General features: G+C 46.7%; 57 protein-coding genes and 1 pseudogene (2 of these 58 running past the window's edge). 21 read left to right on the plus strand and 37 right to left on the minus strand.

Annotated features, from left to right (window positions below):
- Positions 1-267: the final stretch of an EAL domain-containing protein gene (locus FXV75_RS00760; RefSeq protein WP_148830722.1), read on the plus strand. The gene continues 1,797 nt to the left of window position 1, outside the view; the window shows 267 of its 2,064 coding nt (coding positions 1,798-2,064); the start codon falls outside the window, past its left edge; its stop codon occupies positions 265-267.
- A gap of 78 nt (positions 268-345) precedes the next feature.
- Complete coding sequence (locus FXV75_RS00765; RefSeq protein ID WP_148830723.1) at positions 346-687, plus strand: zinc ribbon domain-containing protein YjdM; 342 nt, start codon at positions 346-348, stop codon at positions 685-687.
- 77 nt (positions 688-764) lie between these two features.
- Here FXV75_RS00765 and FXV75_RS00770 read toward each other — a convergent pair whose 3' ends face one another.
- Positions 765-1,685 (minus strand): DMT family transporter, encoded by a 921-nt coding sequence (locus FXV75_RS00770; RefSeq protein WP_148830725.1) that lies wholly within the window; start codon positions 1,683-1,685, stop codon positions 765-767.
- 116 nt (positions 1,686-1,801) lie between these two features.
- Between FXV75_RS00770 and FXV75_RS00775 the strand changes: the two genes are divergently transcribed.
- Positions 1,802-2,662, plus strand: coding sequence for a LysR substrate-binding domain-containing protein (locus tag FXV75_RS00775; RefSeq protein ID WP_148830727.1), 861 nt, complete (start codon positions 1,802-1,804; stop codon positions 2,660-2,662).
- A 70-nt stretch (positions 2,663-2,732) separates the two neighbouring features.
- Here the strand turns inward: FXV75_RS00775 and FXV75_RS00780 are convergent, their stop codons facing one another.
- Together FXV75_RS00780 and FXV75_RS00785 are read right to left on the minus strand one after the other, a co-directional pair.
- Positions 2,733-2,996 (minus strand): EAL domain-containing protein, encoded by a 264-nt coding sequence (locus tag FXV75_RS00780; protein WP_148830729.1) that lies wholly within the window; start codon positions 2,994-2,996, stop codon positions 2,733-2,735.
- A 76-nt stretch (positions 2,997-3,072) separates the two neighbouring features.
- Positions 3,073-3,567, minus strand: coding sequence for a fasciclin domain-containing protein (locus FXV75_RS00785; protein ID WP_148830731.1), 495 nt, complete (start codon positions 3,565-3,567; stop codon positions 3,073-3,075).
- Positions 3,568-3,887: 320 nt separating this feature from the next.
- On the opposite strand from FXV75_RS00785, the gene FXV75_RS00790 reads away from it, so the two are divergent.
- From FXV75_RS00790 to FXV75_RS00825, 8 genes are all read left to right on the plus strand, one after another.
- Positions 3,888-5,435: a type I restriction-modification system subunit M gene (locus tag FXV75_RS00790; protein WP_148830733.1), complete on the plus strand. Its 1,548-nt coding sequence runs from the start codon at positions 3,888-3,890 to the stop codon at positions 5,433-5,435.
- A gap of 1 nt (position 5,436) precedes the next feature.
- On the plus strand, positions 5,437-6,477 hold the full coding sequence (locus FXV75_RS00795; protein WP_148830735.1) for a YhcG family protein: 1,041 nt from the start codon (positions 5,437-5,439) through the stop codon (positions 6,475-6,477).
- Entirely contained in the window at positions 6,474-7,652 is a 1,179-nt protein-coding gene (locus FXV75_RS00800) for a restriction endonuclease subunit S (RefSeq protein ID WP_148830738.1), read from the plus strand. The genes FXV75_RS00795 and FXV75_RS00800 overlap by 4 nt, the downstream gene beginning before the upstream one ends.
- Position 7,653: 1 nt before the next feature.
- A complete protein-coding gene (locus tag FXV75_RS00805; RefSeq protein ID WP_148830740.1) occupies positions 7,654-8,703 on the plus strand; it encodes a virulence RhuM family protein in 1,050 nt (349 codons plus the stop codon).
- Positions 8,703-9,704 carry a Fic family protein gene (locus tag FXV75_RS00810; RefSeq protein ID WP_148830742.1) on the plus strand — a complete coding sequence of 334 codons (1,002 nt, stop codon included), beginning with the start codon at positions 8,703-8,705 and terminating at the stop codon, positions 9,702-9,704. The genes FXV75_RS00805 and FXV75_RS00810 overlap by 1 nt, the downstream gene beginning before the upstream one ends.
- A gap of 63 nt (positions 9,705-9,767) precedes the next feature.
- Positions 9,768-12,896: an HsdR family type I site-specific deoxyribonuclease gene (locus tag FXV75_RS00815; RefSeq protein ID WP_148830744.1), complete on the plus strand. Its 3,129-nt coding sequence runs from the start codon at positions 9,768-9,770 to the stop codon at positions 12,894-12,896.
- Between the two features lie 349 nt (positions 12,897-13,245).
- Positions 13,246-13,785, plus strand: coding sequence for a type IV toxin-antitoxin system AbiEi family antitoxin (gene abiEi, locus FXV75_RS00820; protein ID WP_410428240.1), 540 nt, complete (start codon positions 13,246-13,248; stop codon positions 13,783-13,785).
- The gene (locus FXV75_RS00825) at positions 13,775-14,695 is read left to right on the plus strand and encodes a nucleotidyl transferase AbiEii/AbiGii toxin family protein (RefSeq protein ID WP_148830746.1); all 921 of its coding nucleotides are present in this window, start codon (positions 13,775-13,777) and stop codon (positions 14,693-14,695) included. The genes abiEi and FXV75_RS00825 overlap by 11 nt, the downstream gene beginning before the upstream one ends.
- Before the next feature lie 311 nt (positions 14,696-15,006).
- Here the strand turns inward: FXV75_RS00825 and ahpF are convergent, their stop codons facing one another.
- The 9 genes from ahpF to FXV75_RS00875 all read right to left on the minus strand — a co-directional run bounded on the left by ahpF (position 15,007) and on the right by FXV75_RS00875 (position 23,714).
- On the minus strand, positions 15,007-16,554 hold the full coding sequence (gene ahpF / locus FXV75_RS00835) for an alkyl hydroperoxide reductase subunit F (protein ID WP_148830748.1): 1,548 nt from the start codon (positions 16,552-16,554) through the stop codon (positions 15,007-15,009).
- A gap of 124 nt (positions 16,555-16,678) precedes the next feature.
- On the minus strand, positions 16,679-17,236 hold the full coding sequence (ahpC, locus tag FXV75_RS00840; RefSeq protein ID WP_148830750.1) for an alkyl hydroperoxide reductase subunit C: 558 nt from the start codon (positions 17,234-17,236) through the stop codon (positions 16,679-16,681).
- A 176-nt stretch (positions 17,237-17,412) separates the two neighbouring features.
- Entirely contained in the window at positions 17,413-18,336 is a 924-nt protein-coding gene (locus FXV75_RS00845) for a biotin-dependent carboxyltransferase family protein (protein WP_148830751.1), read from the minus strand.
- Positions 18,326-19,075 carry a 5-oxoprolinase subunit PxpB gene (gene pxpB, locus FXV75_RS00850; protein ID WP_262368426.1) on the minus strand — a complete coding sequence of 250 codons (750 nt, stop codon included), beginning with the start codon at positions 19,073-19,075 and terminating at the stop codon, positions 18,326-18,328. The genes FXV75_RS00845 and pxpB overlap by 11 nt, the downstream gene beginning before the upstream one ends.
- Positions 19,076-19,078: 3 nt before the next feature.
- Entirely contained in the window at positions 19,079-19,843 is a 765-nt protein-coding gene (locus FXV75_RS00855) for a 5-oxoprolinase subunit PxpA (protein ID WP_148830752.1), read from the minus strand.
- 20 nt (positions 19,844-19,863) lie between these two features.
- A complete protein-coding gene (locus FXV75_RS00860; protein WP_148830753.1) occupies positions 19,864-21,171 on the minus strand; it encodes a TRAP transporter large permease in 1,308 nt (435 codons plus the stop codon).
- On the minus strand, positions 21,171-21,689 hold the full coding sequence (locus FXV75_RS00865; protein ID WP_148830754.1) for a TRAP transporter small permease: 519 nt from the start codon (positions 21,687-21,689) through the stop codon (positions 21,171-21,173). The genes FXV75_RS00860 and FXV75_RS00865 overlap by 1 nt, the downstream gene beginning before the upstream one ends.
- A gap of 138 nt (positions 21,690-21,827) precedes the next feature.
- Entirely contained in the window at positions 21,828-22,790 is a 963-nt protein-coding gene (locus tag FXV75_RS00870; protein ID WP_148830755.1) for a TRAP transporter substrate-binding protein, read from the minus strand.
- Between the two features lie 123 nt (positions 22,791-22,913).
- Complete coding sequence (locus tag FXV75_RS00875) at positions 22,914-23,714, minus strand: putative hydro-lyase (RefSeq protein WP_148830756.1); 801 nt, start codon at positions 23,712-23,714, stop codon at positions 22,914-22,916.
- Between the two features lie 209 nt (positions 23,715-23,923).
- Here FXV75_RS00875 and FXV75_RS00880 point away from each other — a divergent pair, with 209 nt between their 5' ends.
- Complete coding sequence (locus tag FXV75_RS00880) at positions 23,924-25,258, plus strand: amidase family protein (protein WP_222863067.1); 1,335 nt, start codon at positions 23,924-23,926, stop codon at positions 25,256-25,258.
- Here the strand turns inward: FXV75_RS00880 and FXV75_RS00885 are convergent.
- From FXV75_RS00885 to FXV75_RS00900, 4 genes are read right to left on the minus strand one after another with little or no spacing between them, the layout of a single operon-like run.
- A complete protein-coding gene (locus FXV75_RS00885; protein ID WP_148830758.1) occupies positions 25,255-26,163 on the minus strand; it encodes a LysR family transcriptional regulator in 909 nt (302 codons plus the stop codon). The two genes, FXV75_RS00880 and FXV75_RS00885, sit on opposite strands and share 4 nt — an antisense overlap.
- A gap of 31 nt (positions 26,164-26,194) precedes the next feature.
- Positions 26,195-27,346, minus strand: a complete 1,152-nt coding sequence (locus FXV75_RS00890; RefSeq protein WP_148830759.1) for an ABC transporter permease — start codon at positions 27,344-27,346, stop codon at positions 26,195-26,197.
- Positions 27,347-27,356: 10 nt separating this feature from the next.
- Positions 27,357-28,310: an ATP-binding cassette domain-containing protein gene (locus tag FXV75_RS00895; RefSeq protein WP_148830760.1), complete on the minus strand. Its 954-nt coding sequence runs from the start codon at positions 28,308-28,310 to the stop codon at positions 27,357-27,359.
- Positions 28,307-29,266, minus strand: coding sequence for an HlyD family secretion protein (locus FXV75_RS00900; protein WP_148830761.1), 960 nt, complete (start codon positions 29,264-29,266; stop codon positions 28,307-28,309). The genes FXV75_RS00895 and FXV75_RS00900 overlap by 4 nt, the downstream gene beginning before the upstream one ends.
- A gap of 201 nt (positions 29,267-29,467) precedes the next feature.
- Between FXV75_RS00900 and FXV75_RS00905 the strand changes: the two genes are divergently transcribed.
- Positions 29,468-30,049 carry a DUF502 domain-containing protein gene (locus FXV75_RS00905; RefSeq protein ID WP_148830762.1) on the plus strand — a complete coding sequence of 194 codons (582 nt, stop codon included), beginning with the start codon at positions 29,468-29,470 and terminating at the stop codon, positions 30,047-30,049.
- A 53-nt stretch (positions 30,050-30,102) separates the two neighbouring features.
- Here FXV75_RS00905 and FXV75_RS00910 read toward each other — a convergent pair whose 3' ends face one another.
- On the minus strand, positions 30,103-31,137 hold the full coding sequence (locus tag FXV75_RS00910; RefSeq protein ID WP_222863068.1) for a glycosyltransferase family 9 protein: 1,035 nt from the start codon (positions 31,135-31,137) through the stop codon (positions 30,103-30,105).
- 166 nt (positions 31,138-31,303) lie between these two features.
- Between FXV75_RS00910 and FXV75_RS00915 the strand changes: the two genes are divergently transcribed.
- On the plus strand, positions 31,304-31,867 hold the full coding sequence (locus FXV75_RS00915) for an acyltransferase (RefSeq protein ID WP_148830763.1): 564 nt from the start codon (positions 31,304-31,306) through the stop codon (positions 31,865-31,867).
- A 52-nt stretch (positions 31,868-31,919) separates the two neighbouring features.
- Positions 31,920-33,173 carry a TIGR03862 family flavoprotein gene (locus FXV75_RS00920; protein ID WP_148830764.1) on the plus strand — a complete coding sequence of 418 codons (1,254 nt, stop codon included), beginning with the start codon at positions 31,920-31,922 and terminating at the stop codon, positions 33,171-33,173.
- A gap of 50 nt (positions 33,174-33,223) precedes the next feature.
- Here FXV75_RS00920 and FXV75_RS00925 read toward each other — a convergent pair whose 3' ends face one another.
- Positions 33,224-34,444: an OmpA family protein gene (locus FXV75_RS00925; protein ID WP_148830765.1), complete on the minus strand. Its 1,221-nt coding sequence runs from the start codon at positions 34,442-34,444 to the stop codon at positions 33,224-33,226.
- Positions 34,445-34,815: 371 nt separating this feature from the next.
- On the opposite strand from FXV75_RS00925, the gene FXV75_RS00930 reads away from it, so the two are divergent.
- The gene (locus FXV75_RS00930; RefSeq protein WP_148830766.1) at positions 34,816-35,607 is read left to right on the plus strand and encodes a DODA-type extradiol aromatic ring-opening family dioxygenase; all 792 of its coding nucleotides are present in this window, start codon (positions 34,816-34,818) and stop codon (positions 35,605-35,607) included.
- On the opposite strand, the gene FXV75_RS00935 is transcribed toward FXV75_RS00930, so the two are convergent.
- Together FXV75_RS00935 and FXV75_RS00940 are read right to left on the minus strand one after the other, a co-directional pair.
- The gene (locus FXV75_RS00935) at positions 35,604-35,942 is read right to left on the minus strand and encodes a hypothetical protein (protein ID WP_148830767.1); all 339 of its coding nucleotides are present in this window, start codon (positions 35,940-35,942) and stop codon (positions 35,604-35,606) included. The genes FXV75_RS00930 and FXV75_RS00935 overlap by 4 nt on opposite strands.
- Before the next feature lie 112 nt (positions 35,943-36,054).
- Positions 36,055-36,336: a hypothetical protein gene (locus FXV75_RS00940; RefSeq protein ID WP_148830768.1), complete on the minus strand. Its 282-nt coding sequence runs from the start codon at positions 36,334-36,336 to the stop codon at positions 36,055-36,057.
- Positions 36,337-36,522: 186 nt separating this feature from the next.
- On the opposite strand from FXV75_RS00940, the gene FXV75_RS00945 reads away from it, so the two are divergent.
- Positions 36,523-37,905, plus strand: coding sequence for a Fic family protein (locus FXV75_RS00945; RefSeq protein ID WP_148830769.1), 1,383 nt, complete (start codon positions 36,523-36,525; stop codon positions 37,903-37,905).
- Positions 37,906-38,011: 106 nt separating this feature from the next.
- Here FXV75_RS00945 and FXV75_RS00950 read toward each other — a convergent pair whose 3' ends face one another.
- From FXV75_RS00950 to FXV75_RS00985, 8 genes and pseudogenes are all read right to left on the minus strand, one after another.
- The gene (locus FXV75_RS00950; protein ID WP_148830770.1) at positions 38,012-38,665 is read right to left on the minus strand and encodes a glutathione S-transferase family protein; all 654 of its coding nucleotides are present in this window, start codon (positions 38,663-38,665) and stop codon (positions 38,012-38,014) included.
- A 498-nt stretch (positions 38,666-39,163) separates the two neighbouring features.
- Positions 39,164-39,691 (minus strand): transposase, encoded by a 528-nt coding sequence (locus FXV75_RS00955; protein WP_148830771.1) that lies wholly within the window; start codon positions 39,689-39,691, stop codon positions 39,164-39,166.
- A gap of 25 nt (positions 39,692-39,716) precedes the next feature.
- Complete coding sequence (locus FXV75_RS00960) at positions 39,717-39,962, minus strand: transposase (protein ID WP_148830772.1); 246 nt, start codon at positions 39,960-39,962, stop codon at positions 39,717-39,719.
- Positions 39,963-40,011: 49 nt separating this feature from the next.
- Positions 40,012-40,134: pseudogene (locus FXV75_RS00965) on the minus strand (transposase); the annotation flags it as partial.
- A 42-nt stretch (positions 40,135-40,176) separates the two neighbouring features.
- Positions 40,177-41,157, minus strand: coding sequence for an FAD:protein FMN transferase (locus tag FXV75_RS00970; RefSeq protein WP_148830773.1), 981 nt, complete (start codon positions 41,155-41,157; stop codon positions 40,177-40,179).
- Between the two features lie 53 nt (positions 41,158-41,210).
- Entirely contained in the window at positions 41,211-42,623 is a 1,413-nt protein-coding gene (locus FXV75_RS00975) for a DUF3570 domain-containing protein (RefSeq protein WP_262368429.1), read from the minus strand.
- A complete protein-coding gene (locus tag FXV75_RS00980) occupies positions 42,580-42,804 on the minus strand; it encodes a DUF4266 domain-containing protein (protein ID WP_148830774.1) in 225 nt (74 codons plus the stop codon). The genes FXV75_RS00975 and FXV75_RS00980 overlap by 44 nt, the downstream gene beginning before the upstream one ends.
- A 3-nt stretch (positions 42,805-42,807) precedes the next feature.
- A complete protein-coding gene (locus FXV75_RS00985) occupies positions 42,808-43,344 on the minus strand; it encodes a TlpA disulfide reductase family protein (protein WP_148830775.1) in 537 nt (178 codons plus the stop codon).
- 147 nt (positions 43,345-43,491) lie between these two features.
- Between FXV75_RS00985 and dsbD the strand changes: the two genes are divergently transcribed.
- The 3 genes from dsbD (at position 43,492) to FXV75_RS01000 (ending at position 47,379) form a co-directional block, all read left to right on the plus strand.
- Complete coding sequence (gene dsbD, locus FXV75_RS00990; RefSeq protein ID WP_148830776.1) at positions 43,492-45,321, plus strand: protein-disulfide reductase DsbD; 1,830 nt, start codon at positions 43,492-43,494, stop codon at positions 45,319-45,321.
- 14 nt (positions 45,322-45,335) lie between these two features.
- Positions 45,336-46,001, plus strand: coding sequence for a response regulator transcription factor (locus tag FXV75_RS00995; protein WP_148835126.1), 666 nt, complete (start codon positions 45,336-45,338; stop codon positions 45,999-46,001).
- Between the two features lie 61 nt (positions 46,002-46,062).
- Complete coding sequence (locus FXV75_RS01000; RefSeq protein WP_187424825.1) at positions 46,063-47,379, plus strand: ATP-binding protein; 1,317 nt, start codon at positions 46,063-46,065, stop codon at positions 47,377-47,379.
- 264 nt (positions 47,380-47,643) lie between these two features.
- Here the strand turns inward: FXV75_RS01000 and FXV75_RS01005 are convergent, their stop codons facing one another.
- From FXV75_RS01005 to FXV75_RS01040, 8 genes are all read right to left on the minus strand, one after another.
- Positions 47,644-49,092, minus strand: coding sequence for an aldehyde dehydrogenase (locus FXV75_RS01005; protein ID WP_222863069.1), 1,449 nt, complete (start codon positions 49,090-49,092; stop codon positions 47,644-47,646).
- Between the two features lie 13 nt (positions 49,093-49,105).
- Positions 49,106-49,891, minus strand: coding sequence for a coniferyl-alcohol dehydrogenase (locus FXV75_RS01010; RefSeq protein WP_148830778.1), 786 nt, complete (start codon positions 49,889-49,891; stop codon positions 49,106-49,108).
- A gap of 10 nt (positions 49,892-49,901) precedes the next feature.
- Positions 49,902-50,906: a branched-chain amino acid ABC transporter permease gene (locus FXV75_RS01015; RefSeq protein WP_148830779.1), complete on the minus strand. Its 1,005-nt coding sequence runs from the start codon at positions 50,904-50,906 to the stop codon at positions 49,902-49,904.
- Positions 50,903-51,808: a branched-chain amino acid ABC transporter permease gene (locus tag FXV75_RS01020; RefSeq protein ID WP_148830780.1), complete on the minus strand. Its 906-nt coding sequence runs from the start codon at positions 51,806-51,808 to the stop codon at positions 50,903-50,905. The genes FXV75_RS01015 and FXV75_RS01020 overlap by 4 nt, the downstream gene beginning before the upstream one ends.
- Complete coding sequence (locus FXV75_RS01025; protein WP_148830781.1) at positions 51,805-52,524, minus strand: ABC transporter ATP-binding protein; 720 nt, start codon at positions 52,522-52,524, stop codon at positions 51,805-51,807. The genes FXV75_RS01020 and FXV75_RS01025 overlap by 4 nt, the downstream gene beginning before the upstream one ends.
- Entirely contained in the window at positions 52,508-53,257 is a 750-nt protein-coding gene (locus FXV75_RS01030) for an ABC transporter ATP-binding protein (RefSeq protein WP_148830782.1), read from the minus strand. Before FXV75_RS01030 ends, FXV75_RS01025 begins: the two co-directional genes overlap by 17 nt.
- A 13-nt stretch (positions 53,258-53,270) precedes the next feature.
- Complete coding sequence (locus FXV75_RS01035) at positions 53,271-54,566, minus strand: ABC transporter substrate-binding protein (protein ID WP_148830783.1); 1,296 nt, start codon at positions 54,564-54,566, stop codon at positions 53,271-53,273.
- An 82-nt stretch (positions 54,567-54,648) separates the two neighbouring features.
- On the minus strand, positions 54,649-56,106 hold the full coding sequence (locus FXV75_RS01040) for an aldehyde dehydrogenase family protein (RefSeq protein ID WP_222863070.1): 1,458 nt from the start codon (positions 56,104-56,106) through the stop codon (positions 54,649-54,651).
- A 148-nt stretch (positions 56,107-56,254) separates the two neighbouring features.
- Here FXV75_RS01040 and FXV75_RS01045 point away from each other — a divergent pair, with 148 nt between their 5' ends.
- Positions 56,255-57,142 (plus strand): AraC family transcriptional regulator, encoded by an 888-nt coding sequence (locus FXV75_RS01045; protein ID WP_148830784.1) that lies wholly within the window; start codon positions 56,255-56,257, stop codon positions 57,140-57,142.
- Between the two features lie 170 nt (positions 57,143-57,312).
- Here the strand turns inward: FXV75_RS01045 and FXV75_RS01050 are convergent, their stop codons facing one another.
- Positions 57,313-57,671, minus strand: the 3' portion of a protein-coding gene (locus FXV75_RS01050) for an IS30 family transposase (protein WP_187424826.1). 322 nt of this gene lie beyond the right edge of the window; 359 of the gene's 681 nt are visible here — the last part of the coding sequence; the start codon falls outside the window, past its right edge; the stop codon is at positions 57,313-57,315.

The raw sequence follows: 57,671 nt of genomic DNA on the forward strand, positions 1-57,671 counted from the left end.
TCGCTTGATAACCTGAAAATTGATCGTAGTTTTGTTAACGAATTTACCCATAAAAGCGGGCGTTTGATGCTCGAAGCGATTGTTTCCATCGCGAAATCGTTCCATCTTACTGTCACCGCAGAAGGCATTGAAACCCCCGCACAGCAAGATTTCTTGGCTTCAATTGGCTGCGATTATGGCCAAGGCTTTTACTACTCCAAAGCCATACCGGCACAAAATCTATCCCAGTGGATCGAAACCTACCATCAAGATATCGGTTATTCGTGATGAGCAATGTAAACACGCATGAAAAATAAGGGTATAATGCGCCACATTTTTTGTTTACGTTAAAAGGTTGTCATCACTATGAGTCTCCCTAATTGCCCAAAATGCGATTCCGCATATGTCTATGAAGACCAAGCCATGCTTATGTGTCCAGAATGCGCCCATGAATGGAACCCAAACGAGGTGGTTGTGGACGCGGACGCGCTCATTATCAAAGACATGGGCGGGAATCTATTGCAAGAAGGCGATAAAGTGACCTTGGCGAAAGACCTAAAGGTAAAAGGCTCGTCTCAGGTGCTGAAAATAGGTACCAAAGCCACGATCAAACGCCTTATTGATGGCGATCACGACATCGATTGTAAGCTGGATGGCGGTGGTGAAATGATGTTGAAATCCCAGTTTGTGAAAAAATCATCCGTTTAGTGTTTGAGCTTTTCAGTCGCGCCCATCATGGACGGGCGCGACCTTGCTAACGGTGTGACTGAAACGATCGACTGGTATTAAGAGCGGTTGGGTTTGGTACGGTAAGCGCGTAATGCCGAGACGGACACATTGCCGACAATGGTTCCTGTAAGAATCAACACCAGTGCAACCATTAACCCTATTGTCCATTGCTCGCCAAACAGTGGTACCGCGATCACACTGGCAAACACCGGCACCAAGGCCATTAAAGCGCCCATTTTCGTCGCCCCTAGCAAGTGTACCGCGCGGCCATAAAACACCATTTGTACCGTGGTCGCCATTACCCCTTGATAAAACGCTTGCAGACCGATCATTTCCCAAGAGGCTTCGCCCAATTGGTGAGGCAAAAACAACGCATACACAGGGGCAAATGCAACCGTGGTCACCGTAATAATGCCCAAAGTCGCGTGCCAAGGTGCAAACTTCCAGCGACGCAACAACACGGTAAAAATCCCCCAAAACACACAGGCCAACACAAAGCTTGCATCGCCCAACCAATAAGACACATCCGCAAGCAAGGTTTCCGCGAGTAAGGCAAGAATACCAAGGCTACTGATAAAAATGCCGAGCCAAGACGTGAATGAATGGCGCTCATTGGCCAAAAAATACGCAAAAATCGCAATCATAATGGGCATTAAACCGGGTAACAACAGGGCGGCATGAGTGGCCGGCGCGTGCTGAAAACCATTAAACACCGACAGCGCATACGCCAAACCACCAATAACGCCCAACGCACACATCCGCCATTGCACAATGGTTTTTCGGTGTTGCCAAATAAAAGGGGAGAACAATACAAAAGCGGTCCCGAAGCGCACCATCATCATGTCTGGCAATGCCAAAGCCGCAAGCGCGCCCGCTTTTGAGACCAAAATAAACCCCGTCCAAATGGCGACAGCCGCCAACGCATAAGCAAACCCTGATAGGGGCAGTGAGGGAGAAGGGGTCGTGGAGTGAGGCATAATTATGATTCTCTGTGGTTGTCTTTTTGACAGTATAGCCCTGTCTATTATTCATTAATAATGAATAATAGAGAACAACACGTTCATAATTAATGAAAATATACGGAGGCGAGCCAGTGGAAATTTCAGACCTAATTGTTTTTAAAGCCGTGGTTGAGCACAAGGGGGTAACCCGCGCCGCCGTCGCTCTAAATCGAGTGCCATCGAACGTAACGGCCCGGCTCAAAAAACTAGAAAACGAATTGAAAATCGATCTTTTTTTAAGAGAAAACAACCGTTTATCCGTGACATCGGCGGGGTTAAGGCTGATGGACTACACCGACAAAATTCTTCAATTGCAAAAAAGTGCCATTGCCGAGCTGACCCATGCCGAGCCGGCAGGATTATTGCGTTTAGGGTCCATGGAAAGCTGCGCCGCTTCCCGGCTGCCGGGCATTCTTGCGCATTATCATAAAACCTACCCGTCGGTACAAATCGAGCTGATGACCGCCGCGTCTATGCCACTCATTAACAAGGTAATGGATGGTGAACTGGATGTGGTGATGGCGTCGGACCCACCGGATGACCCGCGCATTATCGTGACGCCCTGCTTTGATGAAGAGCTGGTACTTATTTTACCTTCGGCTTGGCAAGACATGGCGACATTACCAAAATCGCTTACCATGGTCGGTTACAGTAAAGGCTGCTCCTATCGACACCGGCTAGAAACTTGGCTGAAGCGCCAAGGCCGAGTGTGCGAAAAAGTGATCGAAATCCCCAGTCACTACACCATGATAGGGTGTGTGATCGCAGGGATGGGCATGGGGATGGTGCCGCGTTCTTTGTTGTCATTACACAAAACACAAGGGCTAGTATATCGTACGGTAGAAGAAGATATTGCCCACGCGCCAACGTACTTGATCTCCCGTAAAGACAACCCCTCCAGCGCGATCAGCGCGTTTGTGGAAAGTGCATTAAGACCTTACACTTTGGACTAAGGCCAACGGATGCGTAATGGATATATTGATAACGGCATCTAATGTGTTTTCGAAAAGGGAAGCCCCCGTATCAATGTGTAACTTGTTGCCCGCTTTGTATAAACTCGAGCGCTTTTGCTGCTGTCATTGGCTTACCATAAAAGTACCCTTGAGCTTGTGTAAAACCAATGTTTAACAGTGCTTCTTCCATCTCTTTCGTCTCAACGCCTTCAGCGATTGTCTCAAGATCCAACGCTTGGGCTAAATCCAAGAAGGCCCGTAAAATGGAGATTGACGCATGAGATGGCGTGTTGTAAAAAAAACCGCCCTCTGGGTAAGCCAGAGGGCGGTTGATGTGATGCTTGTATAGATGGGGTTTAACGGAAGATCAGCCGATAAAAAATGCCAGTAATAAACCGTTGTAGTGTATTTTATTGCGGCAACAATACCGTATCAATCACATGAATCACGCCATTGCTCGCTTTCACGTTGGGCAAAACAACATTGGCATTATTGATCATCACATTGCCGCCATCGACGTTAATCGCCACTGACTGACCTTGCACCGTTGGCGCGCTGTCCATAGTCACAACATCCGCCGCCATGACCGCGCCAGAGACAACATGGTACGTTAATACCGCGACTAATTTGTCTTTGTTTTCAGGCTTCAACAGCATGGCTACGGTGCCTTCTGGTAACTTTGCAAACGCCGCATCCGTTGGCGCGAATACAGTAAACGGCCCTTTGCTTTTTAGTGTGTCAACGAGCCCTGCGGCTTGTACCGCCGCGACTAACGTATTGAAAGAGCCATTCTCAACCGCAACATCAACAATATCTTTTTTCATTCCATGATGATCAGCATGAGCAACAGACATGAACATAAAGCTAGCAACGATAAGTGGTAACGCAACAAGTTTTTTTAACATGATGTTTTCCTTTATAGTGAATGCAATTTAGATAACCAACATAGTTACGAGGGCGGATTCGCGTTTGGATTAGGTTAAATCGCTTGATTTGTGCAAGAAATGGTCATCGTTTCTTAGGGGGAATACTGAGGCAAACGTGGTGAGTTTTTCCACCGCAAGGCGCAACCGTCACTCAACCACCCACAGTGAAAACCATCGCCCAACAACGCAAGAATAAGCAACGGTCACCGCAGAAATTTGCTATCGTTGCGTGATCAAAACAATGTAACCTGACCTGCTGTTTATGGGTTAAAAAAGCGTATTTTATTAGGAAGTAATCTATGACAAGTTTACAACAACGTGCCGACCTTCAACGCCAAATATGGGCCATTGCCAACGACGTTCGAGGCTCCGTAGATGGCTGGGATTTTAAGCAATATGTACTGGGTACGCTGTTCTACCGTTTTATCAGCGAAAACTTTGAGGCGTACATCACTGGCGGCGATGACAGCGTTGATTATGCGGCCATGTCTGACACGGATGAAAACATCCAGTTTGCTAAAGACGATGCCATTAAAACCAAGGGCTACTTTTTGTTTCCGAGCCAGCTGTTTAGCAATGTGGCGACCAATGCGCACAAGAACGAAAATGTAAATACCGACTTAGCCGCTATTTTTGCGGCGATTGAAAATTCCGCCAATGGCTACGATTCAGAAAAAGACATCAAAGGCTTGTTTGCGGACTTTGATACCACCAGTAATCGACTGGGCAACACGGTAGAGGCCAAAAACAAACGCCTTGCCGCCGTGTTAAAAGGCGTTGCAGGGCTGAGCATTACTCAATTTGAAGAGAACGAAAATGATTTGTTTGGCGATGCCTACGAATTTCTTATTTCCAATTACGCCGCCAACGCAGGCAAATCCGGCGGCGAATTTTTCACGCCTCAGCACGTGTCTAAGCTGATTGCGCAGCTCGCCATGCACGGCCAAACCAGCGTGAATAAAATCTATGACCCTGCGGCGGGGTCGGGTTCCTTGCTGTTACAAGCCAAAAAGCACTTTGATGCGCACATCATAGAAGAGGGCTTTTTTGGCCAAGAGCTCAACCACACCACCTACAACTTGGCGCGGATGAACATGTTTTTGCACAACATCAACTACGACAAGTTTAATATGCAATTGGGCGACACCCTCATTGAGCCACACTTTTTGGACGACAAACCGTTTGATGCCATTGTCTCAAATCCGCCTTATTCGGTGAAATGGATTGGCAGCGACGACCCAACCCTAATCAACGATGATCGCTTTGCCCCCGCTGGTGTGCTGGCGCCCAAATCAAAAGCCGACTTTGCCTTTGTGCTCCATGCATTGAATTACTTATCCAGCAAGGGCCGAGCGGCCATTGTGTGCTTTCCCGGTATTTTCTACCGTGGCGGCGCTGAGCAAAAAATCCGCCAATATCTGATTGATAACAACTACGTCGAAACCGTGATTTCACTGGCACCTAACCTGTTCTTCGGCACCACCATCGCCGTCACTATTTTGGTGTTGTCGAAACACAAACCGGACACCACCACCCAGTTCATCGACGCCAGCGGCCTGTTTAAAAAAGAAACCAACAACAACACCCTGACTAACGAACACATTGAGCAAATCATTCAGATCTTTGCCAGCAAAGACAACGTGGAATACCTTGCCAAATCCGTTGACTTGGATGCCATCGCCGCTAACGATTACAACCTATCCGTCAGCAGCTATGTGGAAGCGAAAGACACCCGTGAAGTCACAAACATTACTGAACTCAATCGAGATCTAAAAACCACCGTCGGCAAAATCGATCAGCTTCGTACTGATATTGACCGCATAGTCAATGAAATAGAAGGCGTTTAGCATGGCAGATAAACCCGTTTCTTTAAGCCAAGCCCCCGCAGGCTACAGCGAGTGGTTAAGCGATCTAAAAACAAAAATCCACAGTGCGCAACAACGCGCCACACTGGCGGTAAACCAAGAGTTAGTCTTGCTGTATTGGCAAATTGGCCAAGACATTTTAACCCGCCAAGCTGAGCTTGGCTGGGGTGCCAAAGTGATTGAACGGCTGGCACATGACTTGCGCACGGCATTCCCCGATATGAAAGGCTTTTCACCGCGCAACCTAAAGTATATGCGCGCGTTTGCCGAAGCGTGGCCACAGGTCGAATTTGTGCAAGCGCTGCTTGCACAATTGCCTTGGTATCACCAGTTGGCGCTCTTAGATAAGCTCGATAATACCGATTCACGCACCTGGTACGCGCAAAAAGCTATAGAAAACAACTGGTCGCGCAATGTGTTAGTCATGCAAATAGAATCGAACTTAATCCAGCGCCAAGGGGCAGCCGTCACTAACTTTGCGGCAACCTTACCCAAGCCACAATCCGACCTTGCCCGAGAATCGATTAAAGACCCCTACCGCTTTGACTTTTTAGGGTTAAGCGAAGCCGCCCAAGAGCGTGAAATTGAAAACGCCTTGGTGCAACACGTTACTCAGTTTTTGTTAGAGCTAGGCGCAGGCTTTGCGTTTGTGGGTCGCCAAGTACCGTTGCAAGTAGGCGAAGAAGAGTTTTTTATTGACCTGTTGTTTTATCACCTCAAATTACGTTGTTATGTGGTGATAGAGCTTAAAACCGGAAAATTTAAACCCGAGCATTTAGGGCAATTGAGCTTTTACATGACCGCCATTGATAAGCAAATTAAAACCGACCCAGACAACGCCACCATCGGCTTGCTGCTGTGCAAAAGCAAAGACAAAGTGGTGGCCGAATACGCCCTAGGCGACAAAAGTCAAGCCATGGGCATTGCCGAATACAAATTACAGCAAGCCCTGCCCGACGTGCTGGAGAGCAAATTGCCCAGTATTGAACAGCTAGAGCGCGAATTGCAGGGAGAAGCACAATGAGCCATTTAAGCTACATGGAAAAGCTGTTGGATGGGGTAAGGGTTGAGTGGCTGCCATTGAAAGACGTTCTGGTACGTACTAAAGGAACAAAAATAACAGCCGGGCAGATGAAAATCCTTCACAAGGATGGAGCACCGTTGAAAATCTTTGCTGGAGGTAAAACTGTTGCCTTCGTGGATTTTAAAGACATACCTGAAAAGAATGTAAATCGAGAGCCCTCGATTATTGTAAAGTCCCGTGGAGTGATTGAGTTCGAATATTACGAAAAGCCGTTCTCACATAAAAATGAGATGTGGTCGTATTACTCGGACAGTAATTCGATCCACATAAAATTCATATACCATTTTTTGAAATTGCATGAACGGTACTTTCAAGGCATCGGTAGCCGAATGCAAATGCCTCAAATTGCAACGCCAGATACGGATAAATTTCTCGTCCCCATTCCATGCCCAGATAACCCAGAAAAATCGCTGGCAATACAAGCTGAAATCGTCCGCATTCTGGACGCATTTACCAAAATGACCGCCGAGCTGACCGCCGAGCTGACCGCCGAGCTTAACCTACGCAAAAAACAATACCACTACTACCGCGACCAGTTGTTGAGTTTTGAAGATGGCGAAGTTGAGTGGAAGACGCTGGGTGACCTTGCAGAAAATCTGGACTCAAAGCGTAAGCCTATAACCAGTGGTCTGAGAGAATCTGGCGAAATTCCATACTACGGTGCATCTGGTATCGTCGATTATGTCAAGGATTACATATTTGACGGTGATTACTTATTAGTCTCTGAGGATGGCGCAAATCTATTAGCCCGTAATACGCCTATAGCATTTAGTATTAGTGGTAAAACATGGGTAAACAATCATGCTCACGTGCTTAAATTTGAAACTTACGCGGAGAGAAAGTACGTTGAATACTATCTGAATAGTATCGACCTAACTCCTTACATTTCTGGAGCAGCCCAACCAAAGTTGAATAAGAAGAACTTGGAAAGTATAAATATTCCAAATCCAGCCCCAAAAGAAAAAGAACGCATTGTGGCTATATTGGATAAGTTTGATGCTTTGACCTGTTCTATTAAAGAAGGTCTCCCCCGCGAAATCCAGTTACGCCAAAAGCAATACGAGTATTACCGTGATCTGTTATTGAGCTTCCCTAAGCCTGAAGAGGCGGCCTGATATGAGCAAGGATAAAACGGATTTACCCGCACTGCGCTCCTCGGCTGCCGAGTACCTTACCTTTATTGCGGCTACGGGTGAAGGTGGCGTTGAAGCGATTTATGCCGATGAGGATATTTGGTTAAGCCAGAAAATGATGGCGGCTTTGTACGATGTGAATGTGCGTACCGTGAGCGAGCACTTAAAAACCCTGTTTGCCGATAACGAATTGGTCGCTGACGCAGTTATCCGGAAATTCCGGATAACTGCCAATGACGGGAAAAACTACCAAACACAGCACTATCGCTTAAGCGCTATTATTGCGGTGGGATATAAGGTGGGTTCCGAGCGTGCGGTGCAATTTCGTAAATGGGCGACTGAGGTGCTTAACGAGTACACCATCAAAGGCTTTGCCATGGACGATGAACGTCTAAAAAATGATGGGTCGATATTGGGCAAAAAGTATTTCGAAGAGCAGCTAGAACGCATTCGTGAAATACGCCTAAGTGAGCGCAAGTTTTACCAAAAAATGACTGATATTTACGCTACCGCAATCGACTATGATGTGACAGGGCAAGTCACCAAGCGCTTTTTCGCCACGGTGCAAAATAAATTGCATTGGGCGATTCATGGTCAAACCGCCGCTGAAGTTGTTTATCATCGTGCAGATGCGGGAAAAGAGAATATGGGGCTAACTTCGTGGAAAGCCGCCCCTCAAGGTAAAATTCAGACATTTGATGTCAGTATTGCTAAGAATTACCTGACTGATAATGAAATTGCACAACTACAACGGTTGGTCAGTGCCTATCTTGATTTGGCAGAAGATATGGCATTAAGGCAAATCCCAATGACGATGGCCGATTGGGAGCTAAGGCTTAATCGTTTTATCGAAGCCACTGACCGCGAAGTGCTGCAAGATGCAGGCAAAGTCACGGCCGTTATTGCAAAAGCCCACGCTGAAAGCGAGTTTGAAAAATACCGCATTATACAAGACAAGTTGTACGAGTCTGACTTTGATCGCGAAGTTAAAAAGTTACTTGGGCATGGAAGTAACAAAAAGGATATAGATTAATGGCTTATCAACCGCCGTTTATCATCACCACAGATATTTTAAATCTGGTGGCACAAATCAGCCAGCAGGTCGGTGAATTAAGCGCCAGCCAGCTCAATGCTTCACCGCAACTGCGCAAACAAAACCGCATTAAAACCATTACCGGCACGCTTGCCATTGAAGGCAATACCTTAACCGAAGAGCAAGTCACTGCCATTGTTGAGGGTCAGCCTGTGCTGGGCAGCGTGCGCGAGCTCGCCGAGGTAAAAGGCGCGATTGCCGCTTACGATGCACTGCCTACTTTCACTCCTAGCGCCATTGACGATTTACTCACGGCTCACGGTTTCATGCTGTCAGATATTCTCGTGAATGCGGGTGAATGTCGCAGTAAAGGCGTGGGTATCCACAAAGGCGGTGTGGTGCACCACGTTGCGCCGCCTGCCCATCAAGTATCCGGTTTAATGGCGGATTTAATTCAATGGCTCAAACAAACAAAAGACCACCCATTGATCGCCAGCTGTGTATTTCATTACGAATTTGAGTGTATTCACCCGTTTGCAGAGGGTAACGGTCGTATGGGGCGGTTATGGCAAACGCTGATTTTGTCCAAGTGGCATCCGCTGTTTTTATCCTTGCCGCTAGAAAGTGTGATTAAAGACCATCAGCAAGCGTATTATCACGCCCTAGAGCAGGCGGATAACCAAGCGGATAGCACGCCGTTTATTCATTTTATGCTGTCGGTTATTCAGCAAACACTTGCGCAAAATGCCTCTGTAAACGCCCCTCAAAAAGAAGGCCAAAATGCCCCTGTAAATGCTCTTCTGAATTTAACGGGCCTTAAAACGCCTGAGGCTATTTTAGCCTTGCTGACTAGCACGCCCGAGCTGACTCGACAACAACTCGCTGATACTTTGAATAAAGACGTGAGAACCATTGGCCGTGCCATTAGCAAGCTGCAAAAAGCAGGTAAATTAACCCGAATAGGCTCAGATAAAACCGGCCATTGGCAAGTCACTGAATAATGCGACGCCGTGGCTGGTTCCATTTTGGAACACACCACGGCTAACCAAAAAGGATGTAAACGAATGACGACGTATAAAACGGTGGCAGAGTCCAATAATTTTATCGTTTTGGATAAATACACTAAAGAATGGCAGGTTAACGAAAGTTTTCAAAGTGAAGCGGATTTAGAACGTGAGCTTATTGAAGACCTAAGCAATCAGGGCTATGAGTATTTACCCGCGTTAACGACGCCCGATGCCATGATGGCGAATGTGCGCAAGCAGCTACAAACGCTGAATAAGGTTGTGTTTACCGATGCTGAGTGGGCGCGCTTTTGCGAGCAATACCTGAACACACCCAGCGACAATAGTCTTGATAAAACTCGCAAGGTGCACAGTGACTATATCTTCGATTTTGTCTTCGATGATGGCCATATCGAAAACATTTACCTGTTCGACAAGAAGATCACTGCGCGCAACAAAGTGCAGGTGATTAAGCAGTTTGAACAAACGGGAAGCCACGCCAACCGTTACGATGTGACGATTTTGGTTAATGGTTTGCCTTTGGTGCAAATCGAACTGAAAAAGCGCGGTGTGGCGATCCGTGAGGCGTTTAACCAAATACATCGTTACAGCAAAGAGAGTTTTAATGCCGAGAACTCGTTGTACAAGTTTTTACAGCTGTTTGTGATCTCTAATGGCACCGACACGCGCTATTTTGCCAACACCACTAAGCGCGACAAAAACAGCTTCGACTTCACGATGAACTGGGCAAAGTCAGACAATGCGCTGATTATGGATTTAAAAGACTTTACCGCGACTTTTTTCCAGAAAGAGACCTTGCTTGAAGTGATCTTGCGTTACTCGGTATTTGATGTCAGCAACACCTTGCTCGTGATGCGCCCTTACCAAATTGCGGCCACCGAACGCATTTTATGGAAGATAAAGAGCGCGTTTAACGCTAAAAATTGGCGCTCTCCTAGTAATCAAAATAAGGAAAGCGGCGGGTACATTTGGCACACCACGGGTTCAGGTAAAACACTCACCAGCTTTAAAGCGGCCCGTTTGGCCACCGAGTTAGATTGTATTGATAAAGTCTTTTTTGTGGTGGACCGAAAAGACCTCGATTTTCAAACCATGAAAGAGTATCAGCGGTTCTCGCCTGATAGTGTGAACGGTTCAGACAGTACCGCAGGGCTAAAAAGCAACCTCGATAAAGACGATAACAAGATTGTTGTTACCACGATCCAAAAGCTCAACAACTTAATCAAAGGTGAAAGCGATCTCGCTATTTACCACAAGCAAGTGGTGTTTATTTTTGATGAGTGTCATCGAAGCCAGTTCGGTGAAGCGCAGAAAAATCTGAAGAAGACATTCAAAAAGTACTACCAGTTTGGCTTTACCGGTACGCCCATTTTCCCTGAAAACGCCTTGGGTGCCGAAACCACAGGCGACGTGTTTGGTCAGCAGTTGCACACCTATGTGATCACCGATGCGATTCGTGATGAGAAGGTACTCAAGTTCAAAGTAGACTACAACGACGTTCGCCCGCAGTTTAAGCACATTGAAACCGAGCAGGAGGATAAGACGCTCAGTGCCTTTGAAACCAAGCAAGCCTTTTTGCACCCTATGCGGATCAGTGAAATTGCCCAGTATATTTTGAGCCATTTTAACCAGAAAACCCATCGTGCTTATGCTGGCGCGAAAGGGTTTAACGCCATGTTTGCGGTCAGCAGTGTGGATGCGGCGAAAGCGTACTATGAAACCTTCAAAACATTGCAGGCCGAGGCTGAGAATGGACCCACAAGTAAACCTCTGCGCATTGCCACTATCTTCTCATTTGCGGCCAATGAAGAGCAGGACGCCATTGGTGATATTTTAGATGAGAGCTTTGAAGTCAGTGCCATGAACAGCAGTGCGAAAGCGTTTTTGAGTGCTGCGATCACGGATTATAACGCCCTGTTTAAATCTAACTATGGCGTGGACAGTAATGGCTTTCAGAATTACTACCGTGACCTTGCCCAGCGGGTTAAGAATCAAGAAATAGACCTGCTCATCGTGGTGGGGATGTTTTTAACGGGCTTTGATGCACCGACGCTTAACACCTTGTTTGTTGATAAGAATTTGCGCTATCACGGCTTGATGCAGGCGTTTTCTCGCACTAACCGCATTTATGATGCAACCAAGACCTTTGGCAATATTGTTACCTTCCGTGATTTGGAGCAGGCAACCATTGACGCCATCACTTTGTTTGGTGACAAAAACACCAAAAACGTGGTGTTGGAGAAGAGCTACAAAGAATACATGGAAGGCTTTAACGACATTGCGACAGGCCAAGCGCGTCGAGGTTTTGTTGATATCGTAAAAGAGCTGCAAGCACGCTTTCCGACGCCAGAGAACATTGAAAAAGAACAAGATAAGAAAGACTTTGCCAAGCTGTTTGGTGACTACCTAAAAGCGGAAAATATTTTACAAAACTACGATGAGTTTGCCGGTTTAAAGGCACTGCAAAGCTTAGATACCAGTGATGAACAAGCGGTTGACGCGTTCAAAGTCAAGTACTACTTGGACGATACTGACATCGAGACAATGCAAGCCATCGAGATGCCGAGCGAGCGTGCTGTCCAAGATTATCGCTCTACTTACAACGATACCCGTGACTGGTTACGACGCGATAAAGAAGGTCAGGACAAAGATAAGTCAACGGTAGACTGGGACGATGTGGTCTTTGAAATTGATTTGCTTAAATCCCAAGAAATCAACCTCGATTACATTCTTGAACTGATTTTTGATCACAATAAGAAGAACAAGAGCAAAGACGGTTTGATTGAAGAAGTTCGTCGCATGATCCGCGGTAGTCTTGGTAATAGAGCGAAAGAGAGTTTGGTCGTGGATTTTATCAAGCAGACCAACCTTGACGACATCAACGACAAAGCCAGTATCATCGACGCCTTCTTCACATTCGCTCAGGCGGAGCAGAAGCGCGAAGTCGAGGCCATTATTGCCTCTGAAAAGCTCAATATCGATGCGGCCAAACGCTATATTGCCTCATCACTCAAACGGGAATACGCCTCTGAAAACGGCACTGCACTCAACGACGCCTTACCCAAACTCAGCCCATTGAACCCACAGTACCGAACCCAGAAGCAAACGGTGTTTCAGCGTGTTGCTGCGTTTGTTGAGAAATTCAAAGGCGTGGGCGGCTCGCTGTAAATGGGGCTTGGGGTTCTACAATAGAAAACCGCCCTTTGGCTAAGCCAGAGGGCGGTGGTAGCGCAATAACCCTTAAAAGGTGGGTCGTTGCAAAGGTCTCGGTATCACTTATATTCTGGCAGCCTTACAAGCTTCCCCTAATTCATCTAGTTTATCTAAACCCGCTTTTTCACACTCTGGGTGTTAACATTCATCACCGCGTAAACTAACCCAGTCTTTTTAATCCCCCTCAGAATTCAAGTTAACAAATTTGACGCTTTTTAGTGTCATTATTGTGGACTTGTGCCCCACAAAGATTAAGTCTACTCTTATGGCATGTTTAAGTGTCATCCTTGATAACTAGAGGCGTATGGTGAAAAAGACTGAGGCAATTAAAAAGCTCTTAGAATATGACAAGCGTGGTCGCTGTGTTTTTACTCATTCAGATTTGGCGAAAATCTTTCATCAAGATAATGAACGAGCATTGCGTGCGGGAATTAAACGTTTGCAAAACGATGGCTTGCTCACTCGAATGATGAATGGTGTGTACTTATACAATTTAGCGCAGTCGAAAGGCAGCGATACGTTGGAGAAAATTGCTAAAACCATTCGACGTGGTGAATATAACTACATTAGCTTGGAGTCTGCACTTTCTGATTTTGGGGTTATTTCACAAATGCCAGTAGATCGCTTAACGGTTATGACAACGGGACGTTCCGGTGAATTCAAAACACCTTTGGGTACCATTGAATTCACGCATACGAAACGAGATCCAATGGATATTATAGAAAATACCCGTTTAGTCGGCAGACCACTTAGGTTAGCAACGAAACAAACGGCATACAGAGACTTAAAACGAGTTGGCCGAAATACACATTTAGTAAGCAAGGATGAGCTATATGAAAATTGATCAAGAAAATTTCGCGCTATTGGTGAATAAAGCAATGCAGGTTGAAAATGTATCTCATATGCGTTCAGTGATAGAGAAAGAGCTCTTACACTACGATATTTTATTTGCGCTAGAGAAAGGTGGACTTCTGGACAAACTAACGTTTCAAGGTGGCACGTCGTTACGACTTTGTTATGGAGGCAATCGTTTCAGCGAAGATCTGGATTTTGCTGGCGGGAAGGGTTTCAGCTCAGCAATGTTGGCAGACATGAAAGATTGTATAGAAAAGTACATTGGCGAACGCTACGGGCTTGAAGTGACAGTAAGAGAACCAGAGGATCTAAAGCAAGATCCTAACTATTCTGAATTGAGCATTGATAAGTGGCAAATCGCGGTAGTGACTTCTCATGAGAGAAAAGATCTGCCAAAACAAAAAATCAAAGTAGAAGTGGCAAACATTCCAGCCTATACAAGAGAGCCGCAATCTCTTCAAATAAACTATGATTTTTTGCCTGATGGATACAGTGATACGCTAATTTTGACAGAAAGCTTGGAGGAAGTCATGGCGGATAAAATCATTTCCTTACCTGCCACAACAAGGTATGTCCGCCACCGAGATATATGGGATTTAGCTTGGTTACAGCAACAAGGCGCGACACTCAATATGGACTTAGTTAACAACAAGGTGTCAGATTATAAACTTGAGCACTTCAACAAAATGTTGGAAAACTTTCTCGAAAGACTTCCTGATATTGTGTCTAGTGATGTGTTCATTGCAGAAATGAAACGTTTCTTACCAACAGATGTATTTGATAGAACTCTAGCTCAGGATAAGTTTCAAGTTTATCTGCAAAATACTTTGGCGAAACTGTTTAAAACGGTGAGTAACGAATTACTAGGCAAGGTGACTAATAATGAATTTAGAATGTAAAACAGGGATGAACTAACGCGTTTTTCAGTGGGTAGCTAGGTTGATAAAAAATTAGGTTCTCCTGAAAAACGAAGCCAAGGACGTTATCACGTCTGAAACACTCAACGACGCCTTACCCAAACTCAGCCCATTGAACCCACAGTACCGAACCCAGAAGCAAACGGTGTTTCAGCGTGTTGCTGCGTTTGTTGAGAAATTCAAAGGCGTGGGCGGCTCGCTGTAAATGGGGCTTGGGGTTCTACAATAGAAAACCGCCCTTTGGCTAAGCCAGAGGGCGGTGGATGGGTTTTACAAAGAACGATGGTCTGATGTTAGTGACGAATCAAGTAATCAAACGCACCAAGGGCCGCGGTGGCGCCAGAGCCCATCGAGATGATGATCTGCTTGTACGGCGTGGTGGTGACGTCGCCGGCGGCAAAGACACCAGGCACTGAGGTCTCACCGTGGGCGTTGATGACGATTTCGCCGCGATTGGTTAATTCCAACGTGTCTTTCAAGAATTCACTGTTCGGTACTAAACCGATTTGCACGAAAATACCCGCTAGATCGACCTTGTGTGATTCGTTGGTGGTGCGGTCTGTGTATTGCAGTCCAATCACTTTTTGGCCATCGCCCAATACTTCCGTGGTCATGGCGTTTTTAATGATGGTGACGTTTGGCAAGGAATGGGCTTTTTTCACCAAAACCGCGTCGGCACGCAGCGTATCGCCAAATTCCAATACGGTAACGTGTTCTACGATGCCCGCCAAATCAATCGCTGCTTCAATGCCTGAGTTACCGCCACCAATGACGGCGGTTTTCTTGCCTTTGAAAATAGGGCCATCGCAGTGTGGGCAGTACGCCACGCCTTTGTTACGGTATTCTTGCTCGCCCGGTACGTTCATTTCTCTCCAGCGTGCGCCTGTGGCTAACACAACGGATTTACTTTTTAGAATCGCGCCGTTTTCCAGCTCGATTTCGATGAATTCTTTCTTCTCAAGTCGAACCGCTTTTTGCAGTTTCATCACGTCGACATCGTAGTCTAAAACGTGTTGTTCAAGACCTGCGACCAATTTTGGACCGTCAGTGGCTTTCATAGAAATGAAGTTTTCAATCGCCATGGTATCGGCCACTTGGCCACCAAAACGCTCTGCCACCACACCGGTACGAATGCCTTTACGCGCCGAGTAGATCGCGGCCGCCGCGCCTGCTGGGCCACCACCAATGACCAACATGTCGTAAGGGGCTTTTTCAGACAAGCTCGCGGCGTGTTTGTCGGCGGCGCCGGTGTCGACCTTGTTTAGAATTTCGTCTAGGGTCATGCGGCCTTGGCCGAACAACTCGCCGTTTAGATAAACGGACGGTACCGCCATGATTTCACGCTGCTCTACTTCGTCTTGGAACAAGGCGCCGTCGATCATGGTGGCACTGACGTTCGGGTTCAATATGGCCATTAAATTCACCGCTTGAACCACGTCTGGGCAGTTGTGGCATGAGAGGGAAATGTACACCTCAAAATCCAATGTCGCGTCCAACGTTTTAATCTGTGCTTGTGTGTCTTGCGCGACTTTTGATGGGTGACCACCGGCTTGTAACAAGGCCAATACGAGAGAGGTAAACTCGTGACCCATTGGAATGCCAGCAAAGCGCACACGCGGCGCTTGGCCTGCGGGGCTAATCGCCATTTGTGGTGCGCGACCTGTTGCCTTGTCGTCGATGATCAAGGTGATTTTGTCGCTCTTTAGCTCGGTAATTTCACGGGCTAAGTCGAGTAATTCTTGTGATTTTGCGGTTTGATTGGTGGACACAGTAATGTCAATCGGGTTAACGATATTCTGCAGGTAGGTGCCCAGCTGTTGTTTGATGTTTGCTTCTAACATGATGATGAAACCTGTGTTTGATTGAGTGATTAGCTGTGTTGCGAAGTAAAGGAGAGGGCTGGGGATCTGACCCCTTTTACGGTTTATTGTCTAAACGTGAGTAAAAGGAGCCAGAAAAGTCAGCTTAGATTTTGCCAACAAGATCTAAAGAAGGTGTCAGTGTTGCTTCGCCTTCTTTCCATTTTGCAGGGCAAACTTCACCTGGGTGAGCGGCTACGTATTGTGCGGCTTTCACTTTGCGAAGAAGATCTTGCGCATCACGGCCAATGCCTTCAGCCGTAATTTCCATCGCTTGGATTGTGCCTTCTGGATCGATCAAGAAAGTCGCACGGTCAGCAAGACCTTGACCTTCGCGCATCACACCGAAGTTGTTGGTGATCTTGCCAGACTGGTCGCCTACCATGTAGTACTGGATTTTACCGATGGTTTCAGAGCTGGCGTGCCATGCTTTGTGAGTGAAGTGCGTGTCGGTAGACACAGAGAATACTTCAACGCCACGAGACTGAAGCTCAGCATAGTGGTCTGCTACGTCGCCAAGCTCAGTTGGGCAAACAAAGGTGAAATCAGCTGGGTAGAAGAAAAAGATAGACCATTTGCCTAGCACGTCTTTTTCAGAGATGTCGACGAATTCGCCGTTTTTAAAAGCCGTTGCATTGAATGGTTTGATTTGCGTGTTGACCATGGTGTTTCTCCTAGAGGGATTTAAGTATGTGTTGTTAACAGAGCTCATAGTAGGAGAAGTATGATCATTTAGAAAATTGTTATTAACTAAAGTTTCAATTAGGAAAAACTATTGATCAACCTCAAGTAAAGCAGAAAAAGGCGACGACCGATAATCGTTAAGACATGAAGTGGCGACTAGCGCCACTGTTCAAAACGTGCCATTTGCAAATGACGTTCGCGTTCCGCTTGGTCCACGGTTATGGGGGTAAACTGGATGACATCGCCCGGCTTTTGTTGCGCTAATAGGCCGCCTCCGATGCGCGTGACACAGCCTATTTTTGGGTAGCCGCCGATGGTTTGCCTATCTCGCAGTAACACGATGGGTTGGCCGTCTTTGGGGATTTGAATCGCGCCGTACGCAATGCCCTCGGAAATAATGCCCTTGGTGTCGCTGCGGATGGCTTGGCCTTCTAAGCGATAGCCCATGCGATCCGAGTTTGACGATACCGTATAATCGCTGGAAAAAAAGGTGGCCCGCTCCGATGTGGAGAAGCCTTTGTATTGATAGCCTAAGATCACGGGAATGTCTTTTACACCGTAATGGGGTATCGCCAATCGCGGTACTGACGTTTGCCGATGCACCGCGCCGGTTTGGTAAGCCAGCAGATCGCCTTTTTGCAATTTGTCGCCCTTGCCCGTTAGGCCGCCGATTTTCTCGCGCACGACGGTCGCCACGCTGCCTAGGGTAGGTTCGCATAAGAAGCCCCCTTTAACGGCAAGGTAAGCCCGTAAGCCCCATACTGGCTGGTGGAACGCGAGCACATCGCCTTTTTTAATGGCGTAGCTTTGCCACGGCGTGAGGCTTTTGCCATTCAGCGTGGCGCCCAAATCGGCGCCGGTAATGGCGATGCTGGTGTTTGCTTGGGCTTCTACGGTGAACCTACCAAAGGTGATTTCTATTTGCGCGGCGTTAGGCTCGTTTTCCAGCAAGGCGTTGCCCCAGCGAAACGCTACTTCGTCCATGGGGCCGCCGGTGGTGAGGCCGATGGACTGATGACCGTGACGACCTAAATCTTGCAGCAGCGCCAATAAGCCGGGTTTGATTACCTTAAAAGCCATCGAGCTGACCTCCTAATACTAAGAATTCGTCCCGAGAAATCGGCTCGAACCGAACCGAGTCGCCCATGGCGATTAAGGCGAGATTCTTGCTGCCCCAATCGATTAAATGGATCGGCGTACGGCCAATAATTTGCCAGCCGCCAGGGGTGACGCTGGGGTAGACCGCGGTTTGGTTTTCAGCAATGGCGACGCTGCCTACGGGTACTTTTAAGCGTGGTGTGGTTTTACGCGATACGTGCAGTTCGTCGGGTGTGTTGCCCAAAAAAGCAAAGCCCGGTGTGAAGCCAATCGCGTAAGCTCGGTATGTGGTGCTGTGATGACGCTGAATCACTTCGTCGATACTGAGCCGACAATGGCGGGCCACGTCGTTGAGGTCTGGCCCAACTTCGTTGGCGTAATACACGGGAATCACCACTTCGCGATGGTCAATGATCGACACGTCGTTTGGGTCAATGGCGCGTAGGGTCTGACGAATGGCTTTGACAATAGCAAAGCGGTCATAACGGTCGTCATCAAACACCACCAACAGCGTGGTGTAAGATGGCACCATATCGACAATGCCCTCCAGCGTGTTTAATTGCTGAGTAACCTGAGCGATGTAATGAGATGTGGCGTCGCTGATGACTTGGCTAAACGTCAGTAGACAGGCCTGATTGCTGACCATGTTGAGGCTGGGCAGGTTGTTATCCGTCATGTCGGGATTAGGCCGGTCGGTATTGAGAAAGACATTCTGGCTCATGGCTTATTTCACGCGGCCTTTGTGGTGTGGATCGTTAAGCCGATCGATGAGCGTACGAATCCGCGTTACCGCATCGACGGCGTGGGCGCCATCACCGTGTACGCAAATGGTGTCGGCGTGAATGGCTAGGGTTTTGCCCGACGCGGTGGTCAAGGTGCCGTGTTCACAGAGTTGTGTTACTTGCTGTTCGATCAGGTCGAAACTGGCGTGCACTGCGTTGGGTTCTTTGCGCGGCATGAGCCGCCCTTCGTCTGTGTATAAGCGATCGGAAAAGGCTTCAAACCAAACGCTGAGGCCGTATTTTTTCGCCATTTTCTTGATTTCAGGCGCTTCCGGTACCGCCATCACCATTAAAATCAGAGTGGCGTCGAGTTCGCTCACCGCTTGCATGACGGTGTCGAGCACGGAAAAATCCGCCATCATGGTGTTGTACAAGGCACCATGGGGTTTGACATAGTCGATTTGCGTATTTTGGCTGTCGCAAATGCCTTTGAGCGCGCCAATTTGGTATTGAATAAGGGCTTTTAGCTCCGCGGGGGCAATGTCCATATTACGACGACCAAAGCCCACTAAATCGGGATAAGCAGGGTGCGCGCCAATGGTGACGCCGTGCTGTTTTGCCAGTGCCACGGTTTTCGCCATAGTGAGTGGGTCAGAGGCGTGAAAGCCACAGGCCACATTCGCTTGGTCCACAAACGGCATGATTTGATCATCGAGACCCATTGCCCATGTGCCGAACGCTTCGCCCATATCGCAATTTAATTTCATCGTTGATTCCTTTTGTTGAATTAGTTTTGTGACATGGTGGTCGGTAAATACGTGACAATCTCAGGAAACACGCTGATGAGCAGAATCGCCACGCCGATCAATAAAAAGAACGGTAAGGCGGCTTTGGCCACGTACAAAATATTTTTCCCCGTGAGCGCCTGTATCACAAACAGATTGAACCCCACCGGCGGGGTTATCTGCGACATTTCCACCACCAAGACAATGAAAATACCAAACCACAGTAAGTCAATGTTCGCCGCTTCGACCATGGGTAAAATCACCGCCACGGTCAGCACGACCACAGAGATGCCATCGAGGAAGCACCCCAAGATCACAAACAATACTGTCAGGTACAAGATCAATTCCATCGGCGACAACGACATGCCAGCGATCCATACGGCCAGCGCTTTAGGGATGCCTAAAAAGCCCATTGCTAAGGTCAAAAAGTGCGCGCCGACCAAGATAAAACCAATCATACAGGAGCTTTTTACCGCGCCTAATAAGCTGTCCATAAAGCTGTGACGACTTAATGAACCTGTCAACGCGGCCAGCACTAAGGCGCCGGTAACACCGATGGCCGCGGCTTCGGTTGGCGTGGTAATGCCACCATAAATGGAGCCTAAGACAAAGCCGATGAGACCAACCACGGGTAAGAGTTTGCGCAACCCTTTGATGCGCGCTGACCAGCTGGTTTCGTGCCCCGTGGTTTTGGGTAATTCGTCTTTATGTAGGTGTCCCCAGATCATGGTGAAACCCATGAATAAGCTCACCAATAATAAACCCGGTAACGCACCGGCAATAAACAAGCGCGCAATAGAGACTTCCGCTGCCACGCCGTATACGATCAAAATAATCGATGGCGGGATCAGTAAGCCCAAGGTGCCTGAGCCGGCCAGTGTGCCGATTGCCATGCGGTCGCTGTAGCCTTGCTTGCGCAGCTCCGGCAGCGTCATGCGGCCAATGGTCGCGGCGGTGGCGGCCGATGAGCCAGACACTGCGGCGAAAATCCCGCAGCTTAAAATGTTCACGTGCAAGAGTTTGCCCGGCACGTTGCCCAACCAAGGGGACAAACCTTTGAACAAATCTTCTGATAGGCGCGTTCGAAATAACACTTCGCCCATCCAAATAAACAGCGGCAAAGCGGTCAGCGACCAAGCCGTACTGGCGCCCCAACTGGAGGTGGCGAAGAGCAAATCTACTTGGTAATTTTCAGACAGAATTAAGCCTAAACCGCCAATGGCGATGAGCGTAAACGACACCCAAACTCCCAGCGACAACATGACCAGCATGGTCACCGCGAGCACAATCGACACCCACATCATATCCATTAGATTTCCTCCAAAGACAGGGCGTCTTCTTGTTGGCTGTAGGTTGGTTTTTCGCCTTTTAGTACCATAATTAGGGCATCTAAAATGGCCAAGTTTAGTGCGATCACACCCACAGCGACCGGCACTTGGGGTATCCACAGCGGCACAGGAATATAGCCGTAAGACACTTCTTCGTAAATATAAGACTCATACACCATGTAGCTGCAGGCATAAGATAAGTAGCACAGTAGAGCAAAGGAAAGAATGAGGATCGTGGCTTCTTGAATTTTTCGTGGTAAGGGCGAAAAACGTTCGATCACCAAGGTAACGCGAATGTGACCGCCTTCACGAAAGGTGTACGCGAGGCCAAGAAAAGTGGACGCCGCGAGCGCATAACCGGCGAAATCTTCCGCAGAAGGCACAATAAAGCCCAATAAACGACCGACGATTTGCGCCAATAACAGCAGAGTGATGATCACGATACACAAGCCGGCTAAAAGGCCAGAGGCTTGGTACAGTTTGTCTTTTAATGGACTCATAAGGTTCACTTTTCTGGAAACGATGAAGGCAAGGATGTGGGAAGTAATCGCCGTGATCAAGCCTTCCTTTCTTTCTCGCTTTTATGCCGTGTGCCAAAGCAAAAGAGAGGAAGGCTTGTTGACTAAAACGGGCGGTTCTTAGTTCTCGTAGCGAGACAAAATAGCGCCAATGTCTTTAGGTGCTTCGGCTTTCCATTCTTCGGTCATGGCTTTACCAATGGCTTGCAACTCTTTGAGCAACTGGGCAGAAGGTTCAGCAACGGTCATGCCGTTTTCGATCAAAGTGGCTTTGTCTTTTGCTGCGCGAGCGGCGACTTTTGTCCAACCTTCCGCTTCGGCATTTTTCGCCGCGTCCAGAATGATTTGCTGAGTCGCTTTGTCTAAACGGCGAAACGCGCGTTTATTGACCACAACGATGTTTTTCGGGATCCAAGCTTGCACATCGGTGTAGTTTTTCACGTAATCCCACGCTTGGCTGTCTACGCCGGTAGAAGGGGATGTGATCATCGTTTGAATGATGCCGGTACTAAACGCTTGTGGAATATCAGGCACTTGAACGGTGGTCGGTGTGGTACCCATTAGGTCGGCAAGGCGAGAAGTAGATGGGCTGTAAGCGCGCATTTTTGTGCCCGCTAGATCGGCCAGTGAATTGACGGGTGCCTCGCTGTACAAGCTTTGTGCTGGCCAAGCGACCGCGTAAAGCATCATCATGCCATCTTTGTCAAGCTGCTGTGATACGGCCGGTTTCGCGGCTTCCCACAGTTTTTTCGCGTCTTCAAAGGTCGTGGCTAAAAAAGGAATGTTGTCGTGTTTATAAATTGGGTTTTCATTGCCCAAAATGCCTAAGAACACTTCCCCCATTTGTACTTGGCCGCTTTTTACCGAACGAGGGATTTCTGTGTGTTTTACCAAAGAGCCGCCAGAATGAACGGTTACGTCCAATTCACCTTGGGTTTTGTCTTTGATTTCTTGGGCAAAAGAGTACGCGATTTGCGTGGGTAAGTTGCCGTCACCGTAAGGCGTTGGCATGTGCCATTTTTCGGCAAAGCTGGCACCGGATACAAGTCCGCCAATTAAGAGTGCGCTGGTTACTTTTAACATGGTTCGTTCCTTTTAATTGATTATAGTGTTGTTTTTGGTTTTGGTTTTGGTTCTTAGTGTGAGTCTAAACGTTAGATTAGTACGGTTATGTCACGGTGTAAAACGGTGCTGTTTGTGGGTGTGCTACATCACCGACAGATCGGTGTCGAGTAAATCCGTCACCAGCATTTTGCCCGGTGCATGAGTAATGCAAATAGGCGGTTTGGCGTTACGGATCGCGACCTGAGGCGTCACGCCACAAGCCCAAAAGACAGGGACTTCACCGTCTTTTACCGTGACCGCGTCGCCGTAGTCAGGGTTTTGTAAATCGTCAATGCCGATCTCTTTAGGCGACCCAAAATGCAAGGGCGCGCCGTGGGCTTTCGGAAAGCGAGTGGTGATTTGAATCGCACGAATGGCGTCTTTTGCCACATAAGGCCGCATCGTCACCACCGTATTACCGAAGAAACGCCCCGCGGGCACGGTGGCAATATTGGTTTCAAACATGGACACATTCACGCCTTGTTCTACGTTGCGCGGTGTTAGGCCGGCTTGAGACAGGGCGTGTTCAAATGAGAAAGAGCAGCCAAGTACAAACGCCACCATGTCGTCTTGCCATAGGTCTTCAATGTCGGCGCGGCTTTCGACCTTTTCACCGTTGCGGTACACATAATATTCAGGAATGTCATGGCGCATGTCGATGTCGTGACCCAGCTCTGGCATTCTAAAATGGCCGATTTCTGAGACGCCAATCAAGGGGCAAGCGACAGGATTTTTCTGACAAAACAAAAGAAACTCATTTGCCCAATCAGCGGGTAGAATCACCACGTTGCCTTGCATGGCACCTTGCACTAAGCCGCTGGTCACGCCGGTATGGGCTTGACGGCGAATGGCTTGGCGCAACTCATGGGTTTGTTGTAATAACGGCGTCGCTACAGAACTCATCACTTTATCCTTATTCTTGCCACAATGTGTTTCAACAAGAGTAGATCTTGCTATGGATAAAAGTCTAATCGTGTTTTTTTGGGTTATTTGATCCATTTTATTTATCAAAGCGTTATCCTTGTCCGATTTTGGCCTTGTCTGATTTTGTCTTTGACGGATCTTTTTAAGAAAGGTAGTTTTGAAGGCAGAAAGTGTGAAAGACAGAAAGTGTGAAAGACAGAAAGTGTGACGATACGGTTTCCTCCCCTTTTTTAGTGAGCTTATTCAGCATGACATGTAAACAGGCGTCTTTTCCTTGGCAAAATCGCGAGCTGGTCGCTACGTGGCAGAGTGCTTTAGACATTATTGATGCAAGAGGCCAATCCGTTTTTACCGAATTGTTTGAGTATGTTGAGCCTCAGCAAGGCGTGCTAAACGGGGCGATTGTGTCGATTAAAGATCTGTTTCAGGTGCAGGGTTATAAGACGCAAGCGGGGTCGGTGTTTATCGATAAGACGCCGGCGCTGCAAGACGCCGAGGCGGTGGCTTTATTGAGACAATCCGGTGCCAGTTTCTTCGGTCATACGACTATGACGGAGCTGGCGTATTCAGGGTTGGGGCTGAACCCTCATTATGGTTCGCCAGAGAATCCGATTCATCCTGGGCGTATTACTGGTGGCTCTACCAGCGGTGGAGCGGCCTCGGTCGCCTTGGGTATTGCCGACATGGCGCTCGGTACGGACACCGGAGGGTCGTTGCGTATTCCAGCGGCGTTTTGTGGCTTGACGGGGTTTAAACCCTCGCAGTGCAGCGTGTCACGAGTGGGCTGTTTGCCCTTATCGAGCAGCTTAGATTCCGTGGGGCCTATTGCCCGTACCGTCGAAGAATGCGCATGGCTGTGGCAAGTGATGTCTCATCGTGAAGTCGCCTCGATCAACACCGATGCGTCTTCACTTGCTGATGTGTCTTCACTGACTTTAGTCGTGCCAAGCAATTTTGGTATGAATGACTTGGATGTGCTGGTGGAAGACGGCTTTGCTGAACAATTGGCTCGCCTCGAAGCCGCAGGTTGGGTGATTGAACGGCGTTATATTGACGCGCTAGAAGCGTATAAAATCTTGCCAGTTTGGCAATTTTCGGCGTTTGAGTGTCAGGCGTTTTATGGTCAGCACTACGATTTAGCGAACGCCGACATGGATCCGCGAGTGGCTTCCCGTATCGCTCGGGCGAACACGATTAATGCGGAAGACTTTGAGCAGACTCAAGCGGCTCGTCAGGCTTTTATTCAGCGAATGGCAGAGGAAGAACCGAATACGATTTTCTTACTGCCGACGGTGGCGATGGTTGCGCCCCGATTGACGGATGTAGAACACGATGCCCAATACGATCGCTTGAATTTATTGTGTTTACGCAACACGTCCCTCGCCAATGTGTTGGACGGCTGTAGTGTTTCGTTGCCATTTCGCTATCAAGATGAACCCATGGGATTCATGCTCACCGCCTGTCATGGCAAGGATCAAGCGCTGCTGAGCATCGCCAAACGCATGGAACCGATTCTCGCTTAGTCTTCCTCTTGTTGCTCTGTAAATGCGGTGGCGGCCGCAACCGCAATGTTGGTAGCGACTTCCGCCAAAGGGTTGAAGGGGTCATTGGCATAGGAGGCGGTAAACGCAAGGTCGCTTGGGGTCCAAATAGCGCGAATTTTTTGCAGCTCGCCTGAGGCCAGTTCTTTGCTGATCATCACTTTGGGCAAGGTGGAAATACCGACGGCGTCAATGGCTAGACTTCGGCACGCTGCGAGGGACGTAGACGCAAAAAAGTGCGTTGGAGGCCCATCCAGTTCTCGGAATTTTTGGTTGATTTCGACATAAGGTTTGGTCGCACGGGCGTAGGTAATGATCGGCCATTTGGCCAACTCTTCTAAATACAATAATCGGTCGGGCAATTGCAGCTTTGGGCTGGCAACCCAAGAAAGCGAAAAAGTGCACAGCTTCCTATTGACGATATTAGGCTCAGAAATAGGCCCCATTAAAAGCCCCAAATCCAGCGATCGGTCTTTGATGCCGTGGGTAAGATTGGACGAAATGTCGACGGTCATTTCCACGTCTAAATGGGGCATGTCGGTGTGCAAGCGCGATAGAAAATCCGGCAGCCATGTATTCACAATGGTTTCTGACACACCCAATCGAAGCACACCAGAATACGCATTCGACAAGGCGGCGCGTTTGCGAAGTTGCTCGGTCTGATAGAGTATTTTTTCTACGTAGGGCAGTAGCTCTTTGCCTTTTGCGGTTAAGGTAATCGGACTGGACCCCCCTTCGCGCTCAAACAATTTCACGCCCAATTCATTTTCTAAACCGGAAATACGCGCGGAAATCGCGGGTTGAGTGGTATGAAGGCGCTCGGCGGCTTTACGAAAGTTGCCCAGCGAGGCGACCCAAACAAAAGTTTCTAGGCGTTTGTAATTCAATGAAGCGCTCCTGAATAAGCCATCGAAAGGGTTATCCTAATTGTTTATGAAAACGCCGTGCCGCAATCACCAGACCCACTAGGGTAAAGAGTCCGAGCCACAAGGCATCATTTTGTAACCCCAACAGGCTGGCGTCGCGTAAGACAATGGCCCGCGCCATGCGAATAAAATGCGTGGCGGGCAGAGCTTCGGCAACCCACTGCGCGCCTTCCGGCATGGCGTCATAGGGGAACATAAAACCAGACAGCAAAATAGAGGGCAACAAAATAAACACGGTAATTTGCATGGCTTGAAGCTGAGTCGAGGCGACGGTAGAAATGATCAGGCCTAAGGTTAAACTGGCGAAAATGAACAACAAGGACGCCATGCCCAGCGCCATTAGGCTGCCGGTTACGGGCACGGCAAACACCCCATACCCGACACCCAGAATAATGCCTATTTGCAGCATACCGATCACCACATAAGGGACGATTTTGCCGATCATCAGTTCCATCGGTCGAATGGGGGTGGTGATCAGAAACTCCATGTTGCCTTGTTCTTGCTCACGAACCAGGGCGGTGGCGGTGAATAAAATCATCGTCATGGTGAGAATCACAGCCAGCAAGCCGGGCACAATGTTGACCACGGTACGTTGCTCTGGATTAAAATATTGCACCACTTCAAACGTCGGTGTGGTCTGGCGTAGAGTGCGATTTGCAACCTCGTTTAGGGGCATATTACGCAGGGCTTTAATGGTCGCGGCAACAACGGTGTCTGAGCCATCGACGATCCATTGTCCAACCGGCTGACTTAGGACGTTGCTGGCTTGCATGGGGTCGTATTGAGCATGCTGTATGAGCCGTGTGGTCATGTCGGGCGGCAGGTACAATATGGCGCGCACATCGCCATGGGTAATCGCGGTTTGTGCCGCCTGAAGGGAAGCGTAACGCGCGTCGAAATCCACCGATTGCGTTGCTGCGACAGCGTGTACAAGGGCGCGGCTTTCGTAGGTTTGGCTTAAATCGACTAGGCCAACAGGGAGGTGTCGTGCATCGGTGTTGATGGCGTACCCAAACAGCATAAGTTGCACTAATGGGATCATAATGATCATCCCAAATGTCATTTTATCTCGCGATAACTGTTTGATTTCTTTTATTATGATTGCAAGGATTCGCCCCCATCCTGAGCCTTGGTATGGCTTCATTGTTTTATGCTCATTGTTTTATGCTCATTGTTTTATGCTCGTGGTGCGCAGATCCGGTGCAGGTTACAAACACATCTTCTAGGCTGGGGCGCACCTGCTGGACCGCACGTGTACCGCACAACGACTGGATAAACGCCAGTGGGTCGGCTTGGCTTTTGGCGACCAAAACACGCAGGCGAGCGCCAATTTGTGCCGCAGATAGCACAGGTTCATGCCGCAGCAAGGCGTGCTTGAGTTGACGCAAATGTTCGCCGCCAATCTCGATGACGTTGGCGGGCATGGCGTTCATCAGCGTATTAGGAGAGCCATCGGCACGAATGTTTCCGTCTTCCATGATGGCCAGTGCGTGGCAGCGCTCCGCTTCGTCCATGTAGTGTGTTGAAACCAGAATAGTGGTGCCGGCGTCGCTCAAATCAAACAAGCGTTCCCAGAATTCACGACGGTTTTCAGGGTCAACCGCCGACGTGGGTTCGTCCAAAAACAGCAATTCGGGTGAGTGCAGCGTGGCGCAGGCCAGTGCTAAGCGTTGCTTTTGGCCGCCGCTCATGGCGCCCGCGTATTGTTTTGCTTGCTCCGTTAAACCGTAAAGTTGAATGAGGTCGTCAATTCGCTGTGAGCTCTGTTTTCCTTTAAAGCCATAAATAGCGGCAACGAAACGCAAGTTTTCCAATGTGGTGAGCGAATCGTATAACGAGAATTTTTGCGTCATGTAGCCCAGCTTTTGCTTAATGCTTTCTTCGTTGCCCGCCAAGGGTTGACCCAATATCTGTACGTTTCCCGAGGAGGGCGCGAGTAAGCCGGTGAGCAGGCGAATGGTGGTGGATTTGCCGCAGCCATTTGGGCCAAGAAAACCATAAATGCAGCCTTTAGGAATGCGCAAATTTAGCCGATTAACCGCGGTGTGCAGGCCAAAGGTTTTACTGAGTTCGTGTGTTTCTATGGCGAATTCTACGGTGTCGCTCATGGCAAGCGTACTTCAACGGCTAAGCCCGTGGGTAAGTCGTCGGCGTCTTGTAATTCAATGTCGGTTAGATACATGAGCCGTGCTCGGTCGCGTTCGTTTAGGGCATAAAAAGGGGTATAGGCTGGCTGGGAGCGAATGTGGCGAATTCTGCCATTGAAGGGCGTGTCCATACCATCGACCCACACTTTGACCGAGTCGCCGATGTGCACGCTTGCGTGTGCGGTCGCGGGCAAATACACGCGGGCATAAGGTGCCGTGTTAGCCAGTAAGCTCAGCAACTGAGTGCCGGTGGTGACGCGTTCCCCAACATGCCATGGCAGGGTGTCGATGGTGCCAGAAACAGGGGCGCGCAGGGTTAATTGCTCATGCGCGATTTGCTGGCGATTCAACGCCGCGTCGGCGGCGTTTACTTTGGCTTGCGCTAGGGCGATGGTTTCTGGCAAAGCGCCATTTTTTTGCTCTAACCAATGAGCTTGGCTTTCTTCCACTTTCGCGGCGGTGGCGTCTCGATACGCTTTGGCGGCGTCTAAATCCGCTTTACTGAGGGCCTTTTTCTGATACAACTCGGCGGCGCGTTGGTGCTTCAATACCGCTTCTTGATAATTGGCTTGGGCGGCATGGATCGCCGCTTGCGTCGCCTTGAGTTGTTCTGGTCGAGTGCCGGCGAGCAGGCTGTTGAGTGACTGCTGGGCTTGCTCACGTTCGGCGGTGCGTTGCATCAGCAAGGTGTTGCTTGTCGCGTCGTCCAGCGTCAACAATACGTCTCCGGCGTCGACGCGTTGCCCTTCTTTTACGAAGAGCGTTTGAAGGCTTTCTGTCGCCGGCGACAACAATAAAAAGCGTTCTCGTTCTAAGGTGCCCATGGCGCTGTGTTCGGTCTCGGATTGACACGCCGTTAGCGCCAAAAAGCAGAAAAGAATGAGTGCAGGGAGAGTCAACCGTGTCAATGATGTCATGTGTGTCTGTTTCCTAATATGACGATTTACCCATCGTTTTTGTGCCACTGTACTCAGTAAAATGAGGTGCTGCAGTAAAAACCTCGGCTCATTTGCCAACTTATGATATTCACCAATGAAATGTCTGTTTTGCACACCAGACTAATAGGAGTGGCACAAAGCTTGCGGTATGCTGGGCATCATTTTTTAGGATCGAACACGATGAACAAATTAATAGCGTTATTACTCAAGGGGCTGGTGGCGGTATTGCCAATAGGGTTAACGGTTTACCTGATTTATTGGTTACTGGCGACGGGTGAAGCGATCGCTCAGCCCGTGTTGTTGTGGCTGATTCCCGACGTATTGTACTTTCCTGGGTTAGGGTTGATCGCCAGCTTGGGCACCTTGGTGTTGATCGGCTTCTTGGTCAACCTGTACGGCATCCGTTATTTTGTCAAACTTAGCCACAACCTGTTTGAACGCATTCCCTTGGTTAAATCCCTTTATGGCGCGATTAAAGACATGATGATGGTGTTTAATCTTGCCGAAAAGAAAGAAATGAAAAGTGTGGTGTCGATTGAATGGAACGGCGCGCAAGTGATTGGCTTCGTCACCGGCGAACAAACCGGACAACGCCTCTTTGGCGAACAAGGTCTCGTGGGAGTCTATGTTCCATTGAGTTACCAAATTGGCGGCATGACCTTGTATATCTCCCGTGATCGACTGACTGAACTCGACATCGGTGTTGAAGAAGCCATGCGACTGGCCTTAACCGCTGGGGTGCAGGGGCAGAAGAAGGGGTAATCAGTCAATACGGCGTTGGGCTTATTGACTGACCGCCCTTATTTTGAATTGCATTACCGAAGGGCGTGTTGTATCACCGCGACGATCTCGTCACTAGAAGGAACCGTAGCGTTATCTCTCATGACAATGTGGTGGGCTTCATAGCGTGGTGTGTATCGAAAAGGTACCGTCGAGAAAAAGATGCCAACAGTGGGTGTATGGGTTGAGATAGCGACATTGCGAACGCCGGTATCAGGTGCAACCAGCAAAGAAGATCGGGCAATAAGATGCACCAGCTCATTCAATTCCAAGCAAGGCTGAATACTAAAATGAGAATGCAGTTTGGTTAAATCGTTTAGGTAGTCGCCTTTTTCAAAGTCGTTTTTACCTTCTAAGTAAATGTGCTGACTGTCTGGAAATTCGGCCATGCTTTTTTCCAGTACCTCGCGCATTTGGTCTTTTGAGAGTACTTTTCGCAACTGAGAAGCACCATTGAAGTAAAGAATAAAAGGCGATGCTTTATCGCATAATGCTTGATGGTCTGGGTAGGCAAAATCCAATCGATGAGGCGGGTTGTGTCCAAGTACTCTTAACATGTCCAGCATGGTTTCGACTTCGGCTTGGAAATCTGATCGTAAAACGCACAGATTGTAAAGTGTGCCGCGAAGCAAAGCGCGATAAGGAAAACCGATTTTCAGCTTTGCTTTCGTTAAAAATGTTATCCAATAAGAGCGGTTTGTTCCAGCAAGGTCAAAAATAATGTCTTGTTCACCGAGTGCTTTGATACTATCCAGTTTGGCTTTAAATTCGTTTTTGGTCTTTTTACTGGGCATTATGTGCACACAATCGGCCAGATCTGTTGGCATACCATATTGATAATGAGATACGCAAGAAAGGGTGATTTTAGCGTTAGGGAAAAAACGGCGAGCTTCTACCAGAAAGGGTCTTAAGATGACCTGGTCACCCAACGCGGCATGACGAATCACAGTGATTTTTTGAACGTTATTTGGGTTAAAATCAGAGGTGATATACTCCCTGGCTTTTTTTGTGACGTACGCTCCTTGTTCAAACCATAGGTTCTTCATGCTTTCCAGCCATGGATGCTTCATTGTTTTACCTTAGTGTCAGATACTTTAAGGTGTGCTTTTGGCCTTCAAGTATCGATATTGATTGTTGAAAAGTAGGCTTATATAAAGCATTGAATTATAGCGTCGACGTTACTTTAATAAAGGCTTTTTCTGTTAAATTGATTCATTGTAATTGGAATGACATTGTATGAACTTTTTTAAAAAATATCTTTTGCTCGCAAGAAATACTTTTAAAATAAAAGGCCATCATCATATCGATATAGCCACGGATGTGCGTATTCGACAGTGTAAAATTACCATTAAGGGTAAAAACAACACGTTAATAATGGCACGTCATGCCAATTTACGAGGTGTGAACATTGAACTCATTGGCGATAATTGTACGCTTTCCATTGGTGAAGGTTGTGTGATTGGGGAAGGTTGCTATTTATCTTCACGCGAAAAGGGCACCCAACTGATTTTGGGGGCTGGCTGCATGTTGTCGCGTAATGTGAATGTGATGACCAGCGATGGGCACGACATTCTCAGAGAAGGAAAGCGCATTAATCCGGCAAAGAGTATTTTTATTGGCGACCGTGTTTGGTTGGCAGACAGTGTCACTGTATTAAAGGGAGTAACCATTGGAAACGATTGCATTGTGGGCATTAATTCCACGTTAACCAAGAGCATTGATTCGGGTTCGGTGGCCGCTGGCGTGCCTGCAAAAGTCGTTTCGCATGGTGTGACTTGGCAAAATGAGTGCACTTTTTAATAGCTCGTACAATTTAATAGCCCGTACAATAACCTCCCCAAAAAGTGTGTAGATGACCGTGATCGGTAAAGAAGAAACAGGACAAAAGCAAAAAACAGTCGTGATAGTCGGTGCAGGCCCGGCGGGCTTGATGGCCGCGGAAGAAATTTGTGCCGCAGGGCATCAGGTGCAGGTGTACGATGCAAAACCGAGTGCGTGCCGTAAATTTTTATTGGCGGGTGTGGGCGGGATGAACATCACGCATTCTGAAGCCTATCCTGATTTTATTCAGCGTTATTATGACAAAGCCGATTGGCTGGACACGTCGATTCGTCAGTTTGACGCCGACGCCTTGCAAGATTGGATTCATGGGCTGGGCGTAGAAACTTTCGTCGGGACGTCGGGTCGAGTGTTTCCGAAAGACATGAAAGCCGCGCCGTTATTGCGCCATTGGTTGAAGCGATTACGTGAATCGGGTGTGGAATTCCACATGCGCCACAAAATGACGTCAATGAAAAAGAATCATCTGACGTTTGATCATAATGGCGAGACCGTCGAGGTTCAGGCCGATGCCGTAGTATTGGCGATGGGGGGCGCCAGTTGGCCAAAGCTCGGTTCCGATGGGGCTTGGTTGCCGATATTGGCTGAAAAAGGCGTCACCGTTGCGCCGCTGCAAAGCGCCAACTGCGGGTTTTACAGTCATTGGAGTGAACACTTACAAACCAAGTTTGCAGGCAGTCCATTAAAGGATGTGGCGTTTTCGTTTGTGTTCGCTAATGGGCATGTTGTCACAAAAAAAGGCGAATGCATTGTTACCAAAGATGGCATGGAAGGCAGTTTAATTTACGCGTTTTCTAAGTACCTTCGAGACGGAATCAATGCACACACACACTCGTCTTTGACGATGGATTTTTTGCCGTTGCAGAGCGAAGAGCAGGTCGTCAAGAAATTGCGTAATACCAAGCCAAAAGAGTCGTTTAGCAAGTATTTAAAACGCACGCTGAACATCGGTGGCGTTAAGGCGGCGCTTTTGCATGAGGCCTTTAGTAAAGAGGCGTTTCAAACACCAGAAGCCTTAGCGGCTTGTTTGAAAGCGGTGCCGGTGAGTTTTTACAAAACCAAGCCGATTGACGAAGTGATTTCTACCGCTGGTGGCGTGTGCGAAAGCAGTGTTGATGCTCGTTTGATGTTGAACGCACTGCCTGGCGTTTTTTGCGCCGGTGAAATGCTCGACTGGGAAGCGCCGACCGGTGGCTATTTGTTGACCGCCTGTTTTGCGACGGGCAAGATGGCGGGTCGAGGTGTGTGTGAGTTTTTGAACACATAAAAAAGCCCAATGATTCATACCATCGGGCCTTGTGTTTGTATTAAGTTGTCTTATTTAGACGAAATGACTGCCACAACACGACGGTTTGCGTCGCGATTTGCTGCACTGTCATTAGCAAATAAAGGCTTATCTTCACCGTAACCCACGGCAGAGACGCGGTTTGTGTTTACACCCAATGCGTTCGTTAAGGTGTCAGCAACGGCTTGTGCGCGTTTTTGTGACAAGGCTTGGTTGTAAGCCGCTGAGCCTCTGTCATCGGTGTGACCTTCAATCACGACCTTTGCTTCTGGGTATTCTTTCAAGAAAGCCGCGACGTCTTGAATATTTGGGTAGTATTGCTGAGCAATGACAACCGAGTTTGTGGCAAATTGCACATCTAAGCGAATGGTTTTCGCTTTTTCTAATGCAATATAGCAACCCGTGGCATCCACTTTGGCGCCCATTGCAGACGCAGGGCAAGCGTCCATGTGGTCAGCCACGCCGTCTTTGTCGCTGTCTAAAACGCAGCCTTTCATGTCAACCGCGACACCCATAGGGGTGTTTAGGCATTGATCTTTATGATCGGCGACGCCGTCTTTGTCGCTGTCTAAAGCACAGCCTTGCATGTCAACCGCGACGCCCATGGGGGTGTTTAGGCACTGGTCTTTGCTGTCTTCGACACCGTCTTTGTCGGCATCAACCACTTCTATCACTTCGACCATGACCGCTTTTACCGGCTCGGCCATAACTTCCTTTGTTGTTTCTTCTTTTTCTTTTGCCGGGCTTGTGCCAAAAACGTAATGCAAGCCAAGCGTTGTTAGGTTGTCTAATTCATGCTCGTCGGTGTCGTTGATTAAACGAAAATCCGCCCGCAAAGACAGGGCGTCATTTAATGCATATTTGACGCCGCCACCCGCATTAATAAGTGCGTTATTCGTACCTCGGCTGAAATCAATGGTGCCCACGCCAGCGGCTAAATAAGGGGTGAGGTTGCCTTGTTGTGATAAATGATACAGCGCGTCGAGACGAACTTGATCTACATCGATATTACGGCCAGTCGAGACGTCGCTGTTTGCGTTGACGTAGACTAATTCTACGGCCCAAGGGTTGCCAAATTGGTAACCAAAGCCAAGGGATAATGCGGCTGTGTTATCTACGCCACGGTGATTGTCCATGTTGTAGTAGCCGATGCTAGGCGCAACCGTAAAGCCTTCCTCTGGTTGAGCTTGAGCCACAGAAGAGACAGCGATAAGGCCGGTTAAGAGAGCACGTTTATTCAATGTAAAAGACATGGAGAGGTTTCCTGATAAGTTGTTCCATTTTTTTCAGTATCGTCATCATCGATCTGAAAGCGCCGCATTATGGCTGAACGACAAGGGAAAATAATGCAAATGATACAATTTCCAACATATATTTCATTGCTTACAATTTAACAACAAATTAATGGTTGCTTTATTTTAAACGCTTATTTTTAGTGTGGCTAAAAAGCCTATTCTCTAGGATGTTACGCTCAATTATTAACGATTTTGAAACGATGGTTTTCTTTCGGGTGTATTGCGGCGCGGCGCGGCTCAACCTAGACTAATCAGCAACAACCCTTTACGACATGACCGTTATACAAGACCTCTTTGTTTAGAGGCACACGACTTAGAGGCACACGACTATGTTACCTACTTACTTTATTTCCCACGGCGGCGGCCCTTGGCCGTATATGCCAGACCGGCTTGCCATGTTTTCGAATCTTGCCGCGTCTTTGGTTCGCATGACGCTAGAGTTACCCGAAAAACCCAAAGCGATTTTGATGATTTCTGGTCACTGGGAGCGCAGCACGTTCGGCGTTCAATCCAGTCCAGCACCAGGCATGGAATACGATTATTACGGCTTTCCAGCGCATACCTATGAGATTCATTACCCAGCACCCGGTGCGCCAGATGTGGCGGCACGCGTGGCTGAGCTGATCAACCATGCCGGCTTCCCCGTTGATCTGGATGATAAAAAAGGCTTCGACCACGGGGCGTTTGCGCCGATGGCGGTGATGTACCCGGATGCCGATATGCCCTTGGTTCAATTGTCGCTGAAATCCGATTTAGACCCAGAAGAGCACATGGCGTTGGGTCGTGCGTTGGCGCCATTGCGTGAAGAAGGGGTGTTGATTGTTGGCAGCGGATTAAGTTTTCATAACCTTGGATTAAGAGGCCCGCAAGCCATCAAACCCTCGAATGGCTTTGATGCGTGGTTGCAGGAAACCCTATTAGAATCGGAACCTGTAGAACGCAGCGCAAGGTTAGTAGAATGGGACAAAGCACCGTACGCTCGTGTTGCTCACCCAAGGGAAGACCATTTGATTCCATTAATGGTTGCGCTTGGCGCCGCAGAAAGTGGCAAAGCGACGTGTGTTTATCATGATGAAGGGTTGTTTGGCGGTTGGACCGCATCGAGCTTTCGCTTTGATTAAGCGGTTTTCGATTTTTTCGTTGTGTATTTTTTGGTGGCTCTGGATCGAAAGCCGGATCTAGCGCCCACTTGTTTGATACGACCTTTCATTTCCAGCATCGCTATTTTTATCTTTTTATTCGAAGCGGCTAACTTTTTTAATTGCTCTATCTCTTTTAATGCCTCAGCGAACTGCTTTTTAGTCAGCAATATTTCAACCACTTTTTGCATATCTGCAACAACGTCGGTGTGATCCGTCGTGAAGTGAGACACGCTAATGTGAAACGCCTTTCTTGCATTGTCTAAGGTTTCATCAGGTTGATCGGTTTGGTCGTGGTTGCGTGTCAGTGTTGTCATGAAAGCCTTGGGAAGAATGGAGTGAATGCTGCATTTTATTGGGAAATCATAGCGACTGCATGCTTATTCTTTATCTGAATAAAAATACAGAGCGCAGAGATTTGGCCGTAAGTCAGACCTGACGTCTAAAATCGAGTCGCAATATTTGTCTTGGAAGATTGGAAACAATCGAGCCCATACCATTCAACCGCTTTGCACGAGCGCCTCCGACCGGGTTGTTAACATCGGAAAACAATGTGCTAGGTTTGTCGATACGAATGCCAAACTTGCGGTTCACTTCCTGCCAAAGGTGAGTTCGCGCATCGGCCACCTTTTCAACATCGATGACATTCGAAAGTGTAAGCACACCCTTATTTTGGAAGTTTTCAAGTTTAGATAAGTCCGTTGTCGTCATCGAATTGGTTTCCTGTTCAGCGTTAGAGCCACCATAAATTTTTTGCCTATGGCGAATAATACCATTGCGCTCTTTGGTAAGAGGTCCTTAGTCTAAACATCAACTGTCTCAAAAAAGTGTTTTTTTGAGACAGTTGGTTTTTTCTTTGTTATCTTTATCTCAATTATTCTTATTTTTGAGATGGCTATGATCACTTCACCGCCTAAAGACTTAATAGAAAATCCTATTACGAAAGTTTATAACAATGGGGCGTTGGTGATTGGTTATACGAGCTATCTCTCATCAGTTGATGTTAAAGGGCGATATCTCCATTTTGATGAACTCAAACATAGATTACCTAAGCAGTTGAATCCGACATTAGTTTGGTCATTGATGAAAGAAGCCAGACAAAGACAATCGCAAGCTGTTTATTCCTCATTGGTTGGAAAGCGCTTAGCACCTGCTACTTTATTCATGACCCCAACCATTCAAAAAGCGATCAGTGAGACGGATCGAAATACAACAACCGCCGCATTGGAGTGGATGTGTAACAAGATTGGAGAACAAAAACATTTAGATTACCTATTAAATGATTTGATTGAAGACGAAGCCATCAGCAGCAGTCAGCTAGAAGGGGCGGCGACCACAACCAAGGTCGCAAAAGACATGCTGAAGCGAGCAAGAAAGCCCAGAAGCCTTGATGAAAAGATGATTCTCGGTAATGTCAGAATGATGAAGTTTGCGTGGGAGCATAGGAACAAAAACCTTTCAGTTGAATTTATCGAGGAACTTCACCAGATCGGTGTGGAAGGCATCGAAGATGAGAAATACAAACCGGGTGTGATTCGAACGTCCGACGATGTGGTGGTGGAGAACAATGATGGTGAAGTGGTTCACACACCGCCAAAAGCGGAGTATTTGAATGATCGGCTTGAAATATTAATCCAATGGGTTAATCAATCCCATCATAATGCAGAAAGCTCCGATTATATCCATCCTTTGGTAAAGGCCATTACGCTGCACTTTCGAATCGGTTATGAACATCCTTTTCATGATGGCAACGGCCGAGTCGCCAGGGCGCTATTTTATTGGTATATGTTTAAAAATGAGTTTGCCGCGTTTCGTTATATTGCGATCAGCTTGTTATTGAAAGAAGCGCCTGTGCAATACGGTAAAAGCTACCTTTATACCGAAACCGATGACATGGATTTAACCTACTTTGTTGATCATCAGTGCCGAATTATCATTCGGGCCATTAATAAATTTAAGGCGTCATACAAAGAGTCAGTAGAACAAACCGAAGTGTTTAACCGGTGGCTGTGGGATTCGGGTTTGTATCGTCAGTTGACGGATAAACAACAGACGGTTTTTCAAGTAGCAAAAAGTCAGAAAGCCGTTTCTTTTACCATTAACAATGTAAAAGACAATTTAGGTTGTTCCTACAACACCGCCGCGACGACACTAAATGGGCTGGTTGAATTAGCTTTGTTTAAGAAAGAAAAAGAGGGTCGAGAATGGGTGTATAAAATGATCGATCAGAAAGAATTGGTTAAATCATGGAAATCGGATTCTAAACGATTTAACGATTAAGTGGTGTTCTGCTAGTTAACAAAAACGACAGCCTATGATAAAACGCATCCTAGGCTGTCATTTTTTTACATGAGAAAGAAAATGCGGAGAGCTCAGTTTTTGAGCGTTAAACTGGCTCGCCCGCTTCGTCCGCGTCAACTATGTCGGTTTCAGCGACGGCATCGACAAGCCATTCTTGCATCGCAGGATGCGCGAGCATGGTGGTTTGGTAGTCACTTGCCGCTGCCGATAATGCGATACCGTAGGTTTGAAAGCGAAACATAACCGGGGCAAAAAAGGCATCGGCAAGGCTGAATTCGCCGAACAAATAGTCGCCGTTGTGTGCGTTTTCGCTACGTAATGTTGTCCAAAGTGCCTCCAGTGAGGCGACTTCTTTTTTGGCTTGAGCGCTCAGTTCGATACGGCGTCGGGCTCGGCAATTCATCGGCATTTCATTGCGAATACCAAACAGGCCAGAGTGCATATCAGCGACCACAGAGCGTGCTACGGCGCGTTTTTTTGTGTCCGCTGGCCAGCCTTTACCGTTGAGGTAGTTTTCATTAACGTATTCACAAATAGACAACGAATCCCAAACGCTCAAGTCACCATCGACTAAGACGGGCACTTTTCCAACAGGCGAATATTTAGCGAGTTCGCTGTGAAAGGTGTCGCTAAACAGCGCAAGTTTGATTTCTTCAAAAGGCACATCAAATGCCTGCAATGCGAGCCAGCCGCGTAATGACCAAGAGGAATAGTTTTTATTGCCGATGATGAGCTTCATTTTTTGTCCTTGTAATATTTATTTCAAACGTAACTTTGTTAGGCGGTGTTTATCCGTTCGAAAAGCTGGTCATATCAGCCTAAGCTGATTTAAAATGCAGGGCGTTATTCAATTCGTAATGCGTGGCTCCTTGTGAGCCGGCCTACTACACACACTAAGACAGACGAGCTTTATGACTGGCAGATTCAACCTTGAAGTGCATAACACTTAAGCAGCCAGAGCTGCCATGTGTTCAGCCATTAATGTGGCTGGCATTTCATACGTTAACTTTTTTCGAGGTCTATTGTTCAGCTTTAACAGAACAACCAAATAGAGGTATAAAAACTGACCTTTGATCCTAGTCGGTAAGTACGTTATGTCCCATGTATAAATTTCATTCGGCTTCGTGGCGGTCAGTGATTTTGGCCTTTTGACATTCCTTGTCGGCTTGGCTTTTTCCCTGTGCACGAGTAAGTTATGCGCTTTCATCACGCGATAAAACGAGCTTTCAGACGCGAGTCAAATACCCTTATCCAGCAGTGTTGGGACGATTTTACTCGGCGGTAAATGACCGTATTCAGCGGAATTGACGAGGCGAATGATACGTTGCCGTTCTAGCTTTGTTAGCTTGTTTACTGGCTGTTTTATCGCATCGATTCGCTTATCTTTTATCTCATCAGCGCTCATCCATCGCTGGAGTGTTTTGGCACTTAATCCCAGTAACTCACAGGCTTTCGCCTGTCTTGCCCCTGCCAATTGGGCCTCAGTGATAAGCGCTATTATCTGCTGTCGTTCTTTGACCGACGTTAATTGTCCTCGCCGGAACCCCAAATGGCATCCGCTTTTTTTTTTAAGAACCAGCAGCGCGGCGGTTTCGGCTAGCGCTTTGTCTTTACGATTCAGCTCTTTTTGAAGTTGCTTTATTTCCTGCTTTAATTGCTTACTTTCCGATGGCGCAGGTTTGGCAGACGCCCCTTTTGCAAAGTCTTGTTTCCATTGCTGAATATGATGCGGATAAAGTCCTTTAGCGCGGCAGTATTGGTTCAAAGCGACGTCATCGAAGCGAGCGCACTCAATAATGGTATTGAGTCTGTCTGTCTTCTAAGTTCCAGTCTTGAGGTCGTTTCTCGGTTGTCATAGAGTGGTCACCGTTGGTTAGTTCAAGTTCGTGTTTTTTGGCTTGGGCTATCCATCGCTGTAATGTTGAATAACCCACACCTAAATTATCTGCAATGCCTTCTAGACTAACATTCCTGTCCTTAGAGAGCGCTTTCTCTACCGCCTGCACTTTAAATTCTTGTGTAAATTTACGGCTCATTTGATTCACCTCTTGTTAAACATTAGAGGCGACAACTACTCTGACACAGGGCGTATAAACTATGGGTGGTCGTATCGAGTCGTTGAGCGACTTCAGCAACAGAATAACCTCGTTCAGTCACTTGCTTAACCGCTTCTCTTTTGAACTCTTCGGGGTAACGTTTGGACTTCATAAAACACCTCTTATTTAACTAGATTTTAACGTTAATCGGTGTCTAGTAAAGTCTGGGAAGTCCATAATTAGATAGCCAATAGGGCATATCTAACGATGCTAAAAAGCTTTCTGCGTCTGATCCCTGTAGCAAGGCTAACGTAGATATAATTCCTGCATTAATACAGGTAGGGGCTGCTACGGTCACACTTCTTGGGGCATTTATCATAGCCCACCCGGTAGTTGGGTTTAAAACATGAGAATATCGAATACCGTCTTTCAAAAGAAAGCGTTGGCTATCACCTGAGGTGGCAAGGGCTCCAGATGAAAGAGAGATAATGTTTTTTGCTTTTTCTTGGTCGTTAATTGATTCAATACCGACCTTCCAGCTTTCGCCGTTTAATCTTTTACCGCTGCAGGCAAGATCTCCGCCACAGTTGATTAGAACGGAAGCTGATGCTTTTGATAAAATCATCCGACAGATATTAAGCATTTTATCGACAGCATATTCTTTGCCGATACCACCAAAATCTAGCTCCATGCCTGACGGGAGCTTTAATTCTGTTGGGTTATTTGGATTCCAACCTAACTTTGTCCAACCAACGTTGGTTAATAGTTCATTAACTACGCTTTGTTGAGGTAGCTTGTTGCTACCATCAAACTTCCACGCTTTTCTTAGAATACCGGATGTTATGTCAAACAGTCCTTCAGATGCGTGGTAAGCATGATTAGCGAAAACCATTAATTGGGCCGTTTCTTCGTCCAAAATTTGTGTTATGTCTGCTTTTGAATGTATTTCGGAAAATGTATTATTTGCTTGGTAACGGCTGAATTTGTGTTCAATTCGCCACGCTTCCATAATGGTTTTTTTTGCAGCAGCCTTAACAAGCAGTAGTTGTTCACATTCGATCAGTATTGAGCAATTGCTTGCCATGCATTCGAATTGGATTTGATAGCAATGTTTATTTTCTTGCCACAAGCTAGGATTCGGGTGGTTCGACGGGTTAAACGAAGAATCTAAAATTAACGCTTCAATAAATTTCATGGCGTCCCTGTAGATGAAAACCCTCTACTACTCTGCAGTAGAGGGTTTATGGTTTAAAACTTATATCCTACGATCAACATGGCTGCATCCATACTTGGATAAAGCTCTTGGGATGTCAACTTTCCATAGCCTTGATCACCAAAGCTTTCTTGGTGGTAAAGGGAGAATCTTGTGTAGAATTCGGTTTCGTCAGCAAATTGATAGCCATATTTCAAGCCGATAGTATAGGTATCTAAATCCCCTAAACGATAATCAGCACTGGCAAAATCAGTGCTGCCATAGTCGCTAGAATTTAAATAACGATGATAAAAGTCGGCTTTGCTTTGGGTGTACCAACGAAGCTGAGGTTCTAGGTACTGGTTATCAAAACGAAAGCGGTATTTAGCGTCTATAGTATGAGAAGTGATCCCCCAATCATCAAACATATAACGATAACTTACATCGAGTATATCGTCGTTATCAAATTGATATTTTGTTTGCCAATAAATGCTTTGCTTTAGGCGTGAATCAGGTCGTTTTTCATACAAATAAAGATCACGTCCGCTGCTTTGATAATTACTACCATAGTTGCTGCCAGTACTATCATCTATCACAGAGAGGATTTTATAAGGATCAGTTAGGTACCCAGAGCTAGTGCTTAATGCATAGTTGAATTGCATGATGGTTTTTCGGTTAAGTATCTGAGTAACCCCAAAAACAGCATCGACAAGATTTTTATTCTGAGAGGTTTTACCGTTGGAATCATCCGAGTCATCCGAGTCATCCGAGTCATCCGAGTCATCCGAGTCATCCGAGTCATCCGAGTCATCCGAGTCATCCGAGTCATCTGAACTACTTAGAGAGACTTGTGCTAATCCCGTTTGAGTACCACCTTCTGGATTAATCGTGTCGCTAGATAGATTTAAGCCTAATGTTAGTGTTGTATTCTTTTGATTTAAATAATGTGACAAGCTTCCATTCATACCAAGAGACTGGTAATCATGCTCTTTAGAAAGGTAACCACCAACACCGTATGCCCAATCGCGATCTATTGGTGCTGACCAGTAGGTAGAAAGTGCAAAACGAGTATCTTTGAATGTATCGTCTAAAGGTTGTTTACCAGCTGCAGTATTATATGAACCACTACCTGATGGACCTGTAAAGGTTTGAGTGTGATCACTTGGTGTTGCCCCATTCGGTGATGCCCCCGTTAATGTGTCAGCAACAATTTTAAAGTTTAGCGATGTTTCTTCATCGTAATTTTTAGTCGCACTAACAACAGGTTCAGCAGCGGAGACTCGACCGTCACTTTCTGAGTAAAGTAGAAGGGCAGAATCAACATTCCAGCTATCAGCGGCGCTTACGCCTGAAGATATACCACCTATGAGCGCACAACTTGCGGCGGTTAATAATTGAGCTAAATCACGATTTTTATGAGTTTTTTTAGTTGCATCCACAGCCACCACCTCCAAATCCTTGTCCGCCACTGCTGGCCTCTTTACTGAAATAAATGTGATCATTCAAACTGCTCTCGATAGGATCACTAATTAGGTTCATTTCCTGTTGGGCGAGAATATCTCGTTCCCAAGGTTTAACCCCTACATCACTGCACCCTGAAAGGATTATTGGCAGGGCGAGCAAGCCAATAACACTGATTGTTTTTCGCATAGGTTATTCCCCTTTTTCGGCTAATAGCTTGACAATAGCGGACTCATATTCATGTATATTTTTCTGATGAAAACCAACATGTGTTGCTCTTATTTTTCCCTGACGATCAATCAAAAAGCTTGTTGGCATGCCAATAACGCCAAAGTCTTCGGGTAGTTGGGCTTCTGTATCAAACAGCACTGTAAAACCAGGTTTAAATTCTTTCAGGAAATCTAACGCTTGTTCATGCTCTTGATCTAAATTGATCGCGATAACTTTAAGGCCCTGTGAGTTATATTTTGCTTGAATGCTTGTCATCCAAGGGAACGACTCGCGGCAAGGTCCACACCACGAAGCCCAAAAATCTACGAGCACCACTTGTCCTTTTTCCATCTCTAGTGAAGTTTTCTGGTTTGTTTGATATTCAGGCAGCATCACTGTTTGGTGCGGTGCGGCTTTCGCTGTGGAGGATGGTGTTAAATCGGTCGCCCATAATGGAGAAGATAAAAGAAGGCAGCTAGATAAAGCGGCTAGCAAAATATGTTTAGGATGTTTGATCATGGCGTGCTTCCAAGTAAAAGATATATTGGAGATAGTACTGCACCATTCTTAAGGGAAAATTAAGGCGCAAAAAGATATGACGTAAGGTTCGCTTAAGGTTGCGTATCTATAGTGTGTGAATCTACGCATTTTAAGGAATATTTAGTGATGACTTCTTTCATGCCTTATCGGCAAATAAAATGGCTAGTAGCTTCTTTATTTGCTTTATTTTTGGCTGTTCCTGCTTTTGCGGATAGTGATTTTTTGAAGCCATCTGAGGCCTTTCAATTTAAGGTTGATGACACTAAGAAACAGATTCATTGGGTTATTGCTGATGGGTATTATTTATATGAGTCACGCGTAAAAGTATCTTCGGTAGAAGATAAAGCTATATCGATTCCCTTTCATTTTTTAACTCACTCTGAAGAAAAGGATGATCCTAATTTTGGTTTGGTTAATGTATTTCATGACCGAATGGCGATTGCTATTGATGCGAATGATCCAACATTGGGTGATCTGAAAGTGACATATCAGGGTTGTGCGGCTGCAGGCTTGTGTTATCCGCCTCAAACGAAAATTGTTTCTTTTAACCTGAATGCTGATATGGCTGGTGAGTCTGATCAATTAATTGTGCCTACACAATCTAAATCTAATGATCATTCTTTGTCAGTTACACCTAAAGGATCTAGTGAAGGGGAAGAAGGGCAGTTGGTAAAGTTGTTGCTAGATGGAGATCGTTTTTGGGTGTTGATCACCTTTTTTGTCTTAGGCTTGGGTCTGACGTTTACCCCTTGTGTGTTGCCGATGATTCCGATATTAGCAGGCATTATTGCGGGACAAGCTGGAAATATCACTGCTAAAAAAGGCTTTTTCTTATCCCTTTCGTATGTCTTGGGTATGTCCTTTTCTTACAGTATGGCTGGAGTCTTAGTAGGAATTTTTGGTGCACAGCTTAATCTTCAAGCTTTGTTTCAGGCTCCAGGTGTATTAATTAGTTTTAGTGTGTTGTTTGTTCTTTTGTCTTTGTCGATGTTTGGCTTTTATGAATTACAGTTGCCGATGTTTTTACGAGATAGGTTGGATAAGTTAAGTCAAAAAAGTGTCGGTGGACCTTATCTTGGTGTTGGCATTATGGGAGCCATTTCTGCCTTAATTGTTTCGCCTTGCGTATCTGCTCCTTTAGCAGGTGCCCTAATTTATATCAGTACAACAGGGGACGCTGTACTTGGCGGCAGTGTGTTGTTTGTTATGAGCTTAGGAATGGGGGTACCTTTGTTGTTAGTTGGTTTGGGTGGAGGCAAGTATCTTCCAAAAGCTGGCATGTGGATGATGCAAGTAAAGGTAGCGTTTGGAGTGATTTTGTTAGGGGTTGCTGTCGCCTTGTTGTCTCGTATCGTGCCTGACGCTGTGAGTATTTATATGTGGGCTTTGCTTTGTATTGTTTATGCGATACACCTTTCTCCTTTTCAAGCAGGTAATAACGGGTGGGAGAAGACTCGGCAAGGCTTTGCGTTAATTTTATTGATCTACGGGACTGCGTTATTAACCTCAGGGTTAGCAGGTAAGCCTAGTTTAGACAAACCGTTAGGGTATTTTTCTTCATTATCAAATACTAGGGGTTCGGAAGAGATCATTCCCTTGTTTAATCGCATGAAAGAGGTTGTTCTTGTTGAAAATGCGATGCTTCAGGCCAAAGAAACCGAGAAGGTGGTTGTCTTAGATATGTACGCCGACTGGTGTACCGCGTGCTTAGAAATGGAAAAAGATGTCTTTAGTAACCGTGATTTAAGACGTTATTCTAATCGCATCTCATTTCTGCAACTTGACCTCACTGATAACACACCTGACCAACAAGCTTTTTTAACAAAACATGGCGTATTTGGACCGCCAACTCTGTTATTCTTTTCTTCTAATGGTGATTTGATCAACGTTCGCCAAGGTGAAATGAATTTAGCTCAATTTAATAGTGTGCTGCAATCAACCTTGGCGAACTTATGAAAGAAGGAATAGGTTTGCGAATATTAGTTGTAGAGGATGACCTTTCGTTAGCAGATGGTCTTGTCACTGCCTTAAAACGTGAAGGTTACACAGTCGATTTGCTTCATGATGGGATTCATGCATTGGAAGCATTAGCTAATGAAGTGTTTGATTTGGTTGTATTGGATTTAGGTTTGCCAAGATTAGATGGTCTGGCGGTGCTTAAGCAATTACGAGCTAATGAAAATGCTGTGCCGGTTCTTATTCTTACCGCGAGAGATGCTTTGCATGACAGAGTGGCTGGTTTGGATCTAGGGGCTGATGACTATTTGGTGAAGCCTTTTGATGTTACCGAGCTAAAAGCAAGAGCGCGCGCTTTATTGCGTCGCAGTTACGGTCGAGCAATCAGTGAGATTCACTATAAAGGCCTTGTGCTGTTTCCAGCGAGCCACAAAGTGACCTATCAAGACAAAGACGTCAATTTTACTCGAAGGGAATACTCTTTGTTGCATGAGTTGGTGAGTCAACCAGGTCATGTTTTTACTCGGGATGTACTGCAGCAATTGATGTACGGGTGGGGTGATGATGTGGAAAGTAATGCGTTAGAAGTACATATTCATCATTTGCGGAAAAAACTCTTCCCAGAATTAATTCGTACCATACGAGGCATTGGCTATGTGGTCGATCAAGAAGTGGGCTAACGAAAAGCTACTAAGCTCAATTCGACGAAGAACCCTGTTCTTTGTTATGTGCATCTTCACCATGACAAGCATTCTTATCATGGTAATTGGTTTGCTGTTTGCCAATCATGAGGTTGAAGAATTATTTGATGCTCTTTTAGCTCAGCAAGCTCGTTTGCTACTTACTTTGTCTGAAAACATTGAAAAGCTTGACTCGAGTAAAGGCTCTACATCCTCATTATTAATTGATGCAGTAAATACCGATATATCCGTTGGGCATAAATACGAAAGTAAAATTTTTTATCAGATATGGAGCGGTGATAAATTAAAAATCGCATCTGATTCAATGACATTGTCTCATCAGAAAGAAGATTCGTTTGGTTATGGTGATGCTATAGCTGATCATCACCAATGGCGTACTTTTACCTTAAGCCAAACCGCTGGAAACACTAAGGTTATCTTTGCTGAACGTTCTGACGTTAGAGGGGAGATTTCAGACCAAATTGTATTTCAAACACTTTTTCCTGAAATATTCGCGTGGCCAATCTTAGCTGTTCTCGTATGGGCTGCCGTTGGCTTTGGTCTTGAGCCACTCCAGCAGTTAGCACAGCGTATTCAAAAGATTACTCCAACTAAGTTAGAACCAATCGAAATGACTTATGTCCCTGAAGAGTTAGCCCCGGTAAAAACGGCTTTGAACGGATTGCTTGTAGAAATTGATGTGTTGATGGAAAGGGAGAAACGTTGGATAGCAGATGCCGCTCACGAATTAAGAACGCCATTAAGTATATTACGGGTACATGCTGAAAATGCGGCATCAGCTGACAATGATTTAGAGAGAAATCGATCCTTAATTCAGCTTACTTCTGGGGTCGACCGCTCTACACGAATTGTTTCTCAGTTACTGGCATTGGCTCGTCTTGAGCATCAGAAAAACGCTACTAAAGAGGACGTTGATGTTTCAGCCATCAGTCGTTCAATGATCGCGGATATCCTTCCTTTGGCTTGGAAGGGCGATATTGAGATTAGTCTAGATGTTGATGATAGTTTACCTTGGTATTGTTATGTCGAACCGAACCATATCGAGATATTGCTGCAGAATTTGATGAGTAATGCGATTAAGTTTTCTCCTCAAGGTTCGGTTATACAAGTGGTTTGGTCTCAGTCTGCAAATCAAGTTGAATTAAAAGTTGTAGATGCCGGCAAAGGCGTTAGTAAAGAGGAAAAACATAGGCTTAGTGAGCGATTTTTTCGCTCTGGTGAGGTTGAGGGTGCAGGCCTTGGACTGTCTATCGTCAAAAATATTGTCGACAAATATCAGGGGGTGCTTTCTTTTGAGGATTCATTTCCTCATGGCTTAACAGTCAAGGTCAAATTACCTATATTGGCGATAAAGTAATTTGCTCTTATAAGCTTGGTGCCTATCTATTTTGTTGTGAGTTAATAAATACCAGACATTGTCTGGTATTTTTTTATCTACATTTTCAATGTCTGTCTGCCCGCATTTTACTGATTTTTATTTGCATTTTTTTCTATTAAAACGGAGCCCAGTTTAGAGCGAGAAAAGATGGGATGAAATAACGGCGTGGAATGAACGCTTACGTTAAAAAAGTCATCCGTATTCAATGCGGATGACTTTTGTCGTTGTATTACTCAAGCTTTGTTAGAACGGGTAATGTTGGCTCGGATCTTCTATGGTAATCCAGCGCAAATCGGTGAATTCTGCAATGCCGGCTTTGCCGCCAAAGCGGCCGTAACCAGAATCCCCAATACCGCCAAAAGGCATGTGAGGTTCATCGGCTAAGGTTGGGCCATTAATATGGCAAATACCACTTTTAATCGCGTTAGCGCAGGCCAAGGCACGATTAATGTCTTGAGAAAATACCGCTGCCGACAAACCGTATTCGCTATCGTTTGCGACGTTAATGGCTTCTTCATCTCCATTGACACGAATAATAGATTTGACAGGACCAAAGCTTTCTTCGTTATAAATACGCATGCCACTAGTGACACCGTCGAGTAGCGTGGCAGAAAACATGGAACCATCATTGTTGCCACCACAGGCTAGTGTGGCGCCCTTGGCAACGGCGTCATTGATCAACGTATGCATTTTATCTGAGACTTCAGGGTTTACTAACGAACCTAGTACCACAGAATCACGAGGATTTCCCCAAGGTAGTTTAGACGCTCTGGCCACCAACTTTTCAACAAACTCATCGGCAATTTTCACATCAACGATGACACGTTCCGTCGACATGCAGATTTGTCCTTGATTCATGAAGGCACCAAAAACAGCGGCATTCACGGCGCCGTCAATATCCGCATCGGACAATACAACCAAGGGTGCTTTACCGCCAAGTTCCAGTAGGGCAGGTTTCAGGTTTTCGCCAGCCAGTCGACCGATAATACGTCCTACAGGGCTAGAGCCAGTAAAATTCACATGACGAACTTCCGGTGCTTCGATCAGGGCTTTCACGACGCTTGATGCGTCACTTGGATCATTGGATATTAGGTTGACCACACCTGCAGGAAAGCCTGCTTCTAGGAAACAATCGATGATTAATCGATGAGTCAGAGGGCAAAGCTCCGAGCTTTTAAAGATCACCGTATTACCGCACGCAAGAGGCGTCGCTATTGACCGAGCACCTAAAATAATAGGGGCGTTCCACGGTGCAATCGCCAAACAAACGCCTTTTGGTTTGTTCACCGACATCGCTAACGTGCCAGGTTTATTAGAAGGAATCACTTCGCCGCCAATTTGAGTAGTCAAAGCCGCCGCTTCACGAATGTGACCTGCGGCCAACATGACGTTAAACCCAGCCCAGGGTTTTGTTGCGCCTGTTTCGGTAATCATCGCTGTGATAAAGTCGTCTTGTTTGGACTCCATTATGTCCGCGGCTTTATTTAATAAATTGCGACGTTCTATCGGACCGGTTTTCGCCCACGCGGGAAAAGCGTTTTGCGCCGCTCTAGTAGTAGAGGTAACATCGTCTAGTGTCGCAGCGGCGGATACCGAGGCGACAGCGCCAGTGATTGGGTCTAAGCGTGTATATTCTTTATGGTTACTGGCTGCAAGGTCATTTCCACCAATACTTAATAAAACACTCATCATGTACTTCCTTACCCTATAGGTTTAATTCTTCAATAGTGACGGAGGCTTCTAAGCCACCATCCGTTGCAATGTTATTGCCATTTACCCAACGTGCTGCGTCTGAACAAAGGAACAAGATAACCGGCGCGATGTCAGCTGGCGCTCCTGCACGACCTACACGATCCACATCGGAATTGACGCGCTGATCACCAAGTACTTGACGAAATTGTGTCAAGATTGGCGTTTCCACTGGGCCAGGAGAGACCGCATTCACTCGGATGTTTCGTGTTTTAAACATGGGTTGATGTGCGGCCAACATAGTCCAAACCAAGAGTATTTCTTTTGAAATGGGGTAACCAAGTTCATTGGGTATTGTAAAGTCCTCCATCAGTTTACTTGGCTCTGGGAACCCGCTTAGCTTCGCAATCGCCGAGGCGCGCTGTGTGTTTTCACGCCAGCCGTATCCCGCCATAGATGCTACGTTAATAATGCTGCCACCCGTTCGAATTTTGGTTGCTAAGCCTTCGGACAGCGCTTTTAAACCAAAGAAATTAATCGCTAACGTAAGTGCCGCGCCACCAGTACCTGAAACACCAGCGACATTGCACAGCGCATCGATTCCATCTGGAAGCGCATTGACGATCTCATTCACGCCTGCTTGAGTCGAAATGTCACCTTGCAAAAACGTACCGATTGAATGGTTTGGTTTGACAACATCGATGCCGATAACATCAGCTCCCATGTGCGCTGCAAGCTCTGCGGTACGTTGACCAATACCACTGGCAACCCCTGTCACAACGATTGTTTTTCCGAATAACATAATAATCTCCTTATGTGTTTTTAGATTTTGTATCGATAACCAATCCGGCAACTTGGTAGCCAACCGGAATCAAGCTAATACCTAAACGGCTTTCAATAGCACCCCAAATGCCTTTTGGTAAGAATAGCGAGCACAGCATGGCAACTGCGCCCAAGCCGACGAGATACCAAACACCCGTATCGGCAAACCAGGTTTCTACTGCAAAGAACAGCAATGCGCCTAAGATGGCACCTTCAAACCGGCCTAATCCACCCACGAGTACCATGAAGATCATGTACGCCGTCCATTGCACCGAGAAGTAAGCTTTAGGTTGGAAAGACGACGCTTGAGCAAGCCACAATGCGCCCGCTAACGCTGTACCGAATGCAGCAAAAATGAAAAACCATCTTTTGACTTTTTCTGCATCCACACCAATAGAATCTGCGGCTTCTTCGTTGTCTCGAATAGCTTGCATAGCGATACCAGCACGAGAGCGAAGAATAAAGAACAAACCCAATAACAACCCTGACATGCCAAGCAGCGCGGAGAGATAAATCAATGTACGGCGAATCTCTATGTCAAATTGGTTGAGTGCGATTAATGAAATACCCGTTTCACCTTGAATTAAGGGGTCAAGGTTCACCAATAAGTGACCGATAGAAGCAAGCACCCACATGCCGATGGCAAATTCGCCCGCTTTCAGTTTCAGCATGAAAGTTGAAATAGGCCAACTGAGTAATCCAACCAAACACGCCGAGATTAACAAGGCCGAAAAAGGGGAAATACCCAAATTAGTAATACGAATCGTGGCGTAAGCCCCTAAGCCAAAAAACAATTGCTGACCGATTGAAATCAAGCCACCAAAGCCCGCCAGTGTGTTCCACATCGCCGCCATTATGATGTAAATGAAGAGCACGGTTAGGCGTTCCATGACGTTATTTGACGCCAGCATGGGCATTATGAACAGGGCAATAAACAAGACAACGAGGATGAAAATGATCGCCTTTGAATAGGCATTTGAACGTTTGATTTTCATAGGGTATCTCCCTTATGACGACGTTTAACTAGCCAGTGTTTGAAAGAGAAAGCATCGCTATTGAGAGAGACTCGGGCAAACAAAAATATCAAGAAGATCAAATGCCCACCTAATAAAAAACCTTGTGGATGAATGAGTGCGCCGACACTTTGTGCAATCGCCAAAATAATGCCGCCCATGAACACGCCCCACAAAGAGCCTGCGCCACCAATGATGGTTGCTTCAAAAGCAAACAAGAGTTGAGGGCCACCAGCATACGCATCAAAAGTGCCACGTAAACCAAGTGCTGTACCAGAAATGGCCACGGTCATCATGGCAATGGCGGCGGATATACCCGCAATTTTTCGGGCGTCTATTCCCACTAATCCGGCGGTTTCTGGGTCGAATGCGGTGGCTCGTATTTGACGTCCAAGCGGTGTAAAGCGCAGCACCAGATCCAATCCACCGATCACGACAATGGCGGTGAGCAAAACGATGACAGGAAGTTTGCCAATCCATAAGCCAAAAATCTCGTAAGAATCCCAACTTAAATCGCCAAGGTAGGGCGCCAGTGAACGGGTATTGGCACCAAATTGTTGGAACAGTAAATTGTCGATTACAATGGCGAGGCCAAAGGTCGTTAGAACCGGTAACAGTTCTCCGCCTTTTGTTGCTCGCTCTAAGATAACGCGTTGCAGTAACAATCCCACCACCGCCATAATCGGAAGTATCATGAGTACGGAAATAAAGGGAGATAGCGCAAAGGCATCCGTAATTTCCCAGACTAAATACGCGCTTAAAATGGCCAATGAACCATGAGCAAGGTTGATGATTCGCATTACCTGAAACATAAACGCTAAACCGCAGGCGACTAAGGCGTAATAGCCGCCGAGCAAGATGGCTTGTACCAGACTATTGATCATGAAGCCTCCTGCAATGTGGTTTTATTCAGGCCAAAATAGGCTTGGGTGATTTCATCACGATGGGTATCGGTGGTTAGCTTATCGAGTACGATACGGCCTTCCAGTATGCAAATAGCTCGCTGAGAAAAGGTAATGGCACGTTCTAGATCTTGTTCGACCAATAAAATAGTGGTGCCAGCGCCTCGTAAACTTTCGATCGAGGCATACACTTGATTGACGACCAGAGGCGACAATCCCAAACTCACTTCGTCTAAAATCAGCAGTTCAGGATTAGACATGAGTGCGCGGCCAATGGCCGTTGCTTGTTGCTCGCCACCAGATAAACTCCCCGTTTTAGAATATCGACGTTTCACCAAATTAGGAAAAGTGGTAAAAATGCGTTCGATATCCCAATCTCCTTGTCGCTGAACGGTCTTGCCCAGCAATAGGTTTTCTTCCACTGTCATATCGCTAAATAGACGTCGTCCTTCTGGGACGAGTGATAAACCTTGTTGAACGCGAGTGCTTGACGATGTATTGGTAATGTCTTGGCCTTTAAAAGACACCTGGCCTGAATAAATGGGTAAGGCACCCGCAATGGCTTTGAGAAAAGTAGATTTGCCTGCGCCATTGGCGCCAATCAGCGAAACAATATCGCCTTGAGCGATCTCGATGGATACGCCTTGTACCGCCCGGAACTGTCCGTAACGTACGTCTAAATTATTCACTGATAGCATGATGTGCTCCTCCCATATACGCTTTCATGACCTGTTGATTTGACATGACATCGTCAGGCGAGCCTTGCGCAATGATGCGACCGCTGTCCATACAAATAAGCGTTTTGGCCACGCGCAATAAGATATGCACGATGTGCTCAATCCACACGATACCAATGCCGCGTTCACGCAGTGTCAGAATAGTATCCACCAGTTGCAAGGCTTCCGCGTCGGTTAAACCGCCACCGATTTCGTCTAAAAACAACAACTTTGGTTGAGTCGCGAGCGCCCGAGCCAGTTCTAAGCGTTTGCGGTCGAGCAGGCCAATGCTGTCGGCTTCACGGTTTGCTAATGGCAACATGCCACACAGTTTGATCGATTCAAGAGCGATGTCGTAGGCTTCTTCACGGTTGCTGGTGGCAGAATGAATGGCCGCCACAAAAACATTTTCAAACACGCTAATGCCAGAAAAAGGTTTCGGGATTTGGTGTGTTCTCACTAAGCCTTGCTTGGCTCGTTGTCGTGCTGGGTGGTGAGTAATGTCTTGATCATTGAGTTTTATCAGACCACTGGTGGGTGATTGAGCACCAGACAGCACGCTTAATAGGGTAGATTTCCCAGCGCCATTAGGTCCAACGATGCCAATGGCATCGTTGGTGTCCATGGTGAAATCAATTCCATTCAGCACTTGTACGCGACCGAAAGACTTATGAATCTCAGTCGCTTGTAGTTGTGAGTATGGGGTTATTATCACGATAGCGTTCCTATTAATGATTGTACTGAAGAAGCTTATGAGTCACTGGGACATTCGGATCAGTAACGTTTTCTGTGATCACATAGTCGAGTTTGAATTCCCCCGTGCCTTTTATCCACTGCGAGCCAATGATTGGGCCGTGTGCAACGTTTGGTACTGGGCCTGAAGTGAAGTCAACTTGACCGCCAATTGTCGTGACGTTGAGCTTTGCAATGGCATCCCGCACCGCGGTTTTAGACAAAGGGTTTGACGCTTGTTTCAGTGCTTCTGTGCCGGCATCAAATAAAGACAGTGTGGCGCCAAGTTGTTGAGTCCATTGTTCGCCCGTTTGCTTTTCCCATAGATTGGCCAACGCTTCTCCATTTTGACCCGTTAATGGGGACGTGTAGGGGAAGGTTTTGTGCCAATAAGCGGCAGACGCAATTTTCGGCCCTAACGATCCCAAAACTTCAATATCAGAGGGGAAGAGCCCAGTTTTGGCGATCTGGATGATTTTGATTTGACGATGCAGGCCCTGTTGCGCGGCTTGTCGCCAGAAGGCAGCAAAATCCGGTGGAATAGGAAAAGAGTTGATGATCTCGACACCTTCGGATTTAAACAGCGCGATTTGGCTGGAAAAATCTGACGTACCTGTTTCGTAAGCACCTGGATCAATCACTGTATAACCCGCTTTTTCAATTCGTGGTTTGAGCACCGCACGAATGGCGTTGCCATCAGCATCGTTCGGATACATCACGCCGACTTTTTTATTGGTATCGATTAAGGACCATTGAGAAAGGTAAGTGCGATAAAATTCGTCTGTGCCAAATCCAAAATGATACGTCCATTTAAATGGGCTGGCTTCGCCGGGCTTTGCACCGCGTCCGTAATACCAAGCTTCCCAAGGCATAACGGTTGAAATAAAAGGAATACCTGCGGCTTCACTGGCATCGGCAACAGGGTTGATCACTTCTGGTGTTGAAATCGCCAACATCAAATCCACATCTTGGTTAATCAACTCTTTGGCAAGTTGCGACGCCCGTGCTGGGTCCGACTGACTATCACGATCAATAATTTCTACCTGATAGTGCTTGCCTGCTACTGTCATTCCATTCGCTAAAGCAAGGCGCGCTTGCTCTAAAACAAAACCATCCGTTTTACCAAAACTGGCCAAAGGGCCGGTTCTTGGACTAATAAAACCGATGCGAATGGTGTCGTCATCTTGCGCTGCGAGCATCTGACCGGACCATACCAAGCTGCTGGCGGTGACGGCACACAACATGAGCTTAGTGAAATTTGGCGCAAAGGGGGCTAATAGACGTGCTTTCATAAGAACCTCTTTTTATTTTTGTTGTTTGAATAGTTTGTCTTGAATCGCGTTACTTAGAATGGTTCAAGTTGGGTTAGAAAAATCAGGGAGGAGCGACAGTAATCCATCGCACTTCGGTGAATTCGTCGACGCACGCATCACCGCCAAAACGACCATATCCACTTGACTTGAGTCCACCAAATGGCATAGCGGGATCGTCTTTTACCGTGGCAGAATTGATGTGACACATACCGGATTCGACACGGTTCGCCATGACTTTGGCGAGCGTAAGATCTTTGGTGAAGATGGACGCGGCAAGCCCATACTCACAGTTATTAGCGACGGTAATGGCTTCTTCTGCGGAATCGACTCGATAAATGCCCGCGATTGGTCCAAAGCATTCTTCTGAGTAAATGCGCATCATCGGTGTAATGTGGTCCAGTAAAGTGGCATCAATAAATTGCCCTCTACGAGGTGTGCCAGTGAGTAATGTGGCACCTTTATCCAGAGCGTCTTCGATTAGAGCCGATAAGCGAGAAGCAATAGAAGGGCTAGCAATCGGGCCAAGTTTAACGCCGTGACGTCGAGGGTCACCAGCGATAAGGTCGGCCATCATGTCTTTAAGAATACCAATGAATTCATCCGCAATGACTTGCTCAACAATGATCCGGTCGGTGGCCATGCAGATTTGCCCCTGATTTAAAAAAGCACCATAAACCGCTTCTCTTGCGGCCAACTGTAGATCCGCGTCTTTTAAGACGATAAGAGGTGACTTACCACCAAGCTCTAAAAGGCAGCGCTTTAAGTGTTGGGCGGCAAGTCCTGCAATGATTTTTCCGATACGAGTTGAACCGGTAAAGTTAACGCGTCTTACCGATGGGTTCGCGATTAGGCTCGCAATTACCTCTTCTGAATGTTCTGGCGCATTGGTCATCACGGAAATAACACCATTCGGAACACCTGCTTCATGCAATAATTCGGCGATGAGCGAGTGCGTCGCAGGGGACAGTTCTGACGCTTTTAAAATGACGCAGTTACCAAAGGCCAATGGAAATACCACGGCGCGCATTGCCAATACAATCGGTGCATTCCAAGGCGCAATGGCAAGGCAAACGCCAACAGGTTGGCGAACAGTGTATGAGTTTTCATTTTCGGTCTGGGCGGAAGGGTATCTGAGTGCCAGTTCTACGGCGGCTTCAATGGCTTCTGCCGCTACTTTTATATTGAAATCAACCCATTCATGGATGGCGCCAATTTCTTTTAACATCAATTGAGCAAAGCGATCTCGATATTTCGGCATGAGAGATTTTGCATGACGAAGAATACGAGCTCGTTCGGTCACATCCGTGGATGACCACTTGGCAAAATTGGCTGCCGCTATTGACGCCATGTGTTCTGCGTCTTCGAGTCGACCACAAGCGGCGCGAGAAGCGACGAGATCTGTACTTGGGTCTAACCTGTCAAAATAACCTCCCGCAATGGCAGGAATAGAACGACCATCAATGAATAAATTGATTTCAGGTGCTGTTCTTAGGTCGATATTGTTGTGGTTAAGACTCAATTTTTCACCTTTACTATTATTAGATTTTTTGTAGGTAGCTGAGGATTTTTAAAAGATTAACAGCTAATTACGCTACCAGTATGTCAATTTATGGATTAATATTGTTAATTTCTGGTTTATTTTGATGAGCTAACGGAAGAAAGCGCTTATGCTGACAAACATTATTGGTTCCATGGTGCGTTTCGAAGCGATTCTGCCAGGTTTGCAATCTCGAATATTTAGCACGGGAAATGATAATTTCGCCGACTTTAATTTAATCGGTATTATTCAGCGTGGCGACGTGTCGGTTTTGATGGAAGAGGTGCATCAGGTAACTGAGTCCTCCATATTTTGTATTCCACATAAGAAACAAGCCAAAGTGCTGGTGCCGCCAGGCAGTCAAATTTGGTTGTTAGGTTACAGTGATGAATTGATTTCCCTAGTGACAGGGTCGGATTTAGACAGCGCGAAGTTGGAAGTTTTAATGCGGCAGTTCACCATTACGCATTGCGACAAAAAAGATATAGATGAGGCATTCTTACCGCTTTTACGCCTATTAAGCGCAGAGATAGACATAACAAAGAAGCGTTCACGAACGATAATTTGCTCGATTATTCGCATCTTACTCATCAGTATTTATCGGCTGAGCAACATTGAATCTATGCGATTAACACACTCTCCAGACGAGCTGATCTTGCAAAAGTTTCGCCAATTAGTGGAAGTTGAATACAGGAACAGAAGGGTGGTTTCTTACTATTGTCAGGAACTGATTATGACCTACGATCGCTTACACTCCGTTTGCCAACGTAACCTCAAAAAAACCCCTTTGCAGCTGATTAATAACCGTGTTTTGATAGAAGCGACCTTGATATTGAAAAAATCATCGGATTCGGTACAAGCGATTGCCAATAGCTTGGGGTACAACGATGCGAGTCAATTTAGTCATTTTTTCAAAAAAGAAACGGGGCTTTCTCCTAGCCAATTTAAACGGAATTATGCGGAAAAAAGCGTTGCTCAAACTAAACATGCAATACAAGACTTTTCCGACTGGCCTTAGTTAAAGCTGGGCTTAAAAAACATCAGAGATAAGCTTGGTTGCTAGGGAATATGCGATCAAGTTGGGTTGCGCGCATTAATATTCTAAAAAAGCCCAATAGCAGTCAGTAATTTGGCTGTTTTATTCCTTTTTGATCACTCAATTCGGCCATTAAGCCTGTTGTGGTTGAATTAGCCGGACACTTCAATAATGGATAATATCCAATTATTGAGGTGTAAAATGACTAAGCGTACTAACAAACCCAGGTCTTTATAAGGTGTCAGTAGTTCAATCGTGGCGGCCGTCACGGTTTTGGCCGACTTATCATTAATCTGTTTTGATACCGTGAAGCTTAGCTTTCGCTCAACAATCGTTAACAGTGCACCGCTGTGTTTTGCGCCAATAACAAGGTCAATTTCCCAATCACCTATTCGAGTCTTTTCATCAACGGTAGAGGGGCGCTCATCAATGCTCACGCGGTTTTTGATACACCCTCTGCCTGCTTGTTTATCTTTATTGCGAGGCGTGTACGCTTTCCCTTTCCTACGTA

Source organism: Marinomonas sp. IMCC 4694, from assembly GCF_008122525.1.
Classification (GTDB): Bacteria; Pseudomonadota; Gammaproteobacteria; order Pseudomonadales; family Marinomonadaceae; genus Marinomonas.

Coding starts and splice junctions, on each gene's coding strand:
- FXV75_RS00765 (WP_148830723.1), top strand. CDS start 346: ATGAGTCTCCCTAATTGCCCAAAATGCGATTCCGCATATGTCTATGAA.
- FXV75_RS00770 (WP_148830725.1), bottom strand. CDS start 1,685: ATGCCTCACTCCACGACCCCTTCTCCCTCACTGCCCCTATCAGGGTTT.
- FXV75_RS00785 (WP_148830731.1), bottom strand. CDS start 3,567: ATGTTAAAAAAACTTGTTGCGTTACCACTTATCGTTGCTAGCTTTATG.
- FXV75_RS00790 (WP_148830733.1), top strand. CDS start 3,888: ATGACAAGTTTACAACAACGTGCCGACCTTCAACGCCAAATATGGGCC.
- FXV75_RS00795 (WP_148830735.1), top strand. CDS start 5,437: ATGGCAGATAAACCCGTTTCTTTAAGCCAAGCCCCCGCAGGCTACAGC.
- FXV75_RS00800 (WP_148830738.1), top strand. CDS start 6,474: ATGAGCCATTTAAGCTACATGGAAAAGCTGTTGGATGGGGTAAGGGTT.
- FXV75_RS00805 (WP_148830740.1), top strand. CDS start 7,654: ATGAGCAAGGATAAAACGGATTTACCCGCACTGCGCTCCTCGGCTGCC.
- FXV75_RS00810 (WP_148830742.1), top strand. CDS start 8,703: ATGGCTTATCAACCGCCGTTTATCATCACCACAGATATTTTAAATCTG.
- FXV75_RS00815 (WP_148830744.1), top strand. CDS start 9,768: ATGACGACGTATAAAACGGTGGCAGAGTCCAATAATTTTATCGTTTTG.
- abiEi (WP_410428240.1), top strand. CDS start 13,246: ATGGTGAAAAAGACTGAGGCAATTAAAAAGCTCTTAGAATATGACAAG.
- FXV75_RS00825 (WP_148830746.1), top strand. CDS start 13,775: ATGAAAATTGATCAAGAAAATTTCGCGCTATTGGTGAATAAAGCAATG.
- ahpF (WP_148830748.1), bottom strand. CDS start 16,554: ATGTTAGAAGCAAACATCAAACAACAGCTGGGCACCTACCTGCAGAAT.
- ahpC (WP_148830750.1), bottom strand. CDS start 17,236: ATGGTCAACACGCAAATCAAACCATTCAATGCAACGGCTTTTAAAAAC.
- FXV75_RS00845 (WP_148830751.1), bottom strand. CDS start 18,336: ATGGCTTTTAAGGTAATCAAACCCGGCTTATTGGCGCTGCTGCAAGAT.
- pxpB (WP_262368426.1), bottom strand. CDS start 19,075: ATGAGCCAGAATGTCTTTCTCAATACCGACCGGCCTAATCCCGACATG.
- FXV75_RS00855 (WP_148830752.1), bottom strand. CDS start 19,843: ATGAAATTAAATTGCGATATGGGCGAAGCGTTCGGCACATGGGCAATG.
- FXV75_RS00860 (WP_148830753.1), bottom strand. CDS start 21,171: ATGGATATGATGTGGGTGTCGATTGTGCTCGCGGTGACCATGCTGGTC.
- FXV75_RS00865 (WP_148830754.1), bottom strand. CDS start 21,689: ATGAGTCCATTAAAAGACAAACTGTACCAAGCCTCTGGCCTTTTAGCC.
- FXV75_RS00870 (WP_148830755.1), bottom strand. CDS start 22,790: ATGTTAAAAGTAACCAGCGCACTCTTAATTGGCGGACTTGTATCCGGT.
- FXV75_RS00875 (WP_148830756.1), bottom strand. CDS start 23,714: ATGAGTTCTGTAGCGACGCCGTTATTACAACAAACCCATGAGTTGCGC.
- FXV75_RS00890 (WP_148830759.1), bottom strand. CDS start 27,346: ATGAAGCCATACCAAGGCTCAGGATGGGGGCGAATCCTTGCAATCATA.
- FXV75_RS00895 (WP_148830760.1), bottom strand. CDS start 28,310: ATGAGCGACACCGTAGAATTCGCCATAGAAACACACGAACTCAGTAAA.
- FXV75_RS00900 (WP_148830761.1), bottom strand. CDS start 29,266: ATGACATCATTGACACGGTTGACTCTCCCTGCACTCATTCTTTTCTGC.
- FXV75_RS00905 (WP_148830762.1), top strand. CDS start 29,468: ATGAACAAATTAATAGCGTTATTACTCAAGGGGCTGGTGGCGGTATTG.
- FXV75_RS00910 (WP_222863068.1), bottom strand. CDS start 31,137: ATGAAGCATCCATGGCTGGAAAGCATGAAGAACCTATGGTTTGAACAA.
- FXV75_RS00915 (WP_148830763.1), top strand. CDS start 31,304: ATGAACTTTTTTAAAAAATATCTTTTGCTCGCAAGAAATACTTTTAAA.
- FXV75_RS00920 (WP_148830764.1), top strand. CDS start 31,920: ATGACCGTGATCGGTAAAGAAGAAACAGGACAAAAGCAAAAAACAGTC.
- FXV75_RS00925 (WP_148830765.1), bottom strand. CDS start 34,444: ATGTCTTTTACATTGAATAAACGTGCTCTCTTAACCGGCCTTATCGCT.
- FXV75_RS00930 (WP_148830766.1), top strand. CDS start 34,816: ATGTTACCTACTTACTTTATTTCCCACGGCGGCGGCCCTTGGCCGTAT.
- FXV75_RS00935 (WP_148830767.1), bottom strand. CDS start 35,942: ATGACAACACTGACACGCAACCACGACCAAACCGATCAACCTGATGAA.
- FXV75_RS00940 (WP_148830768.1), bottom strand. CDS start 36,336: ATGACGACAACGGACTTATCTAAACTTGAAAACTTCCAAAATAAGGGT.
- FXV75_RS00945 (WP_148830769.1), top strand. CDS start 36,523: ATGATCACTTCACCGCCTAAAGACTTAATAGAAAATCCTATTACGAAA.
- FXV75_RS00950 (WP_148830770.1), bottom strand. CDS start 38,665: ATGAAGCTCATCATCGGCAATAAAAACTATTCCTCTTGGTCATTACGC.
- FXV75_RS00960 (WP_148830772.1), bottom strand. CDS start 39,962: ATGAGCCGTAAATTTACACAAGAATTTAAAGTGCAGGCGGTAGAGAAA.
- FXV75_RS00970 (WP_148830773.1), bottom strand. CDS start 41,157: ATGAAATTTATTGAAGCGTTAATTTTAGATTCTTCGTTTAACCCGTCG.
- FXV75_RS00980 (WP_148830774.1), bottom strand. CDS start 42,804: ATGCGAAAAACAATCAGTGTTATTGGCTTGCTCGCCCTGCCAATAATC.
- FXV75_RS00985 (WP_148830775.1), bottom strand. CDS start 43,344: ATGATCAAACATCCTAAACATATTTTGCTAGCCGCTTTATCTAGCTGC.
- dsbD (WP_148830776.1), top strand. CDS start 43,492: ATGACTTCTTTCATGCCTTATCGGCAAATAAAATGGCTAGTAGCTTCT.
- FXV75_RS01000 (WP_187424825.1), top strand. CDS start 46,063: ATGACAAGCATTCTTATCATGGTAATTGGTTTGCTGTTTGCCAATCAT.
- FXV75_RS01005 (WP_222863069.1), bottom strand. CDS start 49,092: ATGATGAGTGTTTTATTAAGTATTGGTGGAAATGACCTTGCAGCCAGT.
- FXV75_RS01010 (WP_148830778.1), bottom strand. CDS start 49,891: ATGTTATTCGGAAAAACAATCGTTGTGACAGGGGTTGCCAGTGGTATT.
- FXV75_RS01015 (WP_148830779.1), bottom strand. CDS start 50,906: ATGAAAATCAAACGTTCAAATGCCTATTCAAAGGCGATCATTTTCATC.
- FXV75_RS01020 (WP_148830780.1), bottom strand. CDS start 51,808: ATGATCAATAGTCTGGTACAAGCCATCTTGCTCGGCGGCTATTACGCC.
- FXV75_RS01025 (WP_148830781.1), bottom strand. CDS start 52,524: ATGCTATCAGTGAATAATTTAGACGTACGTTACGGACAGTTCCGGGCG.
- FXV75_RS01035 (WP_148830783.1), bottom strand. CDS start 54,566: ATGAAAGCACGTCTATTAGCCCCCTTTGCGCCAAATTTCACTAAGCTC.
- FXV75_RS01045 (WP_148830784.1), top strand. CDS start 56,255: ATGCTGACAAACATTATTGGTTCCATGGTGCGTTTCGAAGCGATTCTG.